This window comes from Pseudomonas sp. NMI760_13, assembly GCF_021283245.1.
GTDB classification, from domain to species: domain Bacteria; phylum Pseudomonadota; class Gammaproteobacteria; order Pseudomonadales; family Pseudomonadaceae; genus Aquipseudomonas; species Aquipseudomonas peradeniyensis.
Genome location: NZ_JAJSRC010000001.1, coordinates 56,940 through 113,032, shown reverse-complemented (window position 1 = coordinate 113,032; position 56,093 = coordinate 56,940). Strand labels below are relative to the sequence as shown.

Sequence of the window (56,093 nt, the reverse complement as noted above, 5' to 3'; positions counted from 1 at the left end):
GCGGCCTGCCTGTGCGGCAGCGAACGTCCCGTGGCTGGGGCGCGCAGCCTGCCGCTGGGGTCGATGCGCTATCGAGCGCTGGCCAGTCCCGCGTTCATGGCGCGCTACTTCCCCCAGGGTTTCGCGGTCGAGCGGTTGGCCCGTGCCCCGGCAATCGTGTTCGGGCCGGACGATTTTCTCCAGCATCGCTACCTGGCGTCGCTAGGCGTGCAGGAAGGTTTCCTGCATCACCTATGCCCCTCGTCCGAAGGTTTCCTGCGCATGACCGAGGCCGGCCTGGGCTGGGGGCTGGTGCCGGAGCGGCAGGTGGCCGAGCAGCTGGCCCGTGGTGAGCTGGTGGAAATCTGCGCCGATACTCCCATCGATGTACCGCTGTACTGGCATCATTGGCGCAACGGCGGGCAGTTGCTCGCCCAGCTGACCGACCACCTGCGCCATTCGGCGCGGCAGTGGCTGGTGCCCTTGTAGGCACATCGGGCGTCAGTTGCATCCGAAATCTGGCAAGGCGGAGTCTTACATGCGAATTCTGGTCACCGGCGCGAGCGGCTTCATTGGCGGGCGCTTTGCGCGTTTCGCCCTGGAGCAGGGCCTGGAGGTGCGGGTCAATGGTCGGCGGGCAGAGGGCGTGGAGCACCTGGTCAAGCGCGGGGTGCAGTTCATCCCGGGCGACCTGGGCGACGCCGAATTGGCCCGGCGCCTGTGCCAGGGTGTGGATGCGGTGGTGCATTGCGCTGGCGCCGTGGGCACCTGGGGCCGCTACCAGGACTTCCACCAGGGCAACGTGGTGTTGACCGAGAACGTGGTCGAGGGCTGCATCAAGGAGCATGTGCGGCGCCTGGTGCACCTGTCGTCGCCGTCGATCTACTTCACCGGCCGGTCACGCCTGGATATCCGCGAGGACCAGGTACCGCGCCGCTTCCATGACCATTACGCACTGACCAAGCACCTGGCCGAGCAGAAAGTGTTCGGCGCCCAGGAGTTCGGCCTGGAAGTGCTGGCGCTGCGACCGCGTTTCGTCACCGGGGCCGGCGACGCAAGCATCTTCCCGCGGCTGATGCGCATGCAGGCCAAGGGGCGCGTGGCGATCATCGGCAATGGCCTGAACAAGGTCGATTTCACCAGTGTGCACAACCTCAACGAAGCGCTGCTCAGTGCGTTGTTCGCCGAGGAGCAGGCACTTGGCCAGGCCTACAACATCAGCAACGGCCAGCCCTTGCCGCTGTGGGACGTGGTCAACTACGTGATGCGCCGCATGCAGCTGCCGCAGGTCACCCGCTACCGCTCCCCCGGCCTGGCCTATGGCCTGGCGGCGCTCAACGAGGCCGCCTGCCTGCTTTGGCCCGGGCGTCCGCAGCCGACCCTCAGCCGCACGGCGGTGCAGGTGATGAGCAGCGATTTCACCCTCGATATCGGCCGCGCCCGGCAGTACCTGGACTACCGACCCCAGGCCGATGTGTGGTCCGCGCTGGATGAATTCTGTGCCTGGTGGCAGGCGCAGGCGGGACAACGCTGAACCTGTGGGCGGGATGATGGTCATCAGTGCGCCGCCCAGGCGGTTTATACTCATGTCTCTTTGCTACCACCGCGGTTGAATGCACCCATGCGTAACGACGCCCACGACGATTTTGACGATGTGCCCACCTTGCGTGCCGGCACCCCCGACGACGATGAACTGCTGCCCGCCCATGTGGCCCGCAGCCGCCAGAAGGCGGCGCGCCCACGCAGCAATGGCCCGCTGTGGGCCTTGCTCGGTGCCTCGTTCATCGCCCTGGGCGGGCTTGGCTGGTGGAGCTTCCAGCAGATCACCCTGATGGAGCAGCAACTGGTGGCGACCCAGGAGAGCTTTGCCCGCATCAGCGAAGAAGCGGCCGGGCGCCTGCAGGCGATCAGTGGCAAGGTCGATGCCAGCGAGTCCAGCAACAGCACCGGCAGCGAGGCGTTGAAGCTGCAGATTCGCCAGTTGCAGGCCTCGCTGGCGGAGCAGGGCAAGCAGCAGCAGGGCGTCGCCGGGCAGGCCGGGGACTTGGGCAAGCGTCTGGAGCAGGTGCTGGCCGACACCCGCGAGCAGCAGAAGGCGGTGACCGAGTTGCAGGGCCAGTTGCAGGCGCAGCTCAAGGCGGTCAACGCGGAGCTTGCGGCGCTCAAGTCGGGCCAGGTGGATGGCGGCAAGCTGGATGGTCAGCTCAAGAGCCTGAGCAATGAAGTGGCGGCGCTGAAGAAACAGGGCAACCCGAGCGCGGCCATCGAGAGCCTGGAGCAGGATGTGCTGGTGCTCAAGAGCCAGGTGGACAACCGCCCGGCCACATCGGCCGGCGGTGCCTCGGTACAGGAGTTCGATGCCTTCCGCGGGCAGGTGACGCGCAATATCAGCACCCTGCAGAGCCAGATCCAGAACCTGCAGCAGCAGATCAACGCCCGGCCCTGAGTCCTTGGACTATCGCTGGGCAAGCCCGCTGCCACGACGACGAACCTGCCCTACGTTCGCTTCACTCACATCCGTGGATAGTCGATGTAGCCCACGGCCCCCTTGGCGTAGAAGGTTTCCGGACGCGGCGCATTGAGCGGCGCGTCGGCGGCCAGGCGCGCGGGCAGGTCGGGGTTGGCGATGAACGGGATGCCGAAGGCCACCGCATCGGCCTTGCCGCTGGCCAGGGCAGCGTTGGCGCTGGCCTTGTCGAAGCGCTCGTTGACGATATACGGGCCAGCGAACGCCGCCTTGATCAGTGGGCCGATGCTGTCGTCGCCTTCCTTCTCCCGCGAGCAGATGAAGGCGATGCCACGCTTGCCCAGCTCCCGTGCCACGTAGGTGAAGGTCTCGGCACGGTCGGCGTCGCCCATGTCGTGGGCATCGGCCCGTGGCGCCAGGTGCACGCCCACGCGGCCCGGGCCCCATACCTCGATGGCGGCGTCGGTAACTTCCAGCAGCAACCGCGCGCGGTTCTCCAGCGAGCCGCCATAGCGGTCGGTGCGCTGGTTGGTGCTGCTCTGCAGGAACTGGTCGAGCAGGTAGCCATTGGCGCCGTGGATCTCCACGCCGTCGAAGCCGGCGGCCTTGGCGTTCTCGGCGCCGCTGCGATAGGCCTCGACGATGTCGGCGATCTCTTCGGTTTCCAGGGCTCGTGGGGTCGGATAGTCGCTCAATGGGCGCACCAGGCTGACATGGCCCTTGGGCTGGATCGCGCTGGGGGCCACCGGCAGCTCGCCGTTCAGGTACGACGGGTGGGAGATGCGCCCGACATGCCACAGTTGCAAGAAGATCCGCCCACCGGCGCCGTGGATGGCCTTGGTCACGTTGTGCCAGCCACGCACCTGCTGGTCGTTCCAGATTCCCGGGGTATCCGGATAGCCGACGCCCATCGGCGTGACCGAGGTCGCTTCGCTGAGAATCAGGCCGGCGCTGGCGCGCTGTACGTAGTACTCGGCCATCAGCGCGTTGGGCACGCGGCCTTCGTCGGCGCGGCAGCGGGTCAGCGGGGCCATGATGATGCGGTTGGGCAGTTCCAGGTCGCCCAGCGTGATCGGGTCGAACAGCGTAGTCATATGCGAAGCCTCGCGTGGATCAGGTCAGAGCTCTTGGCTCATTTGCTCGAGGAACGCCTTGATGGTCGCCTCGTTGCGTTTGAAGAAATGCCACTGGCCGATCTTCTGGCTGCTGATCAGGCCGGCGCGCTGCAGGGTGGACAGGTGGGCGGAGACGGTCGACTGCGACAGGCCGCAGCGTTGGTCGATCTGCCCGGCACACACACCGTGCTCGGTGCTGTGGTGCTGGTCGGGAAACTGCGCGGCCGGATCTTTCAGCCAGTTGAGGATGTCTCGCCGGACCGGGTGGGCCAGGGCTTTTATGATTTCGTCGAGATCGAGGGGCATGGTTGGCTCGTGGTGTGTAGCGGTATATCGCGATGGAGCGAAATATAAATCGCTGCATCGCGATATACAAATATGAAAGGGTTCTGAGGCAAGCGTCATTGGCTATATCGGTTCATGACGATATGGGGGTGGGCGGTGCTAGACTGGCGCCATGAACTACCTCGCGCACCTTCACCTGGGCGGCCCCGCGCCGCAACAACTGCTCGGCAGCCTGTATGGCGACTTCGTCAAGGGCTCGCTCGAGGGGCGTTTTCCGCCGGCGCTGGAGGCTTCGATCCGGCTGCACCGGCACATCGACAGCTACACCGACAGCCACCCGCTGGTGCTGGCGGCGCTGGCGCGTTTCCCGCGCGAGCGGCGGCGCTTCGCCGGGATCGTGCTGGATGTGTTCTTCGATCATTGCCTGGCCAGGCACTGGGGGGAGTACGCGGAGCAGCCGCTGGTACAGTTCACCGGTAACTTCTACAAGGTGCTGCTGGCTGAACCGCAGCTGCCGGGCCGGCTGGCACGGATCGCGCCGTTCATGGCGGCGGATGACTGGCTGGGGGCCTATGGCGACTTCGCCACCCTGGAGCAGGTGTTTGGCGGCATTGCCCGGCGCTTGTCACGGCCCGAGGGGATGGACGGGGTGATGGGGGAGCTGGAGCGTCTGTATGAGCCTTTGTTGGCGGATTTTCGTGAGTTCTATCCGCAACTGCAGGCGTTTGCGGTAGCGCGAAGAGTGGCAGGCAGTTGATGCTCTCCTGCCTGTGCTGGCCTCTTCGCGGGTAAACAGCTCCCACAGGTACAGTGCACTAGTTGAAGCTGGCGTTGCCCTTGTGGGAGCGGGTTTACCCGCGAAGAGGCCGGCACAGCTGACGTCAACTGTTCAGGCCGCCTTGGCCAGGCGGCGCGGCTCGACTTCCACGATGCCGAACAATGCCTGGCGCACCGCCTGCTGCGCCTGGAACGCCAGCGCCGCGCGTTCCTGGCCTTCGCTGCCAATCGGAGGCAACAGGTGGATCACCACCTCGCCCCGGTCGTGGCCAAAGATCCGCATCAGATGGGACACCAGGTCGTCCTCGCCAATGAACGGCGCGATCGAATCGGCTTGACCCGCGCGCAGATACTGGATCGCCACCGGCTGCAGCGGCGTGCCCTGATCGATGGCCCCGGCGAGTAGACGTCCATGGAAGGTACGCAGGGTGCGACCGTCGGTGGTGGTGCCTTCCGGGAAGATCAGCAGGGGGCGTTGCTCGCCCAGCTGTTCGCTGATCTGCTGGCGCAGGCGTTGGGCATCGCCACCGCCACGGCGGATGAACAACGTACCGGCTTTTTCGGCCAACCAGCCGGCCACCGGCCAGTGGCGGACCTCGGCCTTGGACAGGAACGACAGCGGTGTGAGCATGCCGAGCAGCGGGATATCGGTCCACGATACATGATTGCAGACCCAGAGCATTGGCCGTTGTGGCAGTTCACCCCTGACCTTTACGTCGAAGGGCAGGGCGGCAACCAGGCGGCCCATGAACAGGCGTGTCCAGCGCTGGCGGTGTTCGATCGAGGCCTTCAGGCCCAGGCGTTCGCCCAGGGCGATGATGCTGGCCATTGCCAGCCCCAGGGCCAGCACCAGGAACAGCCGCAATAGGCGGGCAGCGGCCCGCAGGCGCAGCATCAGACCGCCGCCTTGAAGTGACGGGCGTAGCGCGGGCAGAGGTCGTCGCGCTTGAGCAGGATGAACACGTCGGCGACCTGGAAGTCCTCGTCCCAGCAAGGCTCGCCGCAGATCTTCGCGCCCAGGCGCATGTAGGCCTTGAGCAGCGGCGGCATCTCGGCGATGACGTTGTTCGGCAACGGCAGGCTGGGCAACGGGTTCTTCGGTTCGGCGCGTAGGTGTTCGGTGCACAGGTAGCGTTCACGCAGGCGCTGCATGATCGCGTGGGCTTGTACGCCGCCGTCCTGCATGGGGATGCTGGCGCAGCCCATCAGGTAGCTGTAGCGGCCTTCGTTGAGCACTTCGGCCAGCTCGCTCCAGAGCACGGCGATGGTGCCGCCGTTGCGGTAGGCCGGGTCGACGCAGGTGCGGCCCAGTTCGAGGATCGGGCCCTGAAGCTGCAACAGCCCGTGCAGGCTGAATTCTTCTTCGCTGTAGAAGCGGCCCAGGCTGCTGGCGGCCTGGTGGTCGAGCAGGCGGGTGGTGGCGACCAGTTGGCCGGTGGCCAGGTCGCGCACGCCGATGTGGCGGCAGTGGATGTCGTAGTCGTCCATGTCCAGGCCGTGTTCGGCGCCCTTGAGCTTGGCCTTGAATTCGGCGCTGAACACCTTGAAGCGCAGGGCCTGTGCTTCCTGCAGGGCCGCGGCGCCGACCAGGCGTTCGGCTTGCAGACGGCGTTCAGTGCTGTTGTCGCCAGAGCGAGCGATCCGAGTCATTGCGAGTCTCCATAAGCCAGCCAAAGGGTTGCGGCCGGTCGGCTTTGTTGTGCAAAGTCAGCCTAGGTACGCCCGGTGTCACCCCTGTGAATCTTTGGTGATGCTTGCGTGACACCCCTACAAGGAGCTTGCGATGGCCTGGTTGCAACGACTCAACGACCCCTTGCGCCACCCACTGGCGGCGACCTTGGGCGAAACCTATGCGGCGGTGCTTGAACGCCTGGGCGCCGTCGCGCCGTTCGAGCTGGCGGTGCTGGGCGGGCGGGCCATGGCCACGCCGGGCCTGGCCTTCCTGCTCGGTTACCAGGCGGCGCTGCGCGTGCTCTGGCCCAGCGCCCCCGCCAGCCTGGGGGCGTTGTGCGCCACCGAGCGGCGCAGCGTGCGCCCGGCGGACATGCACACCCGCCTCGATGGTTTGCGCCTGACCGGCAGCAAGGACTTCGTCACCGCCGGGCTGGACGCTGAATGGTTGTTGGTGGCGGCGCGCCATGAAGGGCCGGGCGAGGCGCCGCGGTTGCAACTGGCGGTGGTCTATCCGGGGGAGCCGGGTGTCAGCCTCGAGGCCTTGCCGACCCTGCCGTTGATGCCCGAAGTCGGCCATGGCCGGCTGCAGCTCAAGGAGGCCGCGTGCGAGTTGCTTGCCGGCGATGGCTGGGACGCCTACGTCAAACCGTTCCGTTCCCTTGAAGACCTTTATGTGCTCGCCGCGCTGGTGGCCTGGCTGCATGGCGTCGCCCAGGAATGCGCCTGGCCGCAGGACCTGCGGCTGCGGTTGATCGCGCTGCTGGCCGGTTGTGCCGAGGGCAGCCGGCAATGCCCGGACAGCGTGGCCTGCCACTTGCTGCTGGGTGGCCTGTTTGCCCAGTTCCAGGGCTTGCGGAGCGAGATCGACCAGGCGTTGGCCGCAGGGCCCGAGCACTGGGCGCAATTGTGGCTGCGCGACCAGGGCCTGCTGGCGCTGGCTGGCGCGGCCCGTGACAAGCGCCTGGCCAAGGCCTGGAGTGCCGCCGGATTGTCATGAAAGCCTGAGAAATTGGGGGCACCTTTGAACCTGGGCCGCCGTGCGCCCGATCGCGGGACCTGTGGGAGCGGGCTTGCCCCGCGATGGGCGCACAGCAGCCCTCTGCAGGTTGCTCCCCATGAAGGCACTATTGCTTGCCCTGGCCATGACCGCAGGCCCGGCCTTGGCCGAAGACTGGCCCACAGCGCAGTGGCCAGTCGATAACGCTGTCATCGACTGGCAAGCCGTCGACTCCTACGCCTTCGCGCCACGCGCTGCCGAACGCGGCGGCATTCGTACCGACGCACTGTTGATCATTCGCGATGGTCGTATTCTCCATGAGCGCTACGTTGAGCCAACCCGTGCCGACACACCGCACCTGACCTGGTCAGTCAGCAAGAGCGTGCTGGCCACGGTCATGGGCGTGGCCTACGGTGAGGGGCGCTTCAAACTCGACGAACCGGCCGTGCGCTACTACCCGGCCCTGCAGCAGCATCCCGGGCTGCGCCTGGCCCACCTGTTGCACTGGGCCAGTGGCCTGGCCTGGCAAGAGGACTACGAATATGCACCCTTGAAGTCGTCGGTGGTGGCCATGCTCTATACCCGTGGCCGCACCGACATGGCGGCCTACACGGCGGCAATGCCCGCCGCCAGTGCGCCCGGCACGCATTTCGCCTATTCCAGCGGCGACAGCAACCTGCTCGCCGCCAGCCTGCGCGGCATGCTCGACCCCGCGGGCTATGCCGACTACCCCTGGCAGGCCCTGTTCACCCCGCTGGGGATCGACAGCGCGGTCTGGGAGCGGGATGGCGCGGGTACCTATGTCGGTTCTTCCTATCTCTATCTCGATGCCCGCGACCTGGCGCGCATCGGCCTGCTGATGCAGCGCGACGGACGCTGGCGCGAGGGCCAGTTGCTACCAGCTGATTGGGTGGCGTTCAACCGCACCCTGTTCAGCGCCGCCCAGCCGGTGCCGGGCGAAGCCAACCCCGGCGGTCATTGGTGGCTCAACCAGCCGCTGCCCGGGCAGTCGGCGCCGTGGCCGGATGCGCCAGCGGACACCTTCGCCGCGCTCGGCCATTGGGGCCAGGCGCTCTATGTGCTGCCCTCGCGCAAGCTGGTGATCGTGCGCTACGCCGATGACCGCGACGCCAGCTTCAGCCACAACGAACTGCTCAAGCGGGTGCTGGCCGCCGTGGCCGGGGAGGGCGCATGAAGCGGGTCGTGCTCGTGCTGTTGCTGGCCGGGTTGGCCTGGGCCTGGCATGAGCGCCGGGCGCTGGCGGACTTCCCGGGCATTCTCTCGGCCTATTCGGCGAAGGAGTATTGTTCGTGCCGCTTCGTCATGGGCTTCGCGCAAACCTACTGCCGAGGCTATGTACAGCAGTACCTGCCCTTGAGCCTGCTGGAGGAGGACGGCGCCCGGCGCCTGGTCACCGCCGAAGGACTGGGGCGGGGCAACCAGGCCGCCTGGCAGGGCATGCGCGAGGGCTGCCGCTTGCTGCCGTGAGACCGTGCGGGTAAGGTTGACGGCCTTGATTTACAGGATTTCACATGTTCAAGCCGTCCCGCCTGCTGCCCGCCCTCCTGCTCGCCCTGTGCCTGCCCGCTCACGCCAACTGGCACCTGGACGGCGAGTCCTCGCGCCTGTCCTTCGTCACCGGCAAGAACGGCAATATCGCCGAGGTCAACCGATTCCTGGTGCTGCACGGCAAGGTCGACCGCAAGGGCGCGGCCGAAGTGAGCATCGAGATGGACTCGATCAGCAGCGGTATCCCGCTGCGCGACGAGCGCATGCGCGACAACCTGTTCGCCTTCGAGCAGTTCCCCGAGGCCACGGTACAGGCGCAGATCGACCTGCGTCCGATCAACGACCTGGCCAATGGCGCGCAGCTGGAGCTGCGCCTGCCGGTCAGCGTCACCCTGCATGGCCAGACCCGCAGCTACAACACCCTGCTGCTGGCCACGCGCCTGGACGAGCGAAGATTCCAGGTGGTGACCCTCGAGCCGCTGATCCTGCGCGCCTCTGACTTCGGCTTGCTGCCGGGTCTGGAAAACCTGCGCAAGCTGGCCGGGCTCAAGTCGATCAATCCCTCGGTGCCGGTGAGCGCGGTGCTGATCTTCACTGCCCGCTGACATGCCGGGGCCGGTCTTCCCCTGGCGGGATGGCAACCAGTTCGAACTGCTGATCGACGGCCCCGAGTTCTTTCCGCGCATGCTGCTGGCGATCGTGCGCGCCGAGTTCCAGGTCGACCTGGAGCTGTACCTGGTCGAGGGCGGCGCCTGCGCCGAGGCGGTGGTCGAGGCCCTGGAGCAGGCGGCGCGACGCGGCGTACGGGTGCGCTGCCTGTTCGACGACTACGGCTCGCTGGCCTTCCCCACGGCCCTGCGCGAGCGCCTGCAGGCGGCGGGTGTCTACCTGCGCTGGTACAACCGCCTGCGCTGGCGCCGGGGTTTGCGCAACCTCTATCGTGATCATCGCAAGCTGCTGCTGGTGGATGAGCGGCTGGCGGTGGTCGGCGGCACCGGGGTCACCGATGAATTCTGGACGCCGGGCGAGGAGGCCAGCGAATGGCATGAGGTGATGGTGCGCATGCAGGGGCCGATCGTCACTGACTGGCAGCTGTTGTTCGATCGCCAGTGGCACGCCAACCAGCGCCGCACCGCCTGGCGTCCGCCCGAGGGCTTCGGCCTGCCGCGCCTGCCCCAGGTCCCGGCTCAGGGCCAGGGCATGGGTCGAGTGGCCTACGCCGACGCCCGCCAGCACAAGGACATCCTGCATGCGCTGGTGCGCGCCCTGAACAGCGGCCAGCGCCGTATCTGGCTGGCCACGCCTTACTTTCTACCGACCTTCAGCGTGCGCCGCTCCCTGCGCCGCGCTGCGCAGAAGGGCCTCGATGTGCGACTGCTGTTGACCGGCCCGCGCACCGATCATCCGGCGGTGCGCTATGCCGGGCACCGCTACTATCCGCGACTGCTGCGCGCCGGGGTGCGGATCTTCGAGTACCAGCCGTGCTTCCTGCACCTGAAGATGGTGCTGGTGGATGACTGGGTCAGCGTGGGGTCGTGCAATTTCGATCACTGGAACCTGCGCTTCAACCTCGAAGCCAACGTCGAGGCCCTCGACCCGCCGCTGACTGCCGCGGTGGCCGCCAGCTTCGAGCGCGACTTCGCCCAGAGCCTGGAAGTCGATCTGGCGCGCTGGCATGCGCGGCCGTTGTGGCGGCGGGTGCAGCAGCGCCTGTGGGGCTGGCTCGACCGGGTGGTGGCCAACCTGTTGGATCGCCGAAACTAGCGTCGTATATCGCCTTCTGGCAAAGCGGACTATCGTGCAGGGACTGTTCCCAGACAACCGAAGGAGTGGATGCGATGACGGCGAAGAAGATTCTCATGCTGGTGGGCGATTACGTCGAGGACTACGAGGTCATGGTGCCATTCCAGGCCCTGGCCATGGTCGGCCATACCGTCCATGCCGTGTGCCCGGAGAAGATTGCCGGGCAGACGGTGCGCACGGCGATCCACGATTTCGAGGGCGAGCAGACCTACAGCGAGAAGCCGGGACACAATTTCGCCCTGAACTACGACTTCGTCCAGGTGCGCGCCGAAAGCTACGACGCGTTGCTGATTCCCGGTGGCCGCGCCCCAGAGTACCTGCGCCTGAACGACAAGGTGCTGGAGCTGGTCAAGGCCTTCGACCAGGCTGGTAAGCCGATCGCGGCGGTGTGCCATGGGGCCCAGTTGCTGGCGGCGGCAGGTGTGCTCGAAGGGCGTGAGTGCAGCGCGTATCCCGCCTGTGCACCCGAGGTACGGCTGGCGGGTGGGCGGTTCATCGATATCGCGGTGGACCAGGCCCACGTGGACGGTAACCTGGTGACGGCACCGGCCTGGCCTGCGCATCCGGCGTGGCTGGCGGCGTTCTTGAAAGTGCTGGGCACCCGTATCTCCTGACTGACACGCTGAACTGTAGGAGCGGCCTCGTGCCGCGAAAGGGCCGCAAAGCGGCCCCAGGATTTCAGCGTGCATGCAAAGATCGCCGGGGCCGCTTTGCGGCCCATTCGCGGCACGAGGCCGCTCCTACAGGGATCGAGCACTTGTAGCGGTCATGGAGAAATACCTGTCGCGCAGGGGAAAGGCCGCAGGGCAGGGTGGGTGCTAGGGTGGACCTCAGTCATAGCCATCGACAGGACGACCGCCCCGCATGGAAATCCGCTTGCTCCATGGCGCCGCCATCGCGCCTTACATCGATGATCTCGCGCACCTGCGTCTGACGCTGTTTCGCGAGTTTCCCTATCTCCTGGACAGCTCCCTGAGCCACCAGGCCGATTACCTGGCCAGCTACGCCGAGTCCGGCCGCAGCCTGGTGGTACTGGCGCTGGACGGCGACCAGGTGGTGGGCGCCGCCACCGGCCTGCCGCTGGTGGATGTCGATCCCGAGTTGCAGCAACCGTTCCTCGCCCAGGGGCGCGACCCGGCCTCGGTCTACTACTTCGGCGAGTCGGTGCTTTTGCCGGCGTACCGTGGACAGGGACTTGGCGTACGCTTTTTCATCGAGCGCGAGTCCTATGCGCACAAGCTGGCCGAGTTCGACTGCTGCGCGTTCTGTGCGGTGGAGCGCCCCTCCGGACACCCACGGCGTCCGGCGGACTACAAGCCATTGCAGGGGTTCTGGCGCAACCGAGGCTTTTTGCACGAGCCGTCGCTTCGCACTGCCTACCGTTGGCGGGACCTGGACGAGCAGGCGCAATCGGCCAAGATCATGTCGTTCTGGCTCAAGGCGCTGCCTGCTTGAAACTAGAGGGCTGTGAAACGACAACGGCCCCATCGAGGGACAAGCCCGGCCCCCACAAGTCAGCGTGGGAGCGGGCTTGCCCCGCGATGGGGCCGCCGCTGTTACAGCAGGAGGCTTACTTCACTTCAACCGCCAGACTTTCGGCGATCTTGCCCTGCCACAGCGCAGGACCGGTGATGTGCACCGACTCGCCCTTGCTGTCCACCGCGACGGTGACCGGCATGTCCTTCACGTCGAACTCGTAGATCGCTTCCATGCCCAGTTCGGCGAAGGCCAGGACCTTCGACTTGCGGATGGCCTGGGCCACCAGGTAGGCGGCGCCGCCGACGGCCATCAGGTACACGGCCTTGTTGTCCTTGATCGCCTCGATGGCGGTCGGGCCACGCTCGGACTTGCCGATCATGCCCAGCAGGCCGGTCTGTTCGAGGATCTGGCGGGTGAACTTGTCCATGCGGGTGGCGGTGGTCGGACCGGCCGGGCCTACCACTTCGTCACCGACCGGATCGACCGGGCCGACGTAGTAGATGAAGCGGCCCTTGAGGTCGACCGGCAGCTCTTCGCCGCGGTTGAGCATCTCGACCATGCGTTTGTGCGCGGCGTCGCGGCCGGTGAGCATCTTGCCGTTGAGCAGGATGGTCTCGCCCGGCTTCCAGCTGGCGACTTCTTCCGGGGTGATGTCGTCGAGGTTGACGCGACGGGCGCTCGGGCCGGCTTCCCAGACGATTTCCGGGTAGGCGTCCAGCGACGGCGCTTCCAGCTCGGCCGGGCCGGAACCGTCGAGTACGAAGTGGGCGTGACGGGTGGCGGCGCAGTTGGGGATCATGCACACCGGCAGCGACGCGGCGTGGGTCGGATAGTCCATGATCTTGACGTCGAGCACGGTGGTCAGGCCGCCCAGGCCCTGGGCGCCGATGCCCAGCTGGTTGACCTTGTCGAACAGCTCCAGGCGGATTTCCTCGAGGCGGTTCTGCGGGCCACGGGCCTTCAGCTCATGGATGTCGATGGACTCCATCAACACTTCCTTGGCCATGACCGCGGCCTTCTCGGCGGTGCCGCCGATGCCGATGCCTAGCATGCCAGGCGGGCACCAGCCGGCGCCCATGGTCGGGACGGTCTTCAGCACCCAGTCGACGATCGAGTCGGACGGGTTGAGCATGGCCATCTTCGACTTGTTCTCCGAGCCGCCGCCCTTGGCTGCGACATCCACCTCGACCTTGTCGCCAGGGACGATCGAGTAGTGGATCACGGCCGGGGTGTTGTCCTTGGTGTTCTTGCGGGCACCGGCCGGGTCGGCCAGGATCGAGGCGCGCAGGACGTTCTCGGGCAGGTTGTAGGCGCGGCGCACACCTTCGTTGATCATGTCGTCGACGCTCAGGGTGGCGCCGTCCCAGCGTACGTCCATGCCGACGCGGATGAACACGGTGACGATACCGGTGTCCTGGCAGATCGGGCGGTGGCCGGTGGCGCACATGCGCGAGTTGATCAGGATCTGGGCGATCGAGTCACGCGCGGCTGGCGACTCTTCACGCAGGTAGGCTTCGTGCATCGCCTGGATGAAGTCGACGGGGTGGTAGTACGAGATGAATTGCAGGGCGTCGGCGACGCTCTGAATCAGGTCGTCTTGCTTGATCACGGTCATGCAGCGCGCTCCTCTTAAAGACGGGAACATTCGAAAAGGCATTCCGACAATGCACACCTGTATGTCAGGAACGCCTGGCAAGGCGCCGGCTGGTCGGGCCGGCACAAAAAGGCGCGGCAGTATACCGTGCCGCGCCTTCGGAAACACCTGCACGTGGTCTGGAGCAAGGTCGGCAGGGAAAGGGCATCCTTTTTGCTGATGACGTGAGCGTTGCAATGCAGTTCAATGAGATCAGCGTAATGTTGACCGGGGCTGCCTTGCAGCCCTTCGCGGGTAAACCCGCTCCCACAGGGCCATGCATTTCCCCTGTGGGGGCGGGTTTACCCGCGAAGGGCCGCAGAGCGGCCCCAATCGCTTGTACTTGGAGATGAACTGACATGCCAGAAGTTTGCGTGGGCGAGCGCCGCTGGGCGGTGCCGGCCGGCAGCAACCTGCTCGATGCGCTCAACGACGCCGGTTGCACCGTGCCTTACAGCTGCCGCGCCGGTAGCTGCCACGCCTGCCTGGTGCGCTGCCTGGAGGGTGTCCCCACCGACGCGAAACCCGAGGCATTGGCGGCGGACAAGCGTGAGCAGGGCTGGCGCCTGGCCTGCCAGTGCGCGGTCGCCAGTGACTTGCGGGTGGCGCTGTTCGACCCCCGAAACGATGGCCTGCCGGCCACGGTGATCGGCCTGGACTGGTTCGCCGATGTGCTGCGCCTGAGGCTGCAACCGGAGCGGCCATTGCGCTACCAGGCCGGGCAACACCTGGTGTTGTGGAGCGGCAGCGTTGCGCGGCCCTATTCGCTGGCGAGCCTGCCGGGCGAGGACGACTTCCTCGAGTTTCACCTGGATTGCCACCGTCCCGGAGCGTTCTGCGACCAGGCAAGGCAGCTTCGCCTGGGGGATGTGCTGAGGCTCGGCGAACTGCGCGGCGGTGCGTTGCACTATGACCCGGACTGGCAGGCGCGGCCGCTCTGGCTGCTGGCGGCGGGCACCGGACTGGCACCGTTGTGGGGCATCCTGCGCGAGGCGTTGCGACAGGGGCACCAGGGGGAAATTCGGGTGCTGCACGTGGCACACACCGCTGAGGGGCACTATCTGGCGCAGTCGTTACAGGCGCTGGACGGAGTGACGGTCGAATGGGTGTTGGCGGCGCAGCTGGATGAAGCGCTGGCTGGGTTGAAACTGATGTCGCGTCAGACCATGGCGCTGGTGTGCGGGTCGCCTGGGAGCGTGGAGCGCTTTGCCCGACGGCTGTTCATTGCTGGGGTGCCACGTAGTCAGATATTTGCGGACGTATTTACCGAGCATGTTTGAGGGCTGAAAAGCATCGCGGGGCAAGCCCGCTCCCACAAGTGCCGAGGGGATCGGCGTGGGAGCGGGCTTGCCCCGCGATAGGGACTGCCGAGGGATCAACCAACCAGCGGATCACCCACGTGCAGGATCTTCATGCCATTGGTGCCACCGATGGTGTGGTAGCTGTCGCCCTTGGTCAGGATCACCCAGTCACCTTGTTCGACCAGGCCGCGCTTGAGCAGCTCGTCGACCGCCGCCTGGCTCACCTTGTCGGCCGGCAGCGAGGCCGGGTCGAAGGCAATCGGGTAGACGCCGCGGAACATGTTGGCACGGGCCTGGGTGGCGCGGTGCGGCGACAGGGCGAAGATCGGCACGTGCGAACGCAGGCGCGACATGATCAGCGGGGTGTAGCCACTTTCGGTGAGGGCAATGATCGCCTTGACGCCGGGGAAGTGGTTGGCGGTGTACATCGCCGCCAGGGCGATGGACTCGTCGCAGCGCTCGAAGGTGGTGTGCAGGCGGTGGCTGGACTTCTGGCTGGTCGGGTGCTTCTCGGCGCCCGAGCAGATACGGGCCATGGCCTGTACGGCTTCGATCGGGTAGCTGCCGGCGGCGCTTTCGGCCGACAGCATCACCGCGTCGGTGTTGTCGAGCACGGCGTTGGCCACGTCGGACACTTCGGCGCGGGTCGGCATCGGGTTCTGGATCATCGACTCCATCATCTGGGTCGCCACGATCACTGCCTTGTTGTTGCGGCGGGCGTGCTGGATGATCTTCTTCTGGATGGCGATCAGCTCGGCGTCGCCGATTTCCACGCCCAGGTCGCCACGGGCGACCATGACGGCGTCGGAAGCGAGGATCAGCTGGTCGAGGGTCTCGTCATCGGCCACGGCTTCGGCGCGTTCGATCTTGGCCACCAGCCAGGCGCTGCCGCCGGCTTCGTCACGCAGCTTGCGCGCGTATTCCATGTCGCTGGCGTCACGCGGGAACGATACGGCCAGGTAGTCCAGGTCCATTTCCGCGGCCAGCTTGATGTCGGCCTTGTCTTTTTCGGTCAGGGCCGGCGCGGTCAGGCCGCCACCTTTGCGGTTGATGCCCTTGTGGTCGGACAGCGGGCCACCGATGATCACCACGCAGTGCAGGGCATCGGCGGTGGCGGTTTCGACGCGCATGACCACGCGGCCGTCGTCGAGCAGCAGTTCGTCACCGACGCCGCAGTCCTTGACCAGGTCGGGGTAGTCGATGCCGACGATGTCCTGGTTGCCTTCGGTCAGTGGGTGGGCGGTGGAGAAGGTGAACTTGTCACCGACTTTCAGTTCGATGCGCTTGTTGGCGAACTTGGCGATGCGGATCTTCGGACCCTGCAAGTCGCCCAGCAGCGCGACATGGCGGCCGTTCTTGGCGGCGATGTCACGGATCAGGCGGGCGCGGGCCTTGTGCTCGTCCGGGGTGCCGTGGGAGAAGTTCAGGCGTGCCACGTCCAGGCCGGCGAGGATCAGCTGTTCGATCACTTCCGGCGAATTGCTGGCGGGGCCAAGGGTGGCGACGATTTTGGTACGGCGGATGGTCATGCACAGACTCCTATAGTGAAGCGCAGCGAAAGGCTACTCCTCAATTGCGCTGTAGTCATTGTTCCGTTGCACTACCCGCACACGAAGCAGGGTTGCGTTTGAACGGTACGGGTATGCTTGCAAATGGCGGTGAAGATTTGCCGTGAAAGGCCGATACACTGCCCATCAAAGGAGAATTTCCATGCGCACCCTGATCGTTTTGACCATGGCGGCCAGTGTCGTCGGCTGCACCCGCTGGTCCATGGACCACCACTTGAACAATGCCTATCGCGCCTACGACCGTGGCGATTGCGCGAAAGTCATGCTGGAGCTGTCGCAGGTCGACCGCACCAGCCGCGCCCGACCGTTCATCCACCCGGAGGTGTCGCTGCTGCGTGGCCAGTGCCTGGAGCGGCAGAAGCTCTTCGTCGACGCGGCGCAGACCTACCAGTACCTGATCCAGCAGTATCCGCGCAACGAGTACGCCTACCGCGCCCAGGCCCGCCTGCAGACGCTGGAAAAGCTCGGGCACCTGCGCGGCAGCGAGGCGACGGTGGCGAGTCCCGTGAACACTACACCTTGGCGTTAATCCCAATGTGTCGATGATTTCATGTAGTCCGTCCGTCGGACTGGGCTAATCTGTTAGAGAGTCGTAACGTTCATCGCCAGTACCTTGTCTTCCTGGCCCCAGGTACAGGATTTCACTGCGATCATGTTTATCGAGCGACACATACAACGTCATCAGCTGCCTTGCGTGCTCAAGGTGTTCAACCGCTGCACCGACCAGCAGATCGGCTATCTGGGCAATGCCTCGGAAGACGGCCTGATGCTGATCAGCCAGTTGCCGGTGCTGGTGGGGCCGGATTTCGAGCTGCAGCTACGGGTGCCCCTCGCCGGTGGCGGACTGCAGTTCATCAACCTGACCGCCAGTTGCCTGTGGTGCCGCGAGGATGAGACGCCGGGGCATTTCGATGCCGGCTTCATGCTGCTGCAGGCACCGCAGGAATACGATGAATTCGTTCGCTCCCTGCGCGACTTCTTCAGCTTCAGGCCCATGAACGCCTCCGCCTGAGGCTGGCCCCGCCCTCGTACATGCCGCTAGACTCTGGTCGACCTTGATACAGGAAGACCCCGTGAGCTCCAGCATTTTCTGGCACGACTACGAAACCACCGGCATCAATCCGCGTAGCGACCGCCCGCTGCAGGTGGCCGGCGTGCGCACCGACCTCGACCTCAACGAGATCGAGGCGCCGATCAGCCTCTACTGCCGCCCCTCTGACGATATCTTGCCGCATCCGGCGGCCTGCCTGGTGACCGGCATCACCCCTCGGCAACTGGCCGACCAAGGCCTGTGCGAAGCCGAGTTCATGACCCGGGTGCACGATCAACTGGCTCGCCCCGGCACCTGCGCTGCAGGCTACAACACCTTGCGTTTCGACGATGAGGTTACCCGCTACAGCCTCTACCGCAACTTCTTCGACCCCTACGCCCGGGAATGGCAGGGTGGCAACAGCCGCTGGGACCTTATTGACGTGGTCCGCACCGCTTATGCGCTGCGCCCCGAGGGGATCGTCTGGCCACAGCAGGACGGGCGTACCAGCCTGCGCCTGGAACTGCTGAGCAAGGCCAATGGCATCGACCACGGCCATGCCCACGAGGCGCTTTCCGACGTGCGGGCGACCATTGCCCTGGCCCGCTTGATCCGCGAGAAACAGCCGCGGTTGTATGACTGGTTGTTCCAGTTGCGCAGCAAGCACAAGGTCATGGAACAGGTTCGGCTGTTGCAACCGCTGGTTCATGTATCCGGGCGTTTCTCGGCCCAGCGCAATTATATCGGCGTGGTACTGCCTTTGGCCTGGCATCCGCGCAACCGCAACGCGCTGATTGTCTGTGACTTGCAACAAGATGCTTCGCCGCTGCTCCATGAAAGTGCAGAGGCATTGCGCCAGCGCCTGTATACGCGGCACGAAGACATGGCCCAGGGCGAACTACCGGTACCGCTGAAGTTGGTGCATATCAACCGCTGCCCGGTATTGGCGCCACTGTCGGTACTGCGCCCGGCCGATCAACAACGCCTGGGGCTCGAGTTGTCGGCATTGCAGGCACGGGCAGAGCAGTTGGCCAATCAGCAGGCCATGTGGGGAGACAAGCTGGACATCATTTATCAGGAAGAAGGCTTTGCCCCCAGCGAAGACCCGGAGCAACAGTTGTATGACGGTTTTCTAGGCGACCGCGACAAGCGCCTGAGCGAACAAGTACGGCGTGTGGATCCGGCGCAATTGGCGCATGGACAATGGATGTTCGATGATCCGCGGCTGCCTGAACTGCTGTTCCGCTATCGCGCGCGAAACTTTTCCGACACCCTTGATGAACAAGACCGCGCACGTTGGCATGCGTTCTGTCAGCAGCGTCTTACAGATCCTACTTACGGTGCGCCTAATACCGTGGCGGACTTCGAGCAGGCATGCCAGAGCAGTTGGGCCGATGCCAGCGAAGCGGGACGGCAGGTGCTGGAGGCCTGGCAAGCCCATGTCCGGCAACTGAAAGTGCAGTACCAGCTTTGAAATGTGCAGATAAACAAAAACGCCGGCAAGTGCCGGCGTTTTTCATGTTGAAACCAATGCGCCTGATAAGCGAATCAGTCCAGCAGGGTGGCCCAGCTTTCGACGACGTCGCCGCCCCACTTGGCTTTCCACTCTTTCAGGGTCTTGTGGTTGCCACCTTTGGTTTCAATAACCTCGCCGTTGTGCGGGTTCTTGTATTGCTTGACCTTGCGTGCACGCTTGGTGCCGGTGGTCTTGACTGCGCCGCGCGGGGCTTTGCTCAGCTTGCTTTCCGGATCGAGCAGGGCGATCACGTCACGCAGCGACTTGCCGTTTTCGGCCATCAGCTCGCGCAGTTTCTTTTCGAACTCCAGTTCTTTTTGCAGCTTGCCGTCTTGCGACAGGTTGGCCAGGCGGGCTTGAAGTTCCTTGATGGCTTCTTCGGTGGCGCGGTATTCGTTGATCAGGGACATGATGTGTTCCTTAATGCATGTTCAGAGAGAGACAGTGGGGGCAATAATAGACAGGCGAAACTCTCAAGTAAACAAATTAATATTGATCACTCATTTAATAGTAGGCACTGACTGCGCAGTCATTAGGTTAAGAAAAATTTACAATTTGTCTGGGGCGCAGGCTATTTCCCCTTGGGAAGAAGGGAATAGGCCTGTACGACTGGGTCCTTGAGCCAGGTGGCGCGGGGGTGTAGATGCTTACTGCGTTTTTCCCGGCAGGTCGCTAGAATATGCGCCTTTGCGAAGTTCTGGAGTCTCCCTCATGCGCACCTATCGACTGGTGATTGCCTGCCCCGACCGCGTCGGCATCGTGGCAAAAGTCAGTAATTTCCTGGCCCTCTACAATGGCTGGATCAACGAAGCCAGCCACCACTCCGACGAGCAGAGCGGTTGGTTCTTCATGCGCCATGAGATCCGCGCCGAGTCCCTGCCGTTCGGTATCGAGGCTTTCCGCGAGGCATTCGCCCCGATCGCCGAAGAGTTCTCCATGACCTGGCGGATCACCGACTCGGCGCAGAAGAAGCGCGTGGTGCTGATGGCCAGCCGTGAGTCGCACTGCCTGGCCGACCTGCTGCACCGCTGGCACACCGACGAGCTGGACTGCGAGATTCCCTGCGTGATCTCCAACCACAATGACCTGCGCAGCATGGTCGAGTGGCACGGCATTCCGTTCCACCATGTGCCGGTCGATCCGAAGGACAAGCAGCCGGCATTCGCCGAGGTCTCGCGCCTGGTCGCCGAGTACGGCGCCGACGCCGTGGTGCTGGCGCGCTACATGCAGATCCTGCCGCCGCAGCTGTGCCAGGCATACGCTGAAAAAGTCATCAATATCCACCACAGCTTCCTGCCGTCGTTCGTGGGGGCCAAGCCGTACCACCAGGCGGCGCTGCGCGGCGTGAAGCTGATCGGCGCGACCTGCCACTACGTGACCGAGGAGCTGGACGCCGGCCCGATCATCGAGCAGGACGTGGTGCGTGTCAGCCACGCCGACAGCATCGAGGACATGGTGCGCTTCGGCCGTGACGTGGAGAAGATGGTCCTGGCCCGTGGCCTGCGCTACCACCTGGAAGACCGCGTGCTGGTGCACGGCAACAAGACCGTGGTGTTCAACTGAGTCGAGGGCCCTGGCATGGCAGACCCGCGTGACAAGGCCGGCGCCTCGGCGCCACCCACCTTGGGCGAAGGCTGCCTGGCTCGCTTCGACCCCGAGGCGTTGAGCGATGAGGACGGCACCGAGTTTCCCGGTGCCGCCGAGCTTTGGGGGCGCCTCAACCCGTCTGGCGACGACGCTCCAGTCGCGGATGTGCCAGCAGGTACAGGAGCACCGGCCCACCCGCCAGCAGATAGAAGTAATAGGTAACCGCGCGCCAGATCAGGATCGCCGCGGCCGCCGTCGAACTGCCCACCAGTGGTGACAGCAAGGTCGCCGAGGTCAGCTCCGCCGCGCCGGCACCGCCCGGCAACAGGCTGAACTGCCCGGCACTGAGCGAGAGCATCTGCACCAGGAAACTGGCAATCCACCCCAGGTCCACCCCCAACCCCCGCAATGCCAGATATAGCACGCTGTAGCGCAGGCACCAGTGCGCGCAGGTGAGGATGAACACCAGCGCCAGCGTACGCCGGGGCATGCGCCAGGTATCGGCCAGGGCATGGACAAAGCGCAGCAGCTTGCGTGCCCAGCGTCGTCGGCGTGCTGGCGCCATGCCCAGGCGATGCAACAACCGGCCGTTGCCACGCATCACCCGGCGTCGATAGCGAAGCAGCAGGAAGATCCCCGCAAGTGTGGCACACAGCAGCAGGGCGCTGCCCAGCAGCATCTGCGCCTGGCTGTGGCCAAGGTGGTGGAACAGGGCGTAGGCGGCAATCGACAGCATCGCGCAGAAGAAGAACAGCAGGTCATTCAACTGGTCCATGGCGAACACCGCGCCACTGCGCGATGGCGCGAAGCGCTCGCGGGCCAGCAGTGTCATCAGGGTCAACGGGCCACCGCTGCCGCCGGGCGTGGTGCAGATGGCAAACTCGGTAGCCATCACCACGCCCAGGCTGTGCATCCGTCCCACCCGTGCGCCCTGGTCACCCAGCAGCAGGCGCAGACGGGCGGCATTGAGAATCCAGCACAGCAGGATCATGGCCAGCAACAGCAGCAGCAACCCGGGTTCGAAGGCGCGCAGGCGCGGGAGCAGGTCGCTGCCGCCGAACAGGGCGGGTACCAGCCCCGCCAGCAGCAGTGCCAGGGCCAGCCAGCCCAGGCGCTTCATGGGGCGGCCTGGCGCGCCAGCCAGGCCGACTTGGTCAGTGGCTCACGGCCTTGGGCCAGCAACTGGTGCAGGGTGTCGAGCCAGTAATTGCGTGCGCTGGCGTGGCGCATGTCGACCGGGTGCAGGCCCAGGCGCAGGGTGTCGGCTTCGCGCCAGCGGCGGCATTGCCAGTCGCTGACCACCCTCGACAGGCCGCGGCGCCAGGCGCTGCGGGCGCTCCACACCAGTCCTGGGGCATCGAAGGCGGTGAAGTCCGGCAGCCGGTACAAGTGACGTGGGGAGCTGGTATAGCACAGTGGCAACTGTCGCAACGCCTGGCGCGTGCCTTCGCTCATCAGCCAGGCGGGGGCGACGAAGCCTGCCACCGGCCAGCCCTGTCGTTCGAACACTGCCAGCCCGGCTTGCAGGCGCAGCAGGGCGTCTGCCTGGTCCAGCCCATGGAACTCGCCCTCGTGGGTATAGATCCGGCGCATGAAATATTCGCCCGGTCCGCGCGGTGGCGGGCCATCGTCGGCGTGGTAGTAGCCATGCAGGGCCAGCTCGTCGCCCTGGGCCAGGCGCCGCTCGAGCAGGCGGCAGAAGGTGGGTGAACGGGTCAGCGGGTTGCGATGGTGGAAGTCCGGTACCACCAGCCAAGTCATCGGCACGCCACCGAGTTCGTCGATGGCCTGGACGAAGGGCTGGTAGTCCGGCCAGGTTTCGGGCGAGATATCGTGCAGCACCAGCATCAGGCTGCGCGTGTCGGCTCGGCCCTCAGCCATGGGCGCGCACCGGCAGCGGGTGGCCGAGCACTGCCTGGTAATGCTGGAGCAGACCGTTGACGACGCTGTCCCAGCTGTAGTGGCGCTCCACGTGTTGACGGGCGTGGCGGCCGAGCTCGCGCACACCGTTGTCGAAGACCTCGCGCACGGCTTCGGCCATGGCCTGGCCATTGTTGGGCGGACACAGGCGGCCGCAGCGTTCGTCGACGATTTCGCTGAATGCGCCGGCGCGCACGGCCACCACGGGCGTGGCGCTGGCCATGGCTTCGAGGATCACCAGGCCGAAGGTTTCCTGGTCGCCGGCGTGCACCAGCAGGTCGGCACTGGCCAGCAGCCGGGCGACCTCCTGGGGCGGGCGGAAGTGGTCGATCACGCTGACGTTGTCCGGCACGCTGGCCGGCATGTTCGAGCCCACCAGCAGCAGGTGGTAGGGCTGGCCGAGTGCGTGCATGCAATCGAGCAGCACCGGCAGGTTCTTTTCCCGTGAGCCGCGGCCGGCGAACACCAGCAGGCGGCTGGTATCGGCGATGCCCAGCTCGGCGCGCAGGCCGGGGTCGTACCTTTCTGGGTTGAACAGCGCCAGGTCCACGCCCAGGCGCTGCACGTGCACGTTCTCCACGCCCAGCCGGCGCAGCTTGTCGGCCATCACCTGGCTGGGTGCCAGGACCCGGTCGAAATGCCCGTATAGCTTGCTGACATAGGCCTCGACATTGGGGGTGAACCAGTTGCCCATGCGATTGCTCACCAGCAAGGGCAGGTCGGAGTGATAGAAGCCTATTACCGGGACATCGAGCTTGCGCCGCGCTTCAAGGGCCGCCCAGGCGGTGAGGTAGGGGTCGCCGACCTCGATCAGGTCGGGCTGCAGGCGGCGCAGTTCCTTGCACCAGGGCGCCAGGCGCACCGGGAAGCGGTAGCCGTTGCCGAAGGGCAGGGGCGGGGCAGGCACGTGGTAGACACCGTCGACCTGGCTGGCATTGGCACCGGGAATCAACAGGCTGTGGCGAACGCCGGGCATGGCGTCGAGGCGGCGGTGTTTGGCATCAAGATAGGTCCGCACGCCGCCGCTGGCCGGGGCGTAGAACATGGTGATGTCGGCGATGTGCACGATCAGCATCCCTCCGGGATCGTCCTCGGGTGTGTCATTCGGCGGTAATGATCCGGCGATGACGCGCCTGAGGGTTGACCTACCTGAAGGATAGTTTGTTCGATCGCCGAGGGTGGAGTACGGGTGAATGGCGTTGCGCCCTTCGCGGGCAAGCCCGCTCCCACAGGGCCGGCAGAGATCCTGTGGGAGCGGGCTTGCCCGCGAATCAGGCGACGCGTTTGCTCAGGTCAGATGCGGAAGCTGCCGACCAGTTGCTTGAGGCGGCCGGCCTGCTGTTCGAGGTCCGAGCAGGCGCGCAGGGTGGCCTGCAGGTTCTCGACGCCTTCCTGGTTGAGCATGTTGATCTCGTTGATGTCCATGTTGATCGAGTCGACCACGGCGGTCTGCTCTTCGGTGGCGGTGGCCACCGACTGGTTCATGCCGTCGATCTCGCCGATGCGCTGGGTGACGCTGCCCAGGCGTTCGCCGGCCTGGTTGGCGATGTCCATGCTGTCCTGGCTGTGGCGCTGGCTCTGGCCCATGGTGTCGACCGACTCGCGGGCGCCGACCTGCAGCTCCTCGATCATCTTCTGTACCTGCTGCGCCGACTCCTGGGTGCGGTGCGCCAGGTTGCGCACCTCGTCGGCGACCACGGCGAAGCCACGCCCGGCCTCACCGGCGCGGGCGGCCTCGATGGCGGCGTTGAGGGCAAGCAGGTTGGTCTGCTGGGAAATGCTGGTGATCACCTCGAGGATCTGGCCGATGTTGACGGTCTTGTTGTTCAGCGTCTCGATATGCTCGCTGGAGGTGACGATCAGGTCCGACAGGCGGTTCATCGCATCGATGTTGCGCTGCACCACCTGCTGGCCTTCCTCGGCCAGCAGCCGCGCCGAGCTGGCATGCTGCGAGGCCTGGGCGGCGTTGCCGGCAATCTCCTGGGCAGCGGCGCCGAGCTGGTTGATGGCGGCGGCGACACTGTTGGTGCGGTTGGACTGCTCGTCGGAGTTGCTCATCGACGAGTTCGAGGCGCTGATCACCCGCAGTGCCACTTCGTTGACCTGCTCGGTGGCCGAGGACACTTCGCGGATCGAACCGTGGATGCGCTCGACGAAGCGGTTGAAGGCGGTACCGAGGATACCGAACTCGTCGTGGTTGTGGATTTCCAGGCGGCGGGTCAGGTCGCCTTCACCCTCGGCGATGTTCGACATGGCGCGGGTCATGGTGTGCAGCGGCTGCATCAGCACGCGGATCAGCAGGCCGAGCAGGGCGATGATGATCACCACTGCCACCAGCGTGGCGATCACCGCCGAAGTGCGGAAGGTGCTGAGCATCGAGAAGGCCTTGTCCTTGTCCACCGACAGGCCGATGTACCAGTTGGCCGAAGGCAGGCCCTTGACCGGAGTGAAGGTCAGCAGGCGGGTTTCGCCGTTGAGCGTCACTTCGGTCAGGTTGCTGGACAGCCTCGGCGTGTTCTGCGGGAACAGGTCCGACAGCGTCTTCATCACCAGGTTCTTGTCCGGGTGCACCAGGATCTTGCCCTGGTCGTTGACCAGGAAGGCGTAGCCCATGCCGCCGAAGTTCAGCGAGTTGATGATCTGCACCAGGCCGTCCAGGGCCAGGTCGCCGCCGACCACGCCGACCGAACGCGAGGCGGTGCTGATGATCGAGATGACCAGCTCGTTGGTGGCCATGTCAATGTAGGGTTCGGTGAGGATCGGGCCGTTGGCGTTCAGGCCGTCCTTGTACCAGGGGCGCACGCGCGGGTCGTAGCCGTCAGGCATCTTGGTGTCCGGGCGCACGGTGAAGGTGCCGTCGGGCTGGCCCAGGTAGATGGTCTGGAAGCTCGAGGTCAGCGCGTTCTGGCCCAGCAGGGTGCCGGTGTTCTGTGGGTACTGGGCAATGTTCTGGGCGACGTTCTCGACCAGCTTGATGCGCCCTTCGAACAGGTTGCGGATATTGGTGGAGGTGGACTCGCCCATCTCAGCCAGGTAGTTCTCCAGGTCTTCGCGAATGGCGTTACGCTGGAGATAATCGTTGTACAGGGTGAATAGGCTGAAGGCGAGTATCACGATCAGTGATGCCGCCAGAAGAATCTTGTGGCTGAAACGAAGGCTTTTATTCATAACGTGATCGTGTCCGCTAAGGTTTTTTATCGGGTCGTTCGCACAAAGCACGGCTGGAAAACAGTGCAACAATTCCCGTGGGTCCTTTTCGGGTTGTTACTGTCTTTCTGGGTAGAATCATTTTGAAATATCGGCTGTCACGCGGCGGAACTTGAGCAGGGGATGAAAGAAGATGTCAGATTCCTTACGAATGGTAGTAGGAGCAGGTCCTGATGGTCAGCCGGTATTCCAGTCCATGCGCCTGGCCAACCGGCATGGCCTGGTGGCCGGGGCAACCGGCACCGGCAAAACGGTCACCCTGCAACACCTGGCCGAGCTGTTCAGCGATGCCGGGGTCGCGGTATTCGCCGCGGATGTGAAGGGCGACCTGTGCGGCCTCGGCGCGGCCGGGGCGCCCCAGGGCAAGGTGGCCGAGCGGATCGCCGGCATGCCCTGGCTGAACCACAAGCCCCAGGCTTATCCGGTAAGTCTTTGGGATATCGCGGGGCAATCGGGGCATCCCTTGCGCACCACCCTGAGCGAAATGGGACCGTTGTTGCTGGGCAATCTGCTGGAGCTCACCGACAGCCAGCAGGCCGCCTTGTATGCGGCGTTCAAGGTGGCTGACCGCGAAGGCCTGCTGCTGCTCGACCTGAAAGACCTCAAGGCTCTGCTCGCGCACCTGAAGGACAATCCCCAGCTGCTGGGCGAGGACAGCGCCTTGATGACCAGCGCCTCCACGCAGGCCTTGCTGCGCCGCCTGGCGACCCTGGAGCAGCAGGGCGCCGAGGCGCTGTTCGGCGAGCCGGCGCTGCAACTGGAGGACCTGCTGCGCCCCGAAGGCGATGGTCGCGGGCGTATCCATCTGCTCGATGCCAGCCGCCTGGTGCATGACGCGCCCAAGGTCTATGCGACCTTCCTGCTGTGGCTGCTGGCCGAACTGTTCGAGCAACTGCCGGAGCGTGGCGATGCCGACAAGCCGGTGCTGGCGCTGTTCTTCGACGAAGCGCACCTGCTGTTCAACGGCACGCCCAAGGCGTTGCAGGACCGTCTGGAGCAGGTGGTGCGGCTGATCCGCTCCAAGGGTGTGGGGGTATATTTCGTCACCCAGTCACCAGGCGACCTGCCGGATGCGGTGCTGGCCCAGCTCGGGCTGCGCATCCAGCATGGCTTGCGGGCATTCACCGCCAAGGAGCAGAAGTCGCTGCGCGCCGTGGCCGATGGTTTCCGCCCCAATCCGGCGTTCGACAGCCTGGCGGTGTTGACCGAACTGGGCATTGGTGAGGCGCTGGTCGGGACGTTGGAAGAGAAGGGCACGCCGGCCATGGTCCAGCGGGTGCTGATCGCGCCACCACAGTCGCGGATCGGGCCGTTGAGCGCAGTCGAGCGGCAGGCCCTGATCGCGGCATCGCCGCTGGCCGGGCGCTATGACAAGCCGGTGGACCGTGAGTCGGCCTATGAAATGCTTACCCAGCGCAAGGGCGAGCCGGTGGAGCCGGCGCCCCAGGCCAAGGCCGATGAGGACAGCTTCGCCGACAAGGCCGGTGAGTTCCTGCAGAGCGCGGCGGGGCAGGCCATCAAGTCGGCGGTGCGCCAGGCGGCCAACCAATTGGGGCGGCAGCTGGTGCGTGGGTTGATGGGGTCGTTGTTGGGGGGCAGGAAGCGTTGAGTTTCCTGTACCGACCTCTTCGCGGGTAAACCCGCTCCCACAGGGATATCCCACTGCCCTGTGGGAGCGGGTTTACCCGCGAAGAAATACCCACGAAAAAGGCGCCCGAGGGCGCCTTCTTCTATTGCCGTACCACTCAGCCAATGGCCTTGGTGGCTAGCCAGAACAGGCCGGCGGCCAGGCCCATCGTTGCCGGCAGGGTGAGCACCCAGGCCAGCAGGATGGTCTTCACGGTGCCGCCCTGCAGGCCGCTCTTGTTGGCGACCATGGTACCGGCGACACCTGACGACAGCACGTGGGTGGTGGACACCGGCAGGCTGAACACGTTGGCCATGCCGATGGCGCAGGCTGCGGTGATCTGTGCCGACATGCCCTGGGCATAGGTCATGCCCTGCTTGCCGATCTTCTCGCCAACGGTCAGCACCACGCGCTTCCAGCCGACCATGGTGCCCAGGCCCAGGGCCAGGGCGACGGCGACGATCACCCAGAATGGTGCGTACTCGGTGGTGGCTGTCAGGTCCTTGCGCAGTTTCTCCAGGTCGGCCTTTTCACGGGCCTGCAGGCCCGGCAGTTTGCCGACCTTCTTCGCCGTGTCGTCCAGGCACAGCAGGTAGCGACGCACTTCGACGCGCTTCTCGGCGCTCAGGGCGCGGTAGTCGGTCACCCCGGCGAGCGACGATTGCAGCGCGGTGATGGTCGGCTCGGTCTGTTGCGGATTGCAGCTGAACTGTTCCGGCAGATCGCTTGCCTGCGCCTTGCCCAGCGCCAGGAACTCGCCCAGGGTCGCGGCGTTGCGCTGGTAGAACTGGCTCAGGTGCAGGGTGGCGTCGCGGGTGCGCTCGATCTGGTAGGTGGTGCTGTTCAGGTCGAGGACGAACTTGGCCGGGACGATGCCGATCAGCACCAGCATGATCAGGCCGATGCCCTTCTGGCCATCGTTGGAGCCGTGCACGAAGCTCACGCCCATGGCCGAGATCACCAGCACCAGGCGGTTCCAGAACGGCGGGTGCTTCTTGTCGTCGAGCTTGCGGCGCTGGTCCGGGGTCTTGTGCATCTTCGACAGCGGACGCCACCATTTCAGGCCGATCAGCAGCAGGGCGGCGACAGCGAAGCCGGCCATGGGCGAGAGCACCAGGGACATGCCGATGTCGATCGCCTTCTGCCAGTTGACGCCGTCGCCCAGCGGAATGTCGCTGATCAGGGCGTTGGCCAGGCCGACGCCGAGGATCGAGCCGATCAGGGTGTGCGAGCTGGAGGCCGGGATACCGAAATACCAGGTGCCCAGGTTCCAGGTGATGGCCGCGGCCAGCAGCGAGAAGACCATGGCCAGGCCGTGGCCGGTGTTCACATTGATCAGCAGTTCGACCGGCAGCAGGTGGACGATGGCATAGGCCACCCCGACACCACCGAGCAGAACCCCGAGGAAGTTGAACACACCGGAGAAGAACACGGCCAGGTGCGGTGGCATGGCCTTGGTATAGATGACAGTGGCTACCGCGTTGGCGGTGTCATGAAAGCCATTGATGAACTCGAATGCGAGCACGAAGGTCAGAGCGAGCGTCAGGCTCACGATAACCCAGGCATCCAGTCCGCTGAATAAATCGATCATGAAGGTTGTCTGGCGGTCTTAGGGGGGGCGGATTATGCCAGAAAACCATGGCAATCGATGCACCCGCCACTGACCGATGGCAGGGGAATGACGACCCCGCACCTGCATGGCGCAGGTGAGCTTTCGCGCAAAAACGTCGTAAAAAATCGATAAATTTCAGAAAAATCAGCGATTTGAGACGATTTTCGTAGAGAGCCCGCAATTTAAACGCTTGTATGAAATTTGTGTGATTCCATTTCATATCGAGCATTTTCACCCAGGATGCCTTGCCGCAACCGTTGCTCGATAGCGGCGCCATGACATCGTGTGACTTCACTCGCCGTCGCTGCGCAGTTCCTTTTCGATCTTCTCGATTTCCTGGGCGAAGGCCTGGTCGAGAATGCTGGCGCGTTTACGCCAGGGTTTGCGTTCCGGGTCGGGTTGTGCGGCATAGGTGGTGACTTCACCACCGTAAACATCCTTGTAACGTTCGGCCTGGCGCTCGAGTTCCGCGCGCAGTTCTTCTTTCGTCACAGTAATACCTGAATAGGTTGAAGTTGGGCGTCAGCCGCTAAATACACACGCAGGATGTGGAAATTCAGCAACGCGAACACATCGTTGCACTGCAAGGACAGAGTGTGGGAGGGCGACCTGCGGCGCACCACACGACAAGCCACTGCTCAGGCAGCGGGCAGGCGTCAGGAAGGCAACGAAAGTTTGTCGATTGGATCCGTTATACAGCGCAGACAATCAACATGAGCCGATTATAGCAATCGGCAATTCGAAGGCTATCGTTCTTTACCCGCCATTGACAATAGTCCTGAAGTTATTCTTTGCGGACAGAGGGTTTGTCCGAGCGGACTGCTGAAAGTTCAAGTTGTTGTGGTAGGCAAGTTTGCCGATGGGTGTCGGAAATGAAAACGGCCTCGCTGGGAGGCGAGGCCGTTGCCTGGGACTTCTACGGTGGGTACCTGACCAGTCTCTCCAAAGAAGCCACATGTGGCAGGGGAAAGGTATAAGCAAAAGTGTCAGCGGTCAATTGCGATTATCGGCCGTTCGTTCGATAATCGAACGAGGTAGCGATTTTTTTGAGGCATGTCCATGAGCGAAGAAACCAGCGGCCCGCCAGCGAACGAGCCCGCGCGCAATACCAGCCCCACCCTGGCACCGCCGATCGTGGCGTCTGCGGCCAAGCGCATCCAGGCCTTCACCGGCGATCCGGATTTCATGACCTCCCTGGCTCGTGGCCTTGCGGTGATCCAGGCGTTCCAGGAGCGCAAGCGCCATCTGACCATTGCCCAGATCAGCCACCGCACGGAAATTCCCCGGGCGGCGGTGCGGCGTTGTCTGCATACGCTGATGAAGCTTGGCTACGCGACCACCGACGGGCGAACCTATTCGCTGTTGCCCAAGGTGCTGACCCTTGGCCATGCCTACCTGTCGTCCACGCCGTTGGCGGTATCGGCCCAGCCCTACCTCGACCGGATCAGCGACCAGCTCCACGAGGCGGCCAACATGGCCACGCTGGAGGGCGACGACATCCTTTATATAGCGCGCTCGGCCACGGTCGAGCGATTGATTTCGGTCGACCTGTCGGTCGGTGGGCGGCTCCCGGCCTATTGCACGTCGATGGGCCGCATCCTGCTGGCGGCGCTGGATGACGCCAGCCTGCACGAATATCTGGAGCGGGCGGACCTCAAGGCGCGGACCAGCCGTACCCTGCACGATCCGGCATCGCTGTTCGCCTGCATCCAGCAAGTGCGCGAGCAGGGCTGGTGCGTGGTCGACCAGGAACTGGAGCAGGGCCTGCGTTCGATTGCCGTGCCGATCTATGACGCCTCGGGGCAGGTGCTGGCGGCGTTGAACGTGAGTACCCATGTCGGTCGGGTCAGCCGTGGGGAACTGGAGCAGCGTTTCCTGCCGATCCTGCTGGCGGCCAGCCAGGACCTGTGTCACCAGTTGTTTGGCTGATCTGCACAGACGCTCCTCATTCCTGCGCACAATCCTGTGGCACCGGCTTCGCCGGTGTTCGCGGCTGAAGCCGCTCCCACGGGATCCCCACTGTCTCAGACGTTGTGCAGTACCTGTGGGAGTGGAGTTTGCACATGACAGTTGCTCGCACAGGAACCGGGCGCTTTGTGTTCGATAAACGCACAGTGTCGTTCCCGGCGAATTGCGCCACCCACGCCTGCTGATTAATGTCTGTCGCACGAGTCGGCTTCGCCGACCGGACAATAACAACAGGCCCGAGGGCATCCTCCATGAAGACCTTCCCTTCGCTGTCGCGGCCGCACCCGCGCGCAGTGCTGCTGCACGCCGGCTGATCCAGTTCGCCGTATCCACCGTTTGCTGTTCCTGCGCATCAGCGATGCGCGGTAGCCTGCCTGTGCCCAACTCCCGGATAACAACAATGAACAAGCCACAATCCGCTGTCGGCAACTGCCTCGATGTCCAGTCCCTCATCAACGACCAACCGCTGTCGCGCTATCAATGGCGGGTGGTGATCCTGTGTTTCCTGATCGTCTTCCTCGATGGCCTGGACACCGCCGCCATGGGCTTCATTGCCCCGGCGCTGTCCCAGGAATGGGGCATCGACCGCGCCAGTCTCGGCCCGGTGATGAGCGCCGCGCTGATCGGCATGGTCTTCGGCGCCCTCGGCTCCGGCCCGCTGGCCGACCGCTTCGGGCGCAAGGGCGTGCTGGTGGGGGCGGTGCTGGTGTTCGGCGGGTTCAGCCTGGCCTCGGCCTACGCGACCAATGTCGACCAGTTGCTGGTACTGCGCTTTCTGACCGGCCTGGGCCTGGGTGCAGGCATGCCCAATGCCACCACCTTGCTCTCCGAGTACACCCCGGAGCGGCTCAAGTCGCTGCTGGTGACCAGCATGTTCTGTGGCTTCAACCTGGGCATGGCCGGGGGCGGTTTCATCTCGGCCAAGCTGATCCCGGCCTACGGCTGGCACAGCCTGCTGGTGATCGGCGGGGTGCTGCCGTTGCTGCTGGCACTGGTGCTGCTGGTCTGGCTGCCGGAGTCGGCGCGGTTCCTGGTGGTGCGCAACCGTGGCACCGAGAAGGTGCGCCGGACCCTGGCGCCGATTGCTCCGGCGCTGGTGGCACAGGCCGCGAGCTTCAGTGTGCCGGAGCAGAAGGCGGTGGCGGCGCGCAACGTGTTCGCGGTGATCTTCTCGGGTACCTATGGCCTGGGCACCGTGCTGCTGTGGCTGACCTATTTCATGGGCCTGGTGATCGTCTACCTGCTGACCAGCTGGCTGCCGACCCTGATGCGTGACAGCGGCGCGAGCATGGAGCAGGCCGCCTTCATCGGCGCGTTGTTCCAGTTCGGCGGCGTGCTCAGCGCGGTGGCCGTGGGTTGGGCGATGGACCGCTTCAACCCGCACAAGGTGATCGGCGTCTTCTACCTGCTGGCGGGTGTGTTTGCCTATGCCGTGGGGCAGAGCCTGGGCAACATCACCTTGCTGGCCACGCTGGTGCTGGTCGCCGGCATGTGCGTGAACGGCGCGCAATCGGCCATGCCGTCGTTGGCGGCGCGGTTCTACCCGACCCAGGGGCGCGCCACCGGGGTGTCGTGGATGCTCGGGATCGGTCGCTTCGGCGCGATCCTCGGTGCCTGGAGCGGGGCGACGCTGCTGGGGCTGGGGTGGACCTTCGAGCAGGTGCTGACCGCGCTGCTGGTGCCGGCGGCGCTGGCCACCATCGGCGTAGTGGTGAAGGGGCTGGTGAGCCACGCCGACGCGACCTGAGGCGATTGGGGCGCGTTAAATAGCAGAGTAACAAATGGTTCGATAATCGCACGAAAGTGCGATTATCGGATTGTACCCGCCCCGGCAACCTCCTTAATCTGGGCCCATCGCAGCGACGCAATGGCCCGCTGCTCACTGACTCGACTCGACCTGACCAGGAGTCTCCAATGGCAGCAATCCTCTCGCTTCACGAGGCCGTGAAGCAGTTCATCCAGGATGGCGACAGCGTCGCCCTCGAAGGCTTCACCCACCTGATTCCGACGGCGGCCGGTCACGAGATCATCCGCCAGGGCAAGCGCGACCTGACCTTGGTGCGCATGACCCCGGACCTGATCTACGACCAGCTGATCGGTGCCGGCTGCGCGCGCAAGCTGATCTTCTCCTGGGGCGGCAACCCCGGCGTCGGTTCGCTGCATCGCCTGCGCGACGCGGTGGAGAAGCAGTGGCCGCACGCCATCGAGATCGAGGAACACAGCCACGCCGACCTGGCCAACGCCTATGTCGCCGGCGCCTCCGGCCTGCCGTTCGCGGTGCTGCGTGCCTACGCCGGCTCCGACCTGCCGAAGGTCAACCCGCTGATCAAGAGCGTCACCTGCCCGTTCACCGGCGAGGTGCTTGCCGCCGTGCCGTCGGTGCGCCCGGACGTCACCGTGATCCATGCGCAGAAGGCCGACCGCAAGGGCAACGTGCTGCTGTGGGGCATCCTCGGCGTGCAGAAGGAGGCGGCTCTTGCGGCCAAGCGCTGCATTGTCACCGTCGAAGAGATCGTCGATGACCTGAATGCGCCGATGAATGCCTGTGTGCTGCCGACCTGGGCGCTCAGCGCGGTGTGCCTGGTGCCCGGCGGCGCCCACCCGTCCTACGCCCACGGCTACTACGAGCGCGACAACCGCTTCTACCAGGCCTGGGACCCGATCGCCCGCAACCGCGAGTCGTTCACCGCCTGGATCGACACCTTCATCCGTGGCACCCGGGACTTCACCGAATTCCAGGCCAAGCTGGCCAGCACCGCGGAGGCCGCGCAATGAGCTACTCCACTTCCGAAATGATGACCGTCGCGGCGGCCCGTCGCCTGCGCAACGGTGCCGTGTGCTTCGTCGGCATCGGCCTGCCGTCCAAGGCCGCCAACCTGGCACGCCTGACCTCGTCGCCCGATGTCGTGCTGATCTACGAGTCCGGCCCGATCGGCGCCAAGCCTAGCGTGCTGCCGTTGTCCATCGGTGACGGCGAGCTGGCCGAAACCGCCGACACCGTGGTACCGACCGGCGAGATCTTCCGCTACTGGCTGCAGGGCGGGCGCATCGACGTCGGCTTCCTCGGTGCGGCCCAGGTCGACCGCTTCGGCAACATCAACACCACGGTGGTCGGCGACTACCATGCGCCGAAGACTCGCCTGCCGGGTGCCGGCGGTGCACCGGAGATCGCCGGTTCCGCCAAGCAGGTGCTGATCATCCTCAAGCAGTCGCCGCGGGCGTTCGTCGACAAGCTCGACTTCATCACCTCGGTCGGCCACGGCGAAGGCGGCGACTCGCGCAAGCGCCTTGGCCTGCCCGGCGAGGGGCCGGTCGGCATCATCACCGACCTGTGCATCATGGAGCCGGAAACGGGCACCCATGAATTCGTGGTCACATCGATCCACCCGGGCGTGACTCGCGAGCAGATCGTTGCCGCCACCGGCTGGGCGATCCGCTTCGCCGACGACGTGCAGCAGACCGCGGCACCCAGCGATGTCGAGCTGTCCGCCCTGCGCGACCTCGAAGCGCGCACCGCCGCCGCCCATGGCCAGACGGCAGGAGAAGCCTGATGCGTGACGTCTTTATCTGCGACGCCATCCGCACCCCCATTGGCCGCTTCGGCGGCGCCTTGGCCAGTGTGCGCGCCGACGACCTGGCGGCGGTGCCGCTCAAGGCGCTGGTCGAGCGCAATCCGCAGGTGCAGTGGGAGCTGCTCGACGAAGTGTTCCTTGGTTGCGCCAACCAGGCCGGCGAGGACAACCGCAACGTGGCGCGCATGGCGCTGCTGCTGGCCGGCCTGCCGCAAAGCATTCCCGGCGTGACCCTCAACCGTTTGTGCGCCTCGGGCATGGACGCCATCGGCACCGCCTTTCGTGCCATCGCCAGTGGCGAGATGGAACTGGCCATTGCCGGTGGCGTCGAGTCGATGTCCCGCGCGCCGTTCGTGATGGGCAAGGCCGAGAGCGGCTACTCGCGCAATATGAAGCTCGAGGACACCACCATCGGCTGGCGCTTCGTCAACCCGTTGATGAAGGCGCAGCATGGCGTGGACTCGATGCCCGAGACCGCCGACAACGTCGCTGACGACTACCAGGTGTCGCGCGCCGATCAGGACGTCTTTGCCCTGCGCAGCCAGCAGAAGGCCGCCGCCGCGCAGGCTGCCGGTTACTTCGCCGAAGAGATCGTGCCGGTGCGTATCGCCCACAAGAAAGGCGAGACGGTGGTCGAGCAGGATGAGCATCTGCGCCCGGACACCACGCTGGAGGCGCTGAACAGGCTCAAACCGGTCAATGGCCCTGACAAGACGGTTACCGCAGGCAATGCCTCGGGCGTCAACGATGGCGCCGCTGCATTGATCCTGGCCTCGGCCGAGGCGGTGAAAAAGCATGGCCTGACGCCACGCGCCCGGGTGCTGGGCATGGCCAGTGCCGGCGTGGCGCCACGGGTGATGGGTATCGGCCCGGTGCCGGCGGTGCGCAAGCTGACCGAGCGGCTGGGTGTGGCGGTGGCAGATTTCGATGTCATCGAGCTCAACGAGGCGTTTGCCAGCCAGGGGCTGGCGGTGCTGCGCGAGCTGGGCTTGGCGGACGATGCGCCACAGGTCAATCCCAACGGCGGTGCGATCGCCCTGGGGCACCCGCTGGGGATGAGCGGGGCGCGCCTGGTGCTGACGGCGTTGCATCAGCTGGAGAGGAGCGGTGGGCGCAAGGGGTTGGCGACCATGTGCGTGGGCGTCGGTCAGGGCCTGGCGTTGGCCATCGAGCGGGTCTGAAGTTGGACTCGCCCCCTGTAGGAGCGGCCTTGTGCCGCGAAAGGGCTGCGCAGCGGCCCCGAGACTTGTGTTCCAACGCGAATACCGCCGGGGGCTGCTACGCAGCCCTTTCGCGGCACAAGGCCGCTCCTACAGGGATCCATGTCCGGCAGGGAACGAGATTGTTACTGGGTATGTCTAGACTTTGCAGTGACCTCCCAGGAGTAAAAACACCATGACTTCCAGCTATTACACCGGCGAAGAACGCAGCAAGCGGATCTTCGCCATCGTCGGCGCCTCGTCGGGCAACCTGGTCGAATGGTTCGACTTCTATGTCTATGCCTTCTGCGCGATCTACTTCGCCCCGGCCTTCTTCCCCTCCGACGACCCCACGGTGCAGTTGCTCAACACCGCCGGTGTGTTCGCCGCAGGCTTCCTGATGCGCCCCATCGGTGGCTGGATCTTCGGCCGCCTGGCCGACCGTCACGGGCGCAAGAATTCGCTGATGATCTCGGTGCTGATGATGTGCGGCGGCTCGCTGATCATCGCCTGCCTGCCCACCTACGCCAGCATCGGCGCCTGGGCACCGGCGCTGCTGCTCCTGGCACGGCTGATCCAGGGCCTGTCGGTGGGCGGCGAGTACGGCACCACCGCCACTTACATGAGCGAAGTGGCCTTGCGCGGCCAGCGCGGCTTCTTCGCCTCGTTTCAGTACGTCACCCTGATCGGCGGCCAATTGCTGGCGGTGCTGGTGGTGGTGATCCTGCAACAACTGCTCAGCGAGGATGAGCTGCGCGCTTATGGCTGGCGCATCCCGTTCGTGGTCGGCGCCATCGCCGCGCTGATCTCGCTGATGCTGCGTCGCTCGCTGAAGGAGACCAGCAGCGCCGAGACCCGCCAGGACAAGGACGCCGGCACCATCAGCGGGTTGTTTCGCAACCATGCCGCCGCCTTCATCACAGTGCTGGGATACACCGCCGGTGGCTCGCTGATCTTCTACACCTTCACCACCTACATGCAGAAGTACCTGGTCAACACCGCCGGCATGAACGCCAAGAGCGCCAGTTTCGTCATGACCGGCGCGCTGTTCGTGTTCATGATCCTGCAGCCGGTGTTCGGCATGCTCTCCGACCGCATTGGCCGACGCAATTCGATGCTGCTGTTCGGCGCCCTGGGGACGATCTTCACCGTGCCGTTGCTGATGGCGCTGAAGACCGTGAGCAGCCCGTTCATGGCCTTCGTGCTGGTGACCCTGGCGCTGTGCATCGTCAGCTTCTACACCTCCATCAGCGGCCTGGTGAAGGCCGAGATGTTCCCCCCGCAGGTCCGTGCGCTGGGGGTAGGGCTGGCCTATGCCGTGGCCAACGCGGTGTTCGGCGGTTCCGCCGAATACGTGGCACTGGGCTTGAAAACCTTAGGGATGGAGAACACCTTCTACTGGTACGTGACCGCGATGATGGCGGTGGCCTTCCTGTTCAGCCTGCGCCTGCCCAAGCAAGCGGCGTACCTGCACCATGATCACTAAGGACGTTGCATGAGCAACCAACTGTTCGATGCCTACTTCACCGCGCCGGCCATGCGCGAGATCTTCTCCGACCGTGGCCGGCTGCAGGGCATGCTCGATTTCGAGGCCGCCCTGGCCCGTGCCGAGGCGGGTGCCGGACTGGTGCCGCACACCGCGGTGAGCGCCATCGAGGCGGCCTGCAAGGCCGAGCGCTATGACGTGCGTGCCTTGGCCGATGCCATCGCCATTGCCGGCAACTCGGCGATTCCGCTGGTCAAGGCCCTGGGCAAGGTGGTCGCCAGCGGCGTGCCCGAGGCCGAGCGCTACGTGCACCTGGGCGCAACCAGTCAGGATGCGATGGACAGCGGCCTGGTGCTGCAACTGCGTGACGCCCTGGCGCTGATCGACCGCGACCTCGGCAAGCTGGCCGACACCCTGGCCCGCCAGGCGCTGCAGCATGCCGACACGCCGCTGGTGGGGCGCACCTGGCTGCAGCATGCGACGCCAGTGACACTGGGGATGAAGCTGGCCGGTGTACTTGGCGCCCTGACCCGTCATCGCCAGCGCCTCAAGGAACTGCGCCCGCGCCTGCTGGTGCTGCAGTTCGGCGGCGCCTCCGGCAGCCTGGCGGCGCTGGGCAGCAAGGCCTTGCCGGTGGCCGAGGCCCTGGCCGCGCAGCTGAAACTGTCCTTGCCCGAACAGCCGTGGCACACCCAGCGGGACCGCCTGGTGGAGTTCGCCTCGGTACTGGGCCTGGTCGCCGGCAGCCTGGGCAAGTTCGGCCGGGATGTCAGCCTGCTGATGCAGACCGAGGCGGGCGAGTTGTTCGAGCCCGGCGCGCCGGGCAAGGGCGGATCCTCGACCATGCCGCACAAGCGCAACCCGGTGGGCGCGGCGGTGCTGATCGGTGCCGCCACCCGCGTGCCGGGGCTGGTCTCGACCCTGTTCACCGCGATGCCCCAGGAGCACGAGCGCAGCCTCGGCCTGTGGCATGCCGAATGGGAAACCCTGCCGGAAATCTGCTGCCTGGTCTCCGGCGCCCTGCGCCAGGCGCAGCTGATAGCCGAGGGCATGGAGGTGGACGCCGCCCGCATGCGCCGCAACCTGGACCTGACCCAGGGCCTGGTGCTGGCCGAGGCGGTCAGTATCGTGCTCGCCCAGCGCCTGGGGCGCGAGCGTGCCCATCACCTGCTGGAGCAATGCTGCCAGCGCGCCGTGGCCGAGGGGCGCCACCTGCGTGCCGTGCTGGGCGACGAACCGCAGGTCAGCGCCGAACTGTCCGCTGAGGAGCTCGACCGTCTGCTCGACCCTGCCCATTACCTCGGCCAGGCGCGTGTCTGGGTGGCACGCGCCGTGGCCGAACATCAACGATTCACTGCCTGAAAGGAGACCGCTGTGGCGCACCTGCAACTGGCCGATGGCGCATTGCATTACCAACTCGACGGTCCGGACGATGCGCCGGTGCTGGTCCTGTCCAACTCGCTGGGCACCGACCTGCACATGTGGGATGCGCAGATCCCGGCCTGGGCCGAACATTTCCGTGTGCTGCGCTACGACACCCGGGGGCATGGCGGTTCGCTGGTCACCGAGGGCCCCTACAGCATCGAGCAACTCGGTGGCGACGTGCTGGCCCTGCTTGATGCCCTGGATATCGAGAAGGCCCATTTCATCGGCCTGTCCATGGGTGGCCTGATCGGTCAGTGGCTGGGCATAAACGCGGGTAACCGCCTGCTCAGCCTGGCGCTGTGCAACACGGCGGCGAAGATCGCCAGTGACGAAGTGTGGAACACCCGCATCGACACCGTGCTCGCGGGGGGCCGGCAGGCCATGGCCGACTTGCGCGATGCCTCCATCGCCCGCTGGTTCACCCCGGCGTTCGCCGCCGCCGAGCCGGAACGCACCCTGCGTATCTGCCAGATGCTGGCGCAGACCTCGCCGGAGGGCTACGCGGCCAATTGCGCCGCGGTGCGCGATGCCGATTTCCGTGACCAGCTCAACCAGATCCAGGTGCCGACCCTGATTGTCGCCGGTAGCGCCGATGCGGTGACCACCCCCGAGCACGGTCGCTTCATGCAGGCCGGCATCCTCGGCGCCGAGTACGTGGAGTTTGCGGCGGCGCACCTGTCCAATGTCGAGATCGGCGCGCCGTTCAGCCGCCGTATGCTCGACTTCCTGTCGAGCCGCTGAGGAGTACACCGTGGACGAGAAACAACGCTACGAGGCGGGCATGCAGGTACGCCGTGCGGTGCTGGGCGACGCCCATGTCGACCGCAGCCTGGAGAAGCTCAACGACTTCAACGGCGAGTTCCAGGAGATGATCACCCGGCATGCCTGGGGCGATATCTGGACGCGCCCCGGCCTGGCGCGGCATACCCGCAGCCTGATCACCATCGCCATGCTGATCGGCATGAACCGCAACGACGAACTCAAGCTGCACCTGCGCGCCGCCGGCAACAATGGCGTGACGCGCGAAGAGATCAAGGAAGTGATCATGCAGAGCGCGATCTACTGCGGGATCCCGGCGGCCAACGCCACGTTCCACCTGGCCGAGTCGGTGTGGGATGAACTGGGGGTGGAGTCGCGGCTGTAGGCTTGCGCGCTTCCCTGTAGGAGCGGCCTTGTGCCGCGAATGGGCTGCGCAGCAGCCCCATCGCGGGGGACGCCGAAGCTGCCGGGCCGCTTTGCGGCCCTTTCGCGGCACAAGGCCGCTCCTACAGGCCTCGAGGTGGGGTCAGATCGCCGCTTTCTTCTGGCGGATGGCCACCGGCCCGGCATTGGCCTCCACGGCCTTTTTCAGCTCAGGGCACAGCCCGGCCATGAACGCCAGCTCCGCCACCACGAACAGTGGCCCGATGATCAGCCCGCTCAGGTCATCGACGAACGCCGGCTTGCGTCCTTCATACCAGTGTCCGACGAACTGGATGATCCAGCCCACCACGAACGCCCCCAGCCCGGCGCTCAGCCACAACCCGGTGCTCTGCACGGCCAGCGCCTGGCCGGCCCACAGGCACAGCCCCAGCAGCAGGCCCATCACCAGCCCGATGCGCAGGTCCAGGCGCAGGTAGAACCACACCGACCAGCCCGCCAGCAGCAGGGCCGGCGACAGCCAGACGCCGGCCAGGTCCCAGCCGGGGCGCGACAGCAGGATGGTCACGGCCAGCACGATCAGCGGAATGCCGATGAAGTGAGTGGCGATGTTGCGCGGATCGCGGTGGTAGGCCGCGTATTGACTCAGGTGCTCGACGAGGTTTTTCATTGTTGTTCCTCCATCAGGGGTGAGCGCAGCTTGCCCCTGTTCAGTCACCGTCGTCTGTCGCCTGGCCGACAGAGTTCGTTTTGCGAGGCGCCATGCACGACCCGCGTACCCAGCTGCTGCATGGCCAGTGGTTCCGGCAATTGCCCGCTACCGTTCAGGATAGCCTGCTGGCCCTGGGCCGTGCGCGTGAGCTGGCGCCGGGGCAATGCCTGTTCCAGCGCGGTGATGCGCCCTGTGGCCTGTATGCGGTGCTGGAGGGGGCGATGCGGGTCGGCGCGGTCAGCAGCGAAGGCAAGGAGGCACTGTTGACGCTGGTCGAGTCGCCCCACTGGTTTGGCGAGATCAGCCTGTTCGATGGCCAGCCGCGTACCCACGACGCCTATGCCGAAGGGCCGACGCGCCTGCTGTGGATCCCCCAGGCGCCGCTGCTCGAGTGGCTGGCGCGCGAGCCTGTGCACTGGCGCGACCTGGCCTTGTTGATGAGCCACAAGTTGCGCTGGGTGTTCGTTGCCCTGGAGCAGCAGAGCCTGCTGGCCGCCGCGCCGCGGGTGGCCCAGCGCCTGCTGCAGATGGCCGAAGGCTATGGCGAGCGCGATGTCGCCCAGTGGCGGTTGCAGGTGTCCCAGGAACAGCTGGCGCTGATGTTGTCGCTGTCGCGCCAGACCATCAACCAGATCCTCAGGAGCTTCGAGCAGTCCGGCGTGGTGCGCCTGGGCTATGGCGAGGTGGAGATTGTCGATGCCCGGCGTCTGCGGGCGATGGGGCAGCATCCAGGCTGACCAGGGTGTCGATCATCGCCCGCGCCGCCGGTGACAGGCGATAGCCGCTGCGGCTGATCACCCCGCAGCGCACGCTGAGGACCTCCAGGCCCGGCGGCAGGTTGCGCCAGTGCAGGCGCACCAGATCGCCGGTGGCCAGGTCCTCGGCCACCGCCTCCTCGCTGGCCGTGCCGATGGCGTCGCTGGCCAGCACCACGCTGCGCAGCACCGCCAGGTGCTCGGTCTGCAGGTGCGGGGTGAAGTCGCTGCGTCCGCTGAGGTTGGCCAGGCGCTTGCGCACGCCCGGCGCCAGCAGCGCACTGGCCAGTGGGTAGGCGAACAGGTCGTTGGTCGACAGGCTGTCCTTGGCCAGCAATGGGTGACCCGGGCGGCAGAAGAACAGGCCGGGGCGCGGGGTCAGCGCTTCGGTGTGGAAGTTCGGATCGGCCTCGAAGGGGCGCACGTCATCGACGAAGAACTCGATTTGCTCTCGCCGCAGCGCCTGGCTCAGGCGTTCGGCGTTGTCCACCAGCAGCGCGGTGCGGATGCCTGGGTGGCGATCGATGAACTGTTGCAGGGCCTGGGGCACCAGGCGCACGGCCAGGGCCGGGCCACTGCCGAAATGCAGTTCGCCGGCATCGAGCTTGGTCATCTGCAGCACGTCGTTGTTCAACTGCGCCGCGCCTTGCACCAGGCGGCGGGCGTGTTGCAGTACCACCTGCCCCTCGGGGGTAGGGGGCAGTGACTTGTTGGCGCGATCAACCAGGGCGCATCCGAAGGTCTGCTCGAGGTTCTGGATGGCGCGGCTGAAGGCGGGTTGGGTGATGCCCATGGCTTCGGCGGCGCGGACGAAACTGCGGTATTCGGTGAGGGCGATGAAATAGCGCAGTTGGCGGAGGTCCATGCTCGGGCTCTGGTGCGGGGATCAGGGCTCGGTTTTAGCGGGTTGCCATATATAACGTCAAAGAATGTTATTTGATTTATATATTCCTTTAGATTCTTTAGTGTGGCCACCGGCCTCTTCGCGGGTAAACCCGCTCCCACAGGTATAACACTGGACTCCAAGGCTGTGCTGTCCCTGTGGGAGCGGGTTTACCCGCGAAGAGGCCAGACCTGCTAAAGCAGGTTCAGCGGATAACTGACAATCAACCGGTTCTCGTCGAACGCATTGCTGCTGAAGTCCCTGCGCATGGTCGAGTTGCGCCATTTCACCGACAGGTCCTTGAACGTCCCGGCCTGCACCACATAGGCCAGCTCGGTCTCGCGGGCCCACTCCTTGCCATCGTCCACCCCGCCGGCATGCACGTTGTCACCCTTGATATAGCGGTTCATCAGGGTCAGCCCGGGGATGCCCACGGTGACGAAGTTGAAGTCATGGCGCACCTGCCAGGAGCGTTCCTGGGCATTATCGAAGCTGGCGTTGTAGCTGTCGTTGGCCAGGGTACCGCCGCTGGTGCCGTTGACCCGCATCCAGGCATCGTCGCCGCTGACCTTCTGCAGGCCGATGTAGAAGGTGTGGCCCTGGTAGCGCGCCGAGAGCATGGCCGAGGCGGTGCGGTTGTCCAGGTCACCGGCACGGGCACTGCCGTCTTCCTTGCCGAGGAAGTAGCCCAGGTTGGCGCCCAGGGTCCAGTCGCCCAGGGGCTGGCTGTGCACCAGGTTCAGGTACTGCTGGCGGTAGATGTCCTTGAGGCGGGCGTCCCACAGGCCGACCATGGTGCGCTTGTCGTTGAAACTGTATTCGCCACCGGCGAAGTTGAAGCGGTCGGAGGTGATGCCGGCGCGCCCCTGCATGAACATGTCTTCCATGCTCGCGTCGTTGCGCGGGCTGTTGCCACGGAACTGGCCGGCATACAGAGTCAGGCCGTCGAGCTCCTTGGAGGTGAGCTGGCCGCCGCGGAAGGTCTGCGGCAACGAGCGGCCATCGTCCGAGCGCAGGATCGGCAGCACCGGCATCCACTCGCCGACCTTGAGCTCGGTCTGCGACAGGCGCGTTTTCAAGGCCACGCCCAGGCGGCCGAAATCATCGGCCGGGCGGCCATCGTCATGCACCGGCAGCAGGTGGGTGCCAGCCGTGCCCTTGCCGCCATCGAGCTTGACCGAGTACAGGCCCAGCACGTCCACACCGAAGCCGACGGTGCCCTGGGTGAAGCCGGAACGGGCGTCGAGGATGAAGCTCTGGGTCCATTCCTCGGCTTTGCCCTGGGGGTTGGCCGGGTCGACGAAGTTGCGGTTGATGTAGAAGTTGCGCAGGTTGAGGCTGGCCTTGGCGTCTTCCAGAAAACCGCTTTCGGCGGCGACGGCGGGCAAGGCGCAGGACAGGGCCAACAGGCCCGGCAGCAGCTGGCGTGCGGGTTGCAAAGTGCTCATCTGTCGTGGATCTCTTGTTTTTATTGGGCGAGCCGGTGCGCTGCGGGTGCGGGCCGCAGGGTCGGGCGTCTTTAGAGAGAGCTTGTGCAACGTTGCGTGGGCGATGGTGCGGGGGAGGGTGGGGGCGAGGCAATTCGTGGAACGCGGAATGGGGCGATTATCGAACCATATGTTGGCGCTGGTAGCCGGTGCAGACTGTGCTGGCCCTTTCGCGGGTAAACCCGCTCCCACAGGACGCTGCATTCCCCCTGTGGGAGCGGGTTTACCCGCGAAAGGGCCCTGGCAGTCAGCCAAAAAACAAAAAGCCCACCGCAAGGGTGGGCTTGATGCCGTTACCGCTCCAATCAGCCTTTCGGCGTCTGGATCGAGGCCTGCTGCTGGGTCTGTTCGTACCAGCCGCCACCGAGGGCCTTGTACAGGTTGACCTCGCTGACCAGCTGCGACAGGCGATCGCCGATCAGCGACTGCTGGGCGCTGAACAGGTTGCGCTGGGCGTCGAGGAAGGTCAGGTTGCTGTCGATGCCGATGCGGTAGCGACGCTCGGCCAGGCGGTAGTAGTCCTGGTTCGCCGCCACCAGGTCGCGTTGCGCCTGCAACTGCTCTTCGAACGTCTTGCGTGCGGCCAGGCCATCGGCGACTTCCTGGAAGGCGGTCTGGATGGTCTTCTCGTACTTGGCGACGTTGATGTCCTTCTGGATCTTCGAATAGTCCAGGCTGGCCTTGAGGCTACCGGCGTTGAAGATCGGCAGGTTGATCTGCGGCTGGAACAGCCAGGTGCCCGAACCACCCTTGAACAGCCCGCCCATGTCCGGGCTCAGGGTACCGGCGTTGGCGGTCAGGCTGATGCTCGGGAAGAACGCGGCGCGGGCGGCGCCGATGTTGGCGTTGGCGGCCTTGAGCAGGTGCTCGGCTTCCTGGATGTCCGGACGACGTTGCAGGATGTCGGACGGCAGGCCGGCCGGCACTTCGGCCAGCTGGTCGGCATTGAGCTCCAGCGGCTTGGGCAGGGTGGCCGGCACGCCGGTGCCCACCAGCACGGTGAGGCTGTTCAGGTCCTGGGCGACCAGGCGCTGGTACTGCGACAGCTTGACCCGCGCGCCTTCGACGGCGGTGCGGGCCTGGCTCAGGTCCAGCGCCGAAGCCACGCCCACCTCATTGCTGCGGCGGGTCAGGTTGTAGCTCTCTTCGTACGTCTTGAGCGTTTCTTCGGTCAGCTTCAGCAGCGCCTGGTCGGCCTGCCAGGTGTAGTAGGCGTTGGCCACGCTGGCCACCAGGCTGATCTGCGTGGAGCGGCGCGCCTGCTCGCTGGACAGGTAGGTTTCCAGGGCCTGCTGGGTCAGGCTGCGCACACGGCCGAACAGGTCCAGCTCATAGGCGCTGACACCGAGGGTGGCCGAGTACTGGCTGCTGATGGTGGATTCGCCGGTCTGCGACATGTTGGCCGGCATCCGCTGGCGGCTGCCGCTGCCATTGGCCGTCACGGCCGGCAGCAGGTCGGCGCGCTGGATACGGTACTGGGCGCGGTAGGCGTCGATGTTCAACGCCGCGACGCGCAGGTCGCGGTTGTTTTCCAGCGAGGTCTGGATCAGCTGCTGCAGCGCCGGATCGTGGAAGAACTGGCGCCAGCCTTGCTCGGCCGCGGCGACGTTGGCCGACTCGGTCGGCGAGTACGCAGGGCCTTGCGGCCACTGCGCCGCCACCGGCGCCTCAGGCGTCTGGTAGTCGGGGATCAGCGAGCAGCCGCCGAGGATGAAGGCGGTTACCGCCAGGGACAACAAAGACTTGGTCATTGCCCAGCCTCATAACGTGGAGTTTCAGGGGTGGCGTGTTCTTTCGGCTCTTTGCTGCCGAACAGCGACGACACTGCGACGAAGAATAGCGGTACCCAGAAGATCGCCAGCACGGTCGCACTGATCATGCCGCCGATCACACCGGTACCGATGGCGTGCTGGCTGCCGGCGCCGGCGCCGCTGGCGATGGTCAACGGTACCACGCCGAGGATGAACGCCAGGGAGGTCATGATGATCGGGCGCAGACGCATACGGCAGGCCTCGATGGCCGCGTCGTACAGGCTTTTGCCCTGTTCGTGCAGTTCCTTGGCGAATTCGACGATCAGGATGGCGTTCTTCGCCGCCAGGCCGATGGTGGTCAGCAGGCCGACCAGGAAGTACACGTCGTTGGACAACCCGCGCAGGCTGGTGGCGAGCAGTGCACCGATGATGCCCAGCGGCACGACCAGCACCACCGCGATCGGGATCGACCAGCTTTCGTACAACGCTGCCAGGCACAGGAACACGAACAGCACCGAGAGGGCGAACAGCGCCGGCATCTGCGAGCCGGAGAGTTTTTCCTCGTAGGACATGCCGGTCCAGGAGAAGCCGATGCCGGTTGGCAGTTCGCCGGCGATGCGCTCGACTTCGGCCATGGCCTCACCGGTACTGTAGCCCGGTGCCGGGGTACCGAGGATCTCGACCGCCTCAACGCCGTTGTAGCGCGACAGCTTCGGCGAGCCATAGCTCCATTCGCCCTTGGCGAAGGAGGAGAACGGCACCATCTCGCCCTTGCCGTTGCGCACGTACCACTTCTGCAGGTCTTCCGGGCTCATCCGCGAGTTTGGCTCGCCCTGGATGTAGACCTTCTTGACCCGGCCACGGTCGATGAAGTCGTTGACGTAGCTACCGCCCAGGGCGATCGACAGGGTGTTGTTGATGTCGGCGATGGTCACGCCCAGGGCACTGGCGCGTTCGTCGTCGATGGTCAGTTGGTACTGCGGCTCGTCGTTCAGCCCGTTCGGACGCACGGCGCTGAGGATCTTGCTCTGCGCGGCCTTGGCCAGGAACTGGTTGCGCGCTTCCATCAGTTTCGCGTGGCCGACGCCGGCGCGGTCCTGGAGGAACACGTCGAAGCCGGTGGCGTTACCCAGTTCGAGCACCGCCGGCGGGGCGAAGGCGAACACCATCGCGTCGCGGAAGCTGAAGAAGTGCATCTGCGCGCGCTGGGCGAGGGCGAACACGCTGTTCTCCTTCGAGCGCTCGTCCCACGGCTTGAGCATGATGAACGCCATGCCCGAGCTCTGGCCACGACCGGCGAAGTTGAAGCCGTTGACGGTGAACACCGATGCCACGGTATCGGCTTCCTTGTCGAGCAGATACTCGCGCATCTGGTCGACCACCACCTGGGTGCGTTCGGCACTGGAGCCGGCCGGGGTCTGCACCTGGGCGAACAGCACGCCCTGGTCTTCCTCGGGCAGGAACGCGGTGGGGATGCGCGCGAACAACCAGATCATGCCGACCACGATCAGGGCGTAGGCCAGCAGGAACGGGATCTTGTTGCGCAGGATGGTGCCGACGCTGCGTTCGTAGCCGACGACGCTGCGGTCGAAGTTGCGGTTGAACCAGCCGAAGAAGCCGCGCTTGGCCACATGGTGCTCGCCCTTCTTCAGCGGCTTGAGCATGGTGGCGCACAGGGCCGGGGTGAAGATCAGCGCCACCAGCACCGACAGGCCCATGGCCGAGACGATGGTGATGGAGAACTGGCGATAGATCACACCGGTGGAACCGCCGAAGAACGCCATTGGCAGCAGTACCGCCGACAGCACCAGGGCGATACCCACCAGGGCGCCCTGGATCTGCTCCATGGAGCGCTTGGTCGCCTCCTTGGGCGGCAACCCTTCCTCGGACATCACCCGCTCGACGTTCTCCACCACGACGATGGCATCGTCCACCAGCAGGCCGATGGCCAGGACCATGGCGAACATGGTCAGGGTGTTGATGCTGAAGCCGGCGGCGGCGAGGATGCCGAAGGTACCCAGCAACACCACCGGCACGGTCATGGTGGTGATGATGGTGGCGCGGAAGTTCTGCAGGAACAGGTACATCACCAGGAACACCAGGACCACGGCCTCGATCAGGGTGTGGATCACCCCGCTGATCGATTCGGTGACCACCGGGGTGGTGTCATACGGGAACACGGCCTTCACGCCCGGCGGGAAGAACGGCTCCAGGTCGCTGATGGTGGTGCGCAGCGCCTTTGCGGTGTCCAGGGCGTTGGCGCCGGTGGCCAGCTTGACCGCCAGGCCCGAGGCCGGCATGCCGTTGTACTGGGCACTGATGGCGTAGTTCTCGCCGCCCAGGCCGACCGTGGCGACATCCCCCAGGCGGACCTGGGAACCGTCGTTGTTGACCTTGAGCAGGATCTTCTCGAACTGCTCGGCGGTCTGCAGGCGGGTCTTGCCGATGATGGTGGCGTTGAGCTGGGTACCCGGCAGTGCCGGCAGGCCGCCGAGCTGGCCGGACGAGACCTGGACGTTCTGCGCGGCCACGGCGGTGCGCACGTCGACCGGGGTCAGCTGGAACTTGTTCAGCTTGGCCGGATCCAGCCAGATGCGCATGGCGTACTGCGCACCGAACACCTGGAAGTCACCGACGCCCGCGGTCCGCGAGATCGGGTCCTGCATGTTGGAGACGATGTAGTTGGCCAGGTCGTCCTTGCTCATGCTGCCGTCTTCGGACACCAGGCCGATCACCAGCAGGAAGTTCTTCACTGCCTTGGTGACGCGGATACCTTGCTGCTGCACTTCCTGCGGCAACAGCGGGGTGGCCAGGTTCAGCTTGTTCTGGACCTGGACCTGCGCGGTGTCGGAGTTGGTGCCCTGCTCGAAGGTGGCGGTGATGGTCATGCTGCCGTCGGAGTTACTTTCCGACGACACATAACGCAGGTTGTCGATACCGTTGAGCTGCTGCTCGATCACCTGCACCACGGTGTCCTGCACCGTCTGCGCCGAGGCGCCCGGGTAGGTCACGGAGATGGCGATGGCCGGCGGGGCGATGCTCGGATACTGGTTGATCGGCAGCTTCAGGATCGACAGGGCGCCGACCAGCATGATCACCAGGGCGATCACCCAGGCGAAGATCGGGCGATCGATAAAGAACTTCGACATGGTTTACTCCGCTTTGGCGTCGGCTTTGGCCGTGTTGGCCTGAGCAGGGCCGGCCGGCTTCTTGACGTTGGTGGCTTCGCTGACCTTGACCTCGACGCCCGGTCGCACGAATTGCAGCCCTTCGGTGATCAGACGGTCGCCCGGGTTCAGGCCTTCCTCGATCAGCCAGTCGCTACCCAGGGTGCGGCTGGCCTTGAGCTGGCGCAGTTCGACCTTGTTCTCCTGGTTGACCACCAGCGCGGTCGGCGCGCCCTTGAGGTCGCGGGTCACGCCCTGTTGCGGGGCCAGGATGGCGTTGGCGTTGACCCCGGCCTTGAGCCGCGCATGGACGAACATGCCGGGCAGCAGGGTGTGGTCGGGGTTGGGGAAGATCGCGCGCAGGGTGACGGAACCGGTGGTCTCGTCGACCGCGACTTCGGAGAACTCCAGGCGACCCTGCTGCTTGAACAGGCTGCCGTCTTCCAGCACCAGCTGCACCTGGGCGGCGTTGTCGCCGGCCTTCTGCAGTTGGCCGCCTTCCAGGTCACGGCGCAGCTTGAGCAGCTCGGCGGTGGACTGGGTGACGTCGACGTAGATCGGGTCGAGCTGCTGGATGGTGGCCATGGCGTTGGTCTGGCCGTTGTTCACCAGGGCGCCTTCGGTGACCGAGGAGCGACCGATGCGGCCACTGATCGGGGCCAGCACCTTGGTGTAGCGCAGGTCGATCTGGGCGCTCTTGAGCGAGGCCTCGGCCTGCAATCGTTTGGCGTTGGCGTCGTCGTATTCCTGCTTGGAGACGGCCTGCTCGTCGATCAGTTGCTTGTAGCGTTCGGCCAGCGAGCGGGTAGCCTGCAGGTTGGCCTGGGCGTTGGCCAGGGTCGCCTCGTAGACGGCCGGGTCGATCTGGTAGAGCTGCTGCCCTTCCTTGACGTCGGTGCCTTCCTTGAACAGGCGCTTGAGAATGATGCCGTTCACCTGCGGACGAACCTCGGCCACACGGTAGGCGCTGGTGCGCCCCGGCAGTTCCGAGGTCAGGGTGAAGGCTTGCGGTTGCACGGTCACGACGCCGACCTGAGGAGCCTGGGGCGCTGGCGCGGCTTCCTCTTTCTTACAGCCACTGAGCAGGGTTGCCAGGGCCACGGCGGAAACCAGGGCGGTTACGGCTGGCTTGAATTGCATGAGGATCCTCGGGTCGCAGGAGCAAGGGAGCTCAAGAATATAGTGGAAGAGTCTTAAGAGAAAAACGCTATCCGGTGGATAAATAGCTTGCTAAGGAATATACTTACATTCATGGTTGTTTGTAAATACCGTCGGTGAGTCGCCGCGGATCGTCCACATGCACCCGGGAGTGGCCCATGAAGCGCTCGCCCCGGCCCGATTCCCGTCCGCCAGCTGAGCGGGCGGGGCCTGATGAGGTTGTACTGCCATGGTCCGTCGAACCAAAGAAGAAGCCCAGGAAACCCGTGCCCAGATCATCGAGGCGGCGGAAAAGGCCTTCTACAAGCGCGGGGTCGCGCGTACCACCCTGGCCGACATCGCCGAGCTCGCGGGGGTGACCCGCGGTGCGATCTACTGGCATTTCAGCAACAAGGCGGAGCTGGTGCAGGCGCTGCTCGACAGCCTGCACGAGACCCATGACCACCTGGCCCGGGCCAGTGAAAGCGAGGACGAACTCGACCCGCTCGGCTGCATGCGCAAGCTGTTGCTGCAAGTGTTCAACGAGCTGGTGCTCGATGCCCGTACCCGGCGTATCAATGAAATCCTGCATCACAAGTGCGAGTTCACCGACGACATGTGTGAGATTCGCCAGCAGCGCCAGGGCGCGGTGCTGGACTGCCATCAGAGCATCGCCTTGGCCCTGGGCAATGCCGTACGTCGTGGCCAGTTGCCCGGGGAGCTCGATATCGATCGGGCTGCCGTGGCCATGTTTGCCTATGTGGATGGCCTGATCGGCCGCTGGCTGCTGCTGCCGGACAGCTTCGATCTGTTGGCCGATGTCGAAAAATGGGTCGATACCGGGCTGGATATGCTGCGCTTGAGCCCGGGCTTGCGCAAATGACACTTTGTTAAGGATTGTGAGGAAGTGTTACTCCCATCCTATTAACGCAGAATTAATAACGTGGGAGCGGCGGTGCGCCGATGCGACTTGCCCCGCGATGAGACCTTCCAGGCCATGACGTCACCTGGGCGGAACGCTATCGCGGGGCAAGTCGCATCGGCGCACCGCCGCTCCCACAACTTTCAGCGCCCGCGCAACTGCCGGTCCGGCAGTGCCAGCGCCGCCAGCAGTCCGATCAGCGAAGCCCCGGCACTGACCAGCAACAGGTCGCGGAAGGTTTCCAGCAAGCGCACCTGGGTCTGCGGATCCGCCTCGCCCGCCTTGAGGCTGCCCAGCAATGGGTTGCCCAGCATCTCCAAGCCGCCCTGATGCAGCAGCGCCAGCAGCAGGCTGGACATGCACGCCACCCCCATCGCCCCGCCGAGCGAGCGGAACAAGTTGGTGGTGCTGGTCGCCACGCCGATGTCCCGGCTGTCCACCGCGCTTTGCGTGCCCACCAGCGAGGTGGGGAACTGCAGGCCGCAGGCGATCCCGGTCAGCAGCATGAACAGTGCGCTGAGCAACCCCGATTGCGGCGGCGTCAGCGCCATGGCGGCGATGGCCAGCGGCATCAGCAGCGCACCGGTGAGGATCTGCGGCTTGAAGCGGCCGGTGCGGCTGGTCATGCGCCCGCCGGTGAAGGCACCGATGGGCAGACCCATGGCCAGCGGCAGCAGGTGCAGTGCCGCGCTATCAGCGCCGGCCCCGGTGATGCCCTGGTAGCGCAGGGGCATGAGCATGGTCAGCGAGATCGATTGGAAACTGGCGAAGAAAATCACGCACCAGCACAGCACCGCGACCCGGTTGCCGAACAGGCCCAGCGGCAGCAGCGGCTCACGGCAACGGCGCTCGTGGGCGATGAATGCCAGTAGCCCGAGCAGCGCGCAGCCCAGCAGCGCCAGCACCTGCGGCGACAGCCAGGCATGCCCCTGGCCGACCAGGGTGATGCCCAGCAGCAGGCTGCCCAGGCCGAGGATCATCAACACCGCGCCCAGGTAGTCCACCCGGGCCTCGCGGCGCTTGACCGACAAACCGTCCAATGCCCGGTGGATCACCCACAGCGCCACCAGCCCCAGCGGCAGGTTGATCCAGAACACCCAGCGCCAGGACAGGTACTCGGTCAGCCAGCCGCCGAGCACCGGCCCGGCGACACTGGCCAGGGCATACATGCTGCTGAAATAACCCTGGTAGCGGCCGCGCTCGCGGGGCGGCACGTAGTCGCCGATGATCGCCTGGCTCACCGACACCATGCCGCCAGCACCGATGCCCTGGAGCACCCGCGCCAGCACCAGCTGCGGCATGTCCTGGGCCAGGCCGCAGGCCACCGAGGCCAGGGTGAACAGGGCAGTGCCGGTGAGGATCATGCGCCGCCGGCCATACAGGTCGCCGAGCTTGCCGTAGATCGGCACGGCGATGGTCATGGCCACCATGTAGCCGGAGATGACCCAGGCCAGCAGCCCGACATCATTGAATTGCGCGGAAATCGCTGGCATGGACACGGCGACGATGGTCTGGTCGAGGGCGCCGAGGAAGATCGCCAGCATCAGGGCGGTCAGGACGCTGCGCAGGACGGTGGGGGGCAGGGCGGCGGTCACGTTCGGTTCCTTTTTCTTGTAGGAGCGGGCTTGTCCCGCGAACACCGGCCAAGCCGGTGCCGCGCAGTGCGGTGTGGCCATCGCGGGGCAATCCCACTGCCACCAGCGAGACAATTGTACCCTGAGTTACATAGCTACCTATGTACTCCGTGCATCCCCTATGCAAGATCGGCATTGGCGCATTCATCCAGTGCTGCATGGCCGCGTGATATCGTGGCTAGGCCGCAGAGGCTGAAATCCGGGGCCCGCACCAGCATGGTGCAGCCATTTGCCGCAGGATTTCGCGTCGCTGTATGTCCACACCTTCTATTCCTCTGCCTGCATGTCGAGCATGACCGCCCAGATGGCGACGGTTGGAACAGTCAGGTAGACCCGATTCAGGGGTCGGTTGTCAGCCGTTCACAAATTTCATTACAAGCGGAGTGATCATGCCCAAGGCTTCCCACCACGATCTGCGTTTTGCCTTCCGCGAACTGCTTGCTTCAGGTTCGTGCTATCACACCGCTTCGGTCTTCGACCCGATGTCCGCCCGTATCGCCGCGGACCTGGGCTTCGAGGTCGGCATCCTCGGCGGCTCGGTCGCCTCGTTGCAGGTCCTGGCCGCGCCGGACTTCGCCCTGATCACCCTCAGCGAGTTCGTCGAGCAGGCCACCCGCATCGGTCGCGTCGCCCAGTTGCCGGTACTGGCCGACGCCGACCATGGCTATGGCAATGCGCTCAACGTGATGCGCACGGTCATCGAACTGGAGCGCGCCGGCGTGGCCGCGCTGACCATCGAGGACACCTTGCTGCCGGCCCAGTTCGGTCGCAAGTCCACCGACCTGATCTCGGTGGAGGAGGGCGTGGGCAAGATTCGTGCGGCGCTGGAGGCGCGTGTCGATTCGGCGCTGGCGATCATCGCCCGGACCAATGCTGGCGTGCTCACCACCGAGGAAATCATCGTCCGCACCCAGAGCTACCAGAAGGCCGGCGCCGATGGCATCTGCATGGTGGGGGTGAAGGACTTCGAGCAGTTGGAGCAGATCGCCGAGCACCTGAGCGTGCCGCTGATGCTGGTCACCTACGCCAACCCGAACCTGCGTGACGACGAGCGCCTGGCGCGCCTGGGCGTGCGCATCGTGGTCGATGGCCATGCCGCCTACTTCGCCGCGATCAAGGCCACCTACGACTGCCTGCGCCAGCAGCGCGGCCAGCAGCACAAATCGGACAACCTCGGCGCCACCGAGCTTTCGCACACCTACACCCAGCCCGAGGACTACATCCGCTGGGCGAAAGAGTACATGAGCGTCGAGGAGTGATCCTCTCTACCTGACGGCGCTCAGCGTGGCGCTATGAGGGACGCAGTGCTCGTGGACGCAGCTGGCGGCCGCGTTGGGCTGGCTGCGCAGCAGCTCGACCCGCCAGCAGGCCGAGCCGTAGAGCCCGGCCACCGCGACCAGGGCAAAGACGAGGGCGCAACGCCTGGATTTGATGCTCATGGTGCGGACCTCCTGTTGGTGCAACAGGTGATACCTTCAAGCATAGGCCTTGTGCGCGGATCTGCATGGCCTGGACTCAGCTCAATCCCTTGTCCCACTCCGGCTCGTCGCCGAACCGCTGCGCCAGGAAATCCAGCATGCTGCGCAGTGTCGCCGGCATGTGCTTGCGCGAGGTGTACACAGCGTTGAGCGTCAACTCTCGTGGTTTGGCGTATGGCAGCAACCGCACCAGGTCGCCATTGCGCAACGCAGCAGCCGCCTGGTAGGTGGGCAGCATGGCGATGCCGGCGTGGGCCAGGGCGGCTTTCTGCAGGGTCATGGCCTCGTTGGCGCTGATATTGCCCTGCACCGGCACGGCGACGTTCTGCCCGTCCACCTCGAAATGCCACAGGCTGTGACCGAAGTAGGCATGGGTCAGGCAGTTGTGCCGGCTCAGTTCCTCGACCTGGCGCGGCGTGCCGTGCTCGCGCAGGTAGGCGGGGCTGGCGCAGACCACCGAGCGGCACACGCTCAGGCGTCGGGCGATGAGGTTGGGATCGACGTCGTTGCTGGTGCGGATGGCCAGGTCGATGCGCTCGTCCACCAGGTTGACGGTGCGGTCGAGCATCTGCAGCTCCACCTTCACCCCGGGGTAGCGTTTGACATAGGCCGCCAGCGCGTCCACCAGCTGGGCCTGGCCGAACGAGGTGCTGACGCTGATGCGCAGTTCACCGCGGGGGGCGTCGTCCGGCTGGCGCACGGCGTTCTGCAGGTCGCCGGCCAGCTCCAGCAACTGGCGGCAGCGGGGCAGGGTTTCGAGGCCCGCCGCTGTCAGGCTTAGCTTGCGCGTGGTGCGCTGCATCAGGCGCGCGCCGACCCAGTCCTCCAGCTCCGCCAGGTAGCGTGATACCACGGGCCTGGAAAGCTCCAGATGATCCGCCGCGGCGGACTGGCTGCCCAGGTCGACGACGGTGACAAATACGCGCATGGCGTTGAGGCGGTCCATGATCTGTCCGATTTCAGAAACAAACTATGTCGAAGCATCGCATTTTTTGTATTGGTTCGGGCAACTAAGCTTGCCTGCATCGTCCCACTCACAGGATCTTGCGATGTCTCTTCTCACTCCCTTGCGCGGTCTGCTGCTGGCCTGTCTCACCCTCGGCGGCCAGGCCATGGCCAGCGAACCGCTCAAGCTCGAAGCCTACAACCCTGGCCACGCGGCGATTTTCCCGGTCAGTTCGGTGATCGTCAGCGGCGCCCACGACGCCATCCTGGTCGACGCCCAGTTCGGCAAAGGCCAGGCCGAGCAGGTGGTCGAACGCCTGCGTGCCAGCGGCAAGCAGCTGACCACCATCTATGTCAGCCATGGCGACCCCGACTACTACTTCGGCCTGGACACCATCACCCAGGCGTTTCCCAAGGCCCGGGTGGTCGCCTCGGCCGCCACGGTCGAGCACATCCGCAAGACCATGGACGCCAAGCTGGCCTACTGGGGCCCGCAGATGGGCGCGGACAAGCCGGCACGCCTGGTGGTGCTGCAGGTCCTCGAGGGCAATCGCCTGGAGCTTGAAGGCCAGGCACTGGAAGTTGTCGGCCTGGACGGTCCACAGCCGGACCGCAGTTTCGTCTGGATTCCCTCGATCAAGGCAGTGGTCGGTGGTGTGGTGGTTTCCGAGCACATCCACGTGTGGATGGCCGACACCCAGACCGCGAAATCCCACGCCGACTGGCTGAGCACCCTGACGAAGATCGAGCAGCTGGCCCCGCGCACGGTGATCCCCGGGCATTACCTGGGCGACAGCAGCCGTTCGCTGGATGCGGTGCGCTTCACCGCCGGCTACATTCGTGACTTCGATACCGAAGCCGCCAAGGCCGCCGATTCCACCGCGCTGATCGCGGCGATGAAGCAACGCTACCCGAACCTTGCCGACGAGAGCTCCCTGGAACTGGGGGCTAAGGTCGCCAAGGGCGAGATGAAGTGGTAATCCCTTTCAACCTGTTGGAGTGTTTCCCATGAGCAAGATCGCAATCATCGGCGCCACCGGGCGCGCCGGCAGCCAGTTGCTGGAAGAGGCCCTGCGTCGTGGCCACAGTGTGGTGGCCATCGCTCGGGATCCGGGCAAGCTGCAAGGCCGTGACGGCGTGACGGTCAAGGCGCTGGATGCCAAGGACAGTGCCGCCCTGCAGGCGGCCGTGGCGGGCTGCGACGCGGTGTTGAGCGCGGCGCATTTCTCCACCCTCGAGCCTGGCGCGATCATCGAGCCGGTCAAGCGTGCCGGGGTCAAGCGCCTGCTGGTGGTGGGTGGTGCCGGCAGCCTGCTGCTGCCGTCCGGGCACCGGGTGATCGACAG

53 protein-coding genes and 1 pseudogene (2 of these 54 cut by a window edge) are annotated in these 56,093 nt (G+C 65.3%); 31 read left to right on the top strand and 23 right to left on the bottom strand.

Annotation, left to right across the window (positions count from 1 at the left end):
- The 3 genes from LU671_RS00515 to LU671_RS00505 form a co-directional block, all read left to right on the top strand.
- A protein-coding gene (locus tag LU671_RS00515; RefSeq protein WP_186713153.1) for a LysR family transcriptional regulator ArgP crosses the window boundary here: on the top strand, positions 1–468 show its 3' portion. The gene continues 423 nt to the left of window position 1, outside the view; the window shows 468 of its 891 coding nt (coding positions 424–891); the start codon falls outside the window, past its left edge; the stop codon is at positions 466–468.
- 49 nt (positions 469–517) lie between these two features.
- Positions 518–1,513, top strand: a complete 996-nt coding sequence (locus LU671_RS00510; RefSeq protein ID WP_232854651.1) for an NAD-dependent epimerase/dehydratase family protein — start codon at positions 518–520, stop codon at positions 1,511–1,513.
- Between the two features lie 87 nt (positions 1,514–1,600).
- Positions 1,601–2,425 carry an ATPase gene (locus LU671_RS00505; protein ID WP_203647879.1) on the top strand — a complete coding sequence of 275 codons (825 nt, stop codon included), beginning with the start codon at positions 1,601–1,603 and terminating at the stop codon, positions 2,423–2,425.
- 65 nt (positions 2,426–2,490) lie between these two features.
- On the opposite strand, the gene LU671_RS00500 is transcribed toward LU671_RS00505, so the two are convergent.
- On the bottom strand, positions 2,491–3,540 hold the full coding sequence (locus LU671_RS00500) for an alkene reductase (RefSeq protein WP_203647878.1): 1,050 nt from the start codon (positions 3,538–3,540) through the stop codon (positions 2,491–2,493).
- A 24-nt stretch (positions 3,541–3,564) separates the two neighbouring features.
- Entirely contained in the window at positions 3,565–3,867 is a 303-nt protein-coding gene (locus LU671_RS00495) for an ArsR/SmtB family transcription factor (RefSeq protein ID WP_203647877.1), read from the bottom strand.
- Between the two features lie 151 nt (positions 3,868–4,018).
- On the opposite strand from LU671_RS00495, the gene LU671_RS00490 reads away from it, so the two are divergent.
- The gene (locus LU671_RS00490) at positions 4,019–4,603 is read left to right on the top strand and encodes an acyl carrier protein phosphodiesterase (RefSeq protein ID WP_232854650.1); all 585 of its coding nucleotides are present in this window, start codon (positions 4,019–4,021) and stop codon (positions 4,601–4,603) included.
- Between the two features lie 132 nt (positions 4,604–4,735).
- Here the strand turns inward: LU671_RS00490 and LU671_RS00485 are convergent, their stop codons facing one another.
- Together LU671_RS00485 and olsB are read right to left on the bottom strand one after the other, a co-directional pair.
- Entirely contained in the window at positions 4,736–5,518 is a 783-nt protein-coding gene (locus LU671_RS00485) for a lysophospholipid acyltransferase family protein (protein WP_203647875.1), read from the bottom strand.
- Positions 5,518–6,273, bottom strand: a complete 756-nt coding sequence (gene olsB, locus LU671_RS00480; protein ID WP_028689712.1) for an L-ornithine N(alpha)-acyltransferase — start codon at positions 6,271–6,273, stop codon at positions 5,518–5,520. Before olsB ends, LU671_RS00485 begins: the two co-directional genes overlap by 1 nt.
- Before the next feature lie 133 nt (positions 6,274–6,406).
- Between olsB and LU671_RS00475 the strand changes: the two genes are divergently transcribed.
- The 7 genes from LU671_RS00475 to LU671_RS00445 all read left to right on the top strand — a co-directional run bounded on the left by LU671_RS00475 (position 6,407) and on the right by LU671_RS00445 (position 12,061).
- A complete protein-coding gene (locus LU671_RS00475; protein ID WP_203647874.1) occupies positions 6,407–7,294 on the top strand; it encodes an acyl-CoA dehydrogenase in 888 nt (295 codons plus the stop codon).
- 118 nt (positions 7,295–7,412) lie between these two features.
- A complete protein-coding gene (locus LU671_RS00470; RefSeq protein ID WP_203647873.1) occupies positions 7,413–8,489 on the top strand; it encodes a serine hydrolase domain-containing protein in 1,077 nt (358 codons plus the stop codon).
- On the top strand, positions 8,486–8,782 hold the full coding sequence (locus LU671_RS00465) for an amidase (RefSeq protein ID WP_232854649.1): 297 nt from the start codon (positions 8,486–8,488) through the stop codon (positions 8,780–8,782). Before LU671_RS00470 ends, LU671_RS00465 begins: the two co-directional genes overlap by 4 nt.
- 44 nt (positions 8,783–8,826) lie before the next feature.
- The gene (locus LU671_RS00460) at positions 8,827–9,408 is read left to right on the top strand and encodes a YceI family protein (protein ID WP_050703892.1); all 582 of its coding nucleotides are present in this window, start codon (positions 8,827–8,829) and stop codon (positions 9,406–9,408) included.
- 1 nt (position 9,409) lies between these two features.
- A complete protein-coding gene (locus LU671_RS00455) occupies positions 9,410–10,567 on the top strand; it encodes a phospholipase D-like domain-containing protein (protein ID WP_232854648.1) in 1,158 nt (385 codons plus the stop codon).
- A gap of 74 nt (positions 10,568–10,641) precedes the next feature.
- The gene (locus LU671_RS00450; protein ID WP_203647870.1) at positions 10,642–11,220 is read left to right on the top strand and encodes a DJ-1/PfpI family protein; all 579 of its coding nucleotides are present in this window, start codon (positions 10,642–10,644) and stop codon (positions 11,218–11,220) included.
- Between the two features lie 250 nt (positions 11,221–11,470).
- Positions 11,471–12,061, top strand: a complete 591-nt coding sequence (locus tag LU671_RS00445) for a GNAT family acetyltransferase (RefSeq protein WP_203647869.1) — start codon at positions 11,471–11,473, stop codon at positions 12,059–12,061.
- Positions 12,062–12,176: 115 nt separating this feature from the next.
- Here LU671_RS00445 and LU671_RS00440 read toward each other — a convergent pair whose 3' ends face one another.
- Positions 12,177–13,700 carry a fumarate hydratase gene (locus LU671_RS00440; RefSeq protein ID WP_186713142.1) on the bottom strand — a complete coding sequence of 508 codons (1,524 nt, stop codon included), beginning with the start codon at positions 13,698–13,700 and terminating at the stop codon, positions 12,177–12,179.
- A 377-nt stretch (positions 13,701–14,077) separates the two neighbouring features.
- On the opposite strand from LU671_RS00440, the gene LU671_RS00435 reads away from it, so the two are divergent.
- Positions 14,078–14,998, top strand: coding sequence for an iron-sulfur-binding ferredoxin reductase (locus LU671_RS00435; RefSeq protein WP_232854647.1), 921 nt, complete (start codon positions 14,078–14,080; stop codon positions 14,996–14,998).
- 95 nt (positions 14,999–15,093) lie between these two features.
- Here the strand turns inward: LU671_RS00435 and pyk are convergent, their stop codons facing one another.
- Positions 15,094–16,548, bottom strand: a complete 1,455-nt coding sequence (pyk, locus tag LU671_RS00430; RefSeq protein WP_023631128.1) for a pyruvate kinase — start codon at positions 16,546–16,548, stop codon at positions 15,094–15,096.
- A gap of 181 nt (positions 16,549–16,729) precedes the next feature.
- Here pyk and LU671_RS00425 point away from each other — a divergent pair, with 181 nt between their 5' ends.
- From LU671_RS00425 to sbcB, 3 genes are all read left to right on the top strand, one after another.
- The gene (locus tag LU671_RS00425; RefSeq protein ID WP_050703897.1) at positions 16,730–17,116 is read left to right on the top strand and encodes a tetratricopeptide repeat protein; all 387 of its coding nucleotides are present in this window, start codon (positions 16,730–16,732) and stop codon (positions 17,114–17,116) included.
- Positions 17,117–17,239: 123 nt separating this feature from the next.
- Positions 17,240–17,599 (top strand): PilZ domain-containing protein, encoded by a 360-nt coding sequence (locus LU671_RS00420; protein ID WP_023631126.1) that lies wholly within the window; start codon positions 17,240–17,242, stop codon positions 17,597–17,599.
- Positions 17,600–17,660: 61 nt separating this feature from the next.
- Positions 17,661–19,091 carry an exodeoxyribonuclease I gene (gene sbcB / locus LU671_RS00415; RefSeq protein ID WP_203647865.1) on the top strand — a complete coding sequence of 477 codons (1,431 nt, stop codon included), beginning with the start codon at positions 17,661–17,663 and terminating at the stop codon, positions 19,089–19,091.
- A gap of 74 nt (positions 19,092–19,165) precedes the next feature.
- On the opposite strand, the gene mvaT is transcribed toward sbcB, so the two are convergent.
- Positions 19,166–19,543 (bottom strand): histone-like nucleoid-structuring protein MvaT, encoded by a 378-nt coding sequence (gene mvaT / locus LU671_RS00410; RefSeq protein ID WP_028690229.1) that lies wholly within the window; start codon positions 19,541–19,543, stop codon positions 19,166–19,168.
- 301 nt (positions 19,544–19,844) lie between these two features.
- Between mvaT and purU the strand changes: the two genes are divergently transcribed.
- On the top strand, positions 19,845–20,696 hold the full coding sequence (gene purU, locus LU671_RS00405; protein ID WP_186713139.1) for a formyltetrahydrofolate deformylase: 852 nt from the start codon (positions 19,845–19,847) through the stop codon (positions 20,694–20,696).
- A gap of 154 nt (positions 20,697–20,850) precedes the next feature.
- Here purU and LU671_RS00395 read toward each other — a convergent pair whose 3' ends face one another.
- The 5 genes and pseudogenes from LU671_RS00395 to LU671_RS29570 form a co-directional block, all read right to left on the bottom strand.
- Positions 20,851–21,840: a lysylphosphatidylglycerol synthase transmembrane domain-containing protein gene (locus tag LU671_RS00395; RefSeq protein WP_232854645.1), complete on the bottom strand. Its 990-nt coding sequence runs from the start codon at positions 21,838–21,840 to the stop codon at positions 20,851–20,853.
- Positions 21,837–22,601 (bottom strand): DUF2334 domain-containing protein, encoded by a 765-nt coding sequence (locus LU671_RS00390; RefSeq protein WP_232854644.1) that lies wholly within the window; start codon positions 22,599–22,601, stop codon positions 21,837–21,839. The genes LU671_RS00395 and LU671_RS00390 overlap by 4 nt, the downstream gene beginning before the upstream one ends.
- Positions 22,594–23,715 carry a glycosyltransferase family 4 protein gene (locus LU671_RS00385; RefSeq protein ID WP_232854643.1) on the bottom strand — a complete coding sequence of 374 codons (1,122 nt, stop codon included), beginning with the start codon at positions 23,713–23,715 and terminating at the stop codon, positions 22,594–22,596. The genes LU671_RS00390 and LU671_RS00385 overlap by 8 nt, the downstream gene beginning before the upstream one ends.
- Positions 23,716–23,933: 218 nt before the next feature.
- Positions 23,934–24,698 (bottom strand): methyl-accepting chemotaxis protein, encoded by a 765-nt coding sequence (locus LU671_RS29575; protein WP_373694313.1) that lies wholly within the window; start codon positions 24,696–24,698, stop codon positions 23,934–23,936.
- A gap of 93 nt (positions 24,699–24,791) precedes the next feature.
- Positions 24,792–25,808 (bottom strand): annotated as a pseudogene (locus LU671_RS29570) (HAMP domain-containing protein); the annotation flags it as partial.
- Between the two features lie 172 nt (positions 25,809–25,980).
- Between LU671_RS29570 and LU671_RS00375 the strand changes: the two are divergent.
- Entirely contained in the window at positions 25,981–27,456 is a 1,476-nt protein-coding gene (locus LU671_RS00375; RefSeq protein ID WP_203647860.1) for a helicase HerA-like domain-containing protein, read from the top strand.
- 136 nt (positions 27,457–27,592) lie between these two features.
- Here the strand turns inward: LU671_RS00375 and LU671_RS00370 are convergent, their stop codons facing one another.
- Positions 27,593–29,065 (bottom strand): inorganic phosphate transporter, encoded by a 1,473-nt coding sequence (locus LU671_RS00370; RefSeq protein ID WP_203647859.1) that lies wholly within the window; start codon positions 29,063–29,065, stop codon positions 27,593–27,595.
- A 312-nt stretch (positions 29,066–29,377) separates the two neighbouring features.
- Positions 29,378–29,578, bottom strand: a complete 201-nt coding sequence (locus tag LU671_RS00365; protein WP_050703906.1) for a hypothetical protein — start codon at positions 29,576–29,578, stop codon at positions 29,378–29,380.
- A 567-nt stretch (positions 29,579–30,145) separates the two neighbouring features.
- Here LU671_RS00365 and pcaR point away from each other — a divergent pair.
- The 9 genes from pcaR to pcaC all read left to right on the top strand — a co-directional run bounded on the left by pcaR (position 30,146) and on the right by pcaC (position 39,880).
- Positions 30,146–31,015, top strand: a complete 870-nt coding sequence (gene pcaR, locus LU671_RS00360) for a pca regulon transcriptional regulator PcaR (protein WP_232854642.1) — start codon at positions 30,146–30,148, stop codon at positions 31,013–31,015.
- A gap of 439 nt (positions 31,016–31,454) precedes the next feature.
- Entirely contained in the window at positions 31,455–32,801 is a 1,347-nt protein-coding gene (locus tag LU671_RS00355) for an MFS transporter (RefSeq protein ID WP_050703908.1), read from the top strand.
- Positions 32,802–32,968: 167 nt separating this feature from the next.
- Complete coding sequence (locus tag LU671_RS00350; RefSeq protein ID WP_028690217.1) at positions 32,969–33,829, top strand: CoA transferase subunit A; 861 nt, start codon at positions 32,969–32,971, stop codon at positions 33,827–33,829.
- Entirely contained in the window at positions 33,826–34,605 is a 780-nt protein-coding gene (locus LU671_RS00345; protein ID WP_232854641.1) for a CoA-transferase subunit beta, read from the top strand. The genes LU671_RS00350 and LU671_RS00345 overlap by 4 nt, the downstream gene beginning before the upstream one ends.
- Entirely contained in the window at positions 34,602–35,807 is a 1,206-nt protein-coding gene (gene pcaF / locus LU671_RS00340) for a 3-oxoadipyl-CoA thiolase (RefSeq protein WP_232854776.1), read from the top strand. The genes LU671_RS00345 and pcaF overlap by 4 nt, the downstream gene beginning before the upstream one ends.
- A 214-nt stretch (positions 35,808–36,021) precedes the next feature.
- Positions 36,022–37,311 carry an MFS family transporter gene (locus LU671_RS00335; protein ID WP_203647854.1) on the top strand — a complete coding sequence of 430 codons (1,290 nt, stop codon included), beginning with the start codon at positions 36,022–36,024 and terminating at the stop codon, positions 37,309–37,311.
- A 9-nt stretch (positions 37,312–37,320) separates the two neighbouring features.
- Positions 37,321–38,673, top strand: a complete 1,353-nt coding sequence (locus LU671_RS00330; RefSeq protein ID WP_232854640.1) for a 3-carboxy-cis,cis-muconate cycloisomerase — start codon at positions 37,321–37,323, stop codon at positions 38,671–38,673.
- Between the two features lie 12 nt (positions 38,674–38,685).
- The gene (gene pcaD, locus LU671_RS00325) at positions 38,686–39,477 is read left to right on the top strand and encodes a 3-oxoadipate enol-lactonase (RefSeq protein WP_232854639.1); all 792 of its coding nucleotides are present in this window, start codon (positions 38,686–38,688) and stop codon (positions 39,475–39,477) included.
- Between the two features lie 10 nt (positions 39,478–39,487).
- Positions 39,488–39,880, top strand: coding sequence for a 4-carboxymuconolactone decarboxylase (pcaC, locus tag LU671_RS00320; protein WP_203647852.1), 393 nt, complete (start codon positions 39,488–39,490; stop codon positions 39,878–39,880).
- A 141-nt stretch (positions 39,881–40,021) separates the two neighbouring features.
- Here the strand turns inward: pcaC and LU671_RS00315 are convergent, their stop codons facing one another.
- A complete protein-coding gene (locus tag LU671_RS00315; RefSeq protein ID WP_232854638.1) occupies positions 40,022–40,546 on the bottom strand; it encodes an Mpo1 family 2-hydroxy fatty acid dioxygenase in 525 nt (174 codons plus the stop codon).
- A 92-nt stretch (positions 40,547–40,638) separates the two neighbouring features.
- On the opposite strand from LU671_RS00315, the gene LU671_RS00310 reads away from it, so the two are divergent.
- On the top strand, positions 40,639–41,325 hold the full coding sequence (locus LU671_RS00310; protein WP_203647850.1) for a Crp/Fnr family transcriptional regulator: 687 nt from the start codon (positions 40,639–40,641) through the stop codon (positions 41,323–41,325).
- Here LU671_RS00310 and LU671_RS00305 read toward each other — a convergent pair.
- From LU671_RS00305 to ttgA, 5 genes are all read right to left on the bottom strand, one after another.
- Complete coding sequence (locus tag LU671_RS00305) at positions 41,225–42,208, bottom strand: LysR family transcriptional regulator (protein ID WP_232854637.1); 984 nt, start codon at positions 42,206–42,208, stop codon at positions 41,225–41,227. The genes LU671_RS00310 and LU671_RS00305 overlap by 101 nt on opposite strands.
- Before the next feature lie 212 nt (positions 42,209–42,420).
- Positions 42,421–43,674 (bottom strand): OprD family porin, encoded by a 1,254-nt coding sequence (locus LU671_RS00300; protein WP_232854636.1) that lies wholly within the window; start codon positions 43,672–43,674, stop codon positions 42,421–42,423.
- A 344-nt stretch (positions 43,675–44,018) separates the two neighbouring features.
- Positions 44,019–45,464 carry an AdeC/AdeK/OprM family multidrug efflux complex outer membrane factor gene (locus LU671_RS00295; protein ID WP_232854635.1) on the bottom strand — a complete coding sequence of 482 codons (1,446 nt, stop codon included), beginning with the start codon at positions 45,462–45,464 and terminating at the stop codon, positions 44,019–44,021.
- Positions 45,461–48,613 (bottom strand): efflux RND transporter permease subunit, encoded by a 3,153-nt coding sequence (ttgB, locus tag LU671_RS00290; RefSeq protein WP_203647847.1) that lies wholly within the window; start codon positions 48,611–48,613, stop codon positions 45,461–45,463. The genes LU671_RS00295 and ttgB overlap by 4 nt, the downstream gene beginning before the upstream one ends.
- Before the next feature lie 3 nt (positions 48,614–48,616).
- A complete protein-coding gene (gene ttgA / locus LU671_RS00285) occupies positions 48,617–49,771 on the bottom strand; it encodes a toluene efflux RND transporter periplasmic adaptor subunit TtgA (RefSeq protein WP_011535416.1) in 1,155 nt (384 codons plus the stop codon).
- 247 nt (positions 49,772–50,018) lie between these two features.
- Here ttgA and ttgR point away from each other — a divergent pair, with 247 nt between their 5' ends.
- Positions 50,019–50,651 carry an efflux transport transcriptional regulator TtgR gene (gene ttgR, locus LU671_RS00280; protein WP_028690203.1) on the top strand — a complete coding sequence of 211 codons (633 nt, stop codon included), beginning with the start codon at positions 50,019–50,021 and terminating at the stop codon, positions 50,649–50,651.
- A gap of 182 nt (positions 50,652–50,833) precedes the next feature.
- On the opposite strand, the gene LU671_RS00275 is transcribed toward ttgR, so the two are convergent.
- Positions 50,834–52,285, bottom strand: a complete 1,452-nt coding sequence (locus LU671_RS00275; RefSeq protein WP_232854634.1) for an MDR family MFS transporter — start codon at positions 52,283–52,285, stop codon at positions 50,834–50,836.
- Positions 52,286–52,713: 428 nt separating this feature from the next.
- Here LU671_RS00275 and LU671_RS00270 point away from each other — a divergent pair, with 428 nt between their 5' ends.
- The gene (locus tag LU671_RS00270) at positions 52,714–53,583 is read left to right on the top strand and encodes an isocitrate lyase/PEP mutase family protein (protein ID WP_197866695.1); all 870 of its coding nucleotides are present in this window, start codon (positions 52,714–52,716) and stop codon (positions 53,581–53,583) included.
- Positions 53,584–53,589: 6 nt separating this feature from the next.
- Here the strand turns inward: LU671_RS00270 and LU671_RS00265 are convergent, their stop codons facing one another.
- Positions 53,590–53,763, bottom strand: coding sequence for a hypothetical protein (locus LU671_RS00265; protein WP_177330819.1), 174 nt, complete (start codon positions 53,761–53,763; stop codon positions 53,590–53,592).
- Between the two features lie 76 nt (positions 53,764–53,839).
- Positions 53,840–54,748, bottom strand: coding sequence for a LysR family transcriptional regulator (locus LU671_RS00260; protein ID WP_110737414.1), 909 nt, complete (start codon positions 54,746–54,748; stop codon positions 53,840–53,842).
- A gap of 103 nt (positions 54,749–54,851) precedes the next feature.
- Here LU671_RS00260 and LU671_RS00255 point away from each other — a divergent pair, with 103 nt between their 5' ends.
- Together LU671_RS00255 and LU671_RS00250 are read left to right on the top strand one after the other, a co-directional pair.
- Positions 54,852–55,727 (top strand): MBL fold metallo-hydrolase, encoded by an 876-nt coding sequence (locus LU671_RS00255; protein ID WP_232854633.1) that lies wholly within the window; start codon positions 54,852–54,854, stop codon positions 55,725–55,727.
- A gap of 28 nt (positions 55,728–55,755) precedes the next feature.
- A protein-coding gene (locus tag LU671_RS00250; RefSeq protein WP_232854632.1) for an NAD(P)-dependent oxidoreductase crosses the window boundary here: on the top strand, positions 55,756–56,093 show its 5' portion. Its footprint extends 277 nt past the window's final position; the window shows 338 of its 615 coding nt (coding positions 1–338); the start codon lies at positions 55,756–55,758; its stop codon lies off the right edge, out of view.

Coding starts and splice junctions, on each gene's coding strand:
- LU671_RS00510 (WP_232854651.1), top strand. CDS start 518: ATGCGAATTCTGGTCACCGGCGCGAGCGGCTTCATTGGCGGGCGCTTT.
- LU671_RS00505 (WP_203647879.1), top strand. CDS start 1,601: ATGCGTAACGACGCCCACGACGATTTTGACGATGTGCCCACCTTGCGT.
- LU671_RS00500 (WP_203647878.1), bottom strand. CDS start 3,540: ATGACTACGCTGTTCGACCCGATCACGCTGGGCGACCTGGAACTGCCC.
- LU671_RS00495 (WP_203647877.1), bottom strand. CDS start 3,867: ATGCCCCTCGATCTCGACGAAATCATAAAAGCCCTGGCCCACCCGGTC.
- LU671_RS00490 (WP_232854650.1), top strand. CDS start 4,019: ATGAACTACCTCGCGCACCTTCACCTGGGCGGCCCCGCGCCGCAACAA.
- LU671_RS00485 (WP_203647875.1), bottom strand. CDS start 5,518: ATGCTGCGCCTGCGGGCCGCTGCCCGCCTATTGCGGCTGTTCCTGGTG.
- olsB (WP_028689712.1), bottom strand. CDS start 6,273: ATGACTCGGATCGCTCGCTCTGGCGACAACAGCACTGAACGCCGTCTG.
- LU671_RS00475 (WP_203647874.1), top strand. CDS start 6,407: ATGGCCTGGTTGCAACGACTCAACGACCCCTTGCGCCACCCACTGGCG.
- LU671_RS00470 (WP_203647873.1), top strand. CDS start 7,413: ATGAAGGCACTATTGCTTGCCCTGGCCATGACCGCAGGCCCGGCCTTG.
- LU671_RS00465 (WP_232854649.1), top strand. CDS start 8,486: ATGAAGCGGGTCGTGCTCGTGCTGTTGCTGGCCGGGTTGGCCTGGGCC.
- LU671_RS00460 (WP_050703892.1), top strand. CDS start 8,827: ATGTTCAAGCCGTCCCGCCTGCTGCCCGCCCTCCTGCTCGCCCTGTGC.
- LU671_RS00455 (WP_232854648.1), top strand. CDS start 9,410: ATGCCGGGGCCGGTCTTCCCCTGGCGGGATGGCAACCAGTTCGAACTG.
- LU671_RS00450 (WP_203647870.1), top strand. CDS start 10,642: ATGACGGCGAAGAAGATTCTCATGCTGGTGGGCGATTACGTCGAGGAC.
- LU671_RS00445 (WP_203647869.1), top strand. CDS start 11,471: ATGGAAATCCGCTTGCTCCATGGCGCCGCCATCGCGCCTTACATCGAT.
- LU671_RS00440 (WP_186713142.1), bottom strand. CDS start 13,700: ATGACCGTGATCAAGCAAGACGACCTGATTCAGAGCGTCGCCGACGCC.
- LU671_RS00435 (WP_232854647.1), top strand. CDS start 14,078: ATGCCAGAAGTTTGCGTGGGCGAGCGCCGCTGGGCGGTGCCGGCCGGC.
- pyk (WP_023631128.1), bottom strand. CDS start 16,548: ATGACCATCCGCCGTACCAAAATCGTCGCCACCCTTGGCCCCGCCAGC.
- LU671_RS00425 (WP_050703897.1), top strand. CDS start 16,730: ATGCGCACCCTGATCGTTTTGACCATGGCGGCCAGTGTCGTCGGCTGC.
- LU671_RS00420 (WP_023631126.1), top strand. CDS start 17,240: ATGTTTATCGAGCGACACATACAACGTCATCAGCTGCCTTGCGTGCTC.
- mvaT (WP_028690229.1), bottom strand. CDS start 19,543: ATGTCCCTGATCAACGAATACCGCGCCACCGAAGAAGCCATCAAGGAA.
- purU (WP_186713139.1), top strand. CDS start 19,845: ATGCGCACCTATCGACTGGTGATTGCCTGCCCCGACCGCGTCGGCATC.
- LU671_RS00395 (WP_232854645.1), bottom strand. CDS start 21,840: ATGAAGCGCCTGGGCTGGCTGGCCCTGGCACTGCTGCTGGCGGGGCTG.
- LU671_RS00390 (WP_232854644.1), bottom strand. CDS start 22,601: ATGGCTGAGGGCCGAGCCGACACGCGCAGCCTGATGCTGGTGCTGCAC.
- LU671_RS00385 (WP_232854643.1), bottom strand. CDS start 23,715: ATGCTGATCGTGCACATCGCCGACATCACCATGTTCTACGCCCCGGCC.
- LU671_RS29575 (WP_373694313.1), bottom strand. CDS start 24,698: ATGAGCAACTCCGACGAGCAGTCCAACCGCACCAACAGTGTCGCCGCC.
- LU671_RS00375 (WP_203647860.1), top strand. CDS start 25,981: ATGTCAGATTCCTTACGAATGGTAGTAGGAGCAGGTCCTGATGGTCAG.
- LU671_RS00370 (WP_203647859.1), bottom strand. CDS start 29,065: ATGATCGATTTATTCAGCGGACTGGATGCCTGGGTTATCGTGAGCCTG.
- pcaR (WP_232854642.1), top strand. CDS start 30,146: ATGAGCGAAGAAACCAGCGGCCCGCCAGCGAACGAGCCCGCGCGCAAT.
- LU671_RS00355 (WP_050703908.1), top strand. CDS start 31,455: ATGAACAAGCCACAATCCGCTGTCGGCAACTGCCTCGATGTCCAGTCC.
- LU671_RS00350 (WP_028690217.1), top strand. CDS start 32,969: ATGGCAGCAATCCTCTCGCTTCACGAGGCCGTGAAGCAGTTCATCCAG.
- LU671_RS00345 (WP_232854641.1), top strand. CDS start 33,826: ATGAGCTACTCCACTTCCGAAATGATGACCGTCGCGGCGGCCCGTCGC.
- LU671_RS00335 (WP_203647854.1), top strand. CDS start 36,022: ATGACTTCCAGCTATTACACCGGCGAAGAACGCAGCAAGCGGATCTTC.
- LU671_RS00330 (WP_232854640.1), top strand. CDS start 37,321: ATGAGCAACCAACTGTTCGATGCCTACTTCACCGCGCCGGCCATGCGC.
- LU671_RS00315 (WP_232854638.1), bottom strand. CDS start 40,546: ATGAAAAACCTCGTCGAGCACCTGAGTCAATACGCGGCCTACCACCGC.
- LU671_RS00310 (WP_203647850.1), top strand. CDS start 40,639: ATGCACGACCCGCGTACCCAGCTGCTGCATGGCCAGTGGTTCCGGCAA.
- LU671_RS00305 (WP_232854637.1), bottom strand. CDS start 42,208: ATGGACCTCCGCCAACTGCGCTATTTCATCGCCCTCACCGAATACCGC.
- LU671_RS00300 (WP_232854636.1), bottom strand. CDS start 43,674: ATGAGCACTTTGCAACCCGCACGCCAGCTGCTGCCGGGCCTGTTGGCC.
- LU671_RS00295 (WP_232854635.1), bottom strand. CDS start 45,464: ATGACCAAGTCTTTGTTGTCCCTGGCGGTAACCGCCTTCATCCTCGGC.
- ttgB (WP_203647847.1), bottom strand. CDS start 48,613: ATGTCGAAGTTCTTTATCGATCGCCCGATCTTCGCCTGGGTGATCGCC.
- ttgA (WP_011535416.1), bottom strand. CDS start 49,771: ATGCAATTCAAGCCAGCCGTAACCGCCCTGGTTTCCGCCGTGGCCCTG.
- ttgR (WP_028690203.1), top strand. CDS start 50,019: ATGGTCCGTCGAACCAAAGAAGAAGCCCAGGAAACCCGTGCCCAGATC.
- LU671_RS00270 (WP_197866695.1), top strand. CDS start 52,714: ATGCCCAAGGCTTCCCACCACGATCTGCGTTTTGCCTTCCGCGAACTG.
- LU671_RS00265 (WP_177330819.1), bottom strand. CDS start 53,763: ATGAGCATCAAATCCAGGCGTTGCGCCCTCGTCTTTGCCCTGGTCGCG.
- LU671_RS00260 (WP_110737414.1), bottom strand. CDS start 54,748: ATGGACCGCCTCAACGCCATGCGCGTATTTGTCACCGTCGTCGACCTG.
- LU671_RS00255 (WP_232854633.1), top strand. CDS start 54,852: ATGTCTCTTCTCACTCCCTTGCGCGGTCTGCTGCTGGCCTGTCTCACC.